Consider the following 55,175-nt stretch of genomic DNA (forward strand, 5'->3'; position numbering starts at 1 on the left):
TTCTCGCCCAGCTGGTCCACCAGCCAGTCCCGGGCGGCCCGCGCGTTGGTCATGGTCTCGAGCGTCGTGAACGTCTTGGAGGCGACGATGAACAGCGTCTGCTCGGCGTCCAGGCCCTTGAGGTTGGACGCCAGGTCGTCACCGTCGACGTTCGACACGAACCGGCACGCGATCTCCGGGTCGGCGTAGGGCTCCAGGGCCTGGTAGGCCATCCGCGGGCCGAGGTCGGAGCCGCCGATGCCGATGTTGACGACGGTGCGGATGCGCCGCCCGGTCGACCCGGTCCACTCGCCACCGCGGACGCGGTCGGAGAACGCGGCCATCCGGTCGAGCACCTCGTGCACGAGCGGGACGACGTCCTCGCCGTCGACCACGATCGACGCGTCCCGCGGGGCGCGCAGAGCCGTGTGCAGCACGGCCCGGTCCTCGGTCGTGTTGATCTTCTCGCCGCGCAGCATCGCGTCCCGATGGCCCTCGACGTCGGCCGCGCGGGCCAGCGCGAACAGGGCCTCCAGCGCGGCCGCGTCGACGCGGTGCTTCGAGTAGTCGGCCACCAGGCCGGCCGCCTCGACGGTCAGCCGGCCGGCGCGGTCGGCGTCGGCCGCGAACAGGTCACGCAAGTGGGTGTCGCGCAGCCGGGCGGCGTGCTCGGCCGCCGCGGCCCACTCGGGTGTCGCATCGATTTCGACCGTCTTCGGGGACATGCGTGGTCCTCCCACAGCTCAGCGCTCAGTCACCGTCGAACGTAGTCTGCCCGCACGGACGCGTCATGAACGCCTCACCGTGCGGGCGCGCGCTGCTCGAACGAGACCGATGGCTGGCTCAGCGCCTGCTGCGCCAGGGCGGCGTGGATGAGCTCCGGGGCGTCGGGCCGCCCGTGCAGCCAGCCCTGGTTCTCGTCGCAGCCGTGATGGCGGAGCACGTCGGCCTGGTACTGCTGCTCGACGCCTTCGGCAACCGTGGTCAGCCCGAGAGCGTGGGCCAGCCCGGTGATCGCGGCGATCAGCGGTGCGCCGTTGTCCTGCGGCTGGATCGTCGAGACGAACGAGCGGTCGATCTTGAGGATGTCGGCCGGGAGATGGTGAAGGCGGCTGAGCGACGAGTACCCGGTGCCGAAGTCGTCGATCGCGATCCGGACGCCGTCCGCGCGCAGCCGGCGCAGTGCGTCCAGGGCCACCGGAGAGTCGGCCTCCATCGTGCTCTCGGTGACCTCCAGCACCAGCCGCTGCGCCGGGAGGCCGGTGCGGATCAGCACGTCGACGACCTGCTGGTAGTAGTCCGGCTGGTGCAGTTCGCGGCCGGAGACGTTGACCGTGACCTTCGCCGGGACCGCGCGCGGCCAGGCCGCGGCCTCCCGGCACGCGGTCTCGAGCACCCAGTGGTCGAGTTTGCTGATGAACCCGCTGCTCTCCGCGATCGGGATGAACTCGGCCGGGGAGACCGGCCCCTTGCCGGGCCGGTTCCACCGCAGCAGGGCTTCGGCGCCGGTCACCAGGCCGGTCGCGCCGCTGACGATCGGCTGGTAGGCGACCGAGAACTCGTTGTTGGTGAGCGCCGAGCTGAGCAGCATCCAGCTCTCGCCGCCGGCGTCGTTGCTGCTGAACGTCCGGCCGCCGCCGCTGCTCTTGGCCTCGTAGAGCGCGATCTCGGCCCGGCTGGCCAGCAGCGACGCGGTGTCGCCGGTCTGCCACACCGCGACGCCGGCGGAGAACTCCGGGTGGACGGCGCGGAACGCGTCGAGCTGAGCGCTGAGCTTGCCCGACGTCGCGCCGGGCCAGACGATCGCGAACTCGTCGGCGCCGTGCCGGGCCATCACCACGTCCTCGCCGGCCTGCGCGACCCAGTCCCGGGCGAAGGTCTGCAGGCGCTTGTCGCCCTCGGCCCGGCCCTGCTGCTCGTTCGTCGCGGTGAAGCCGTCCAGGTCGAGGATCGCCACGCTCAGCTGACCGCTGCCGCGTTCGGCGTCGGTGAGGGTGGTCTGCAGGAGGCGGTCGAACCCGCGACGGTTCGGCAGGCCGGTGAGCCCGTCGACGTCGGCGTCGGCGGCCGCGCGGATCAGGGCCACGGTGATGCCGGCCACCAGCACGCTCAACCCGACGAGCGCGACGACGCCGACCCAGGGGACGGCGTCCCAGAGGAGTTTGGCGACGACGATCGCGGTGAGCGCGTGGGCCGTGGTCAGGGCCGCGGCCGCCCACTCGAAGAAGAACGACGTGTACATCACGACGATCACGAACAGCGACGCGATCGCGATCGTCTCGGGCCGGCCGCGCAGCAGCCAGACCTCGAGGGTGAGGACCGCGGCCGAGACGTGGCTGATCGCGTAGAAGGTCCACTGCGGCAGCCGGCGACCGGCCAGCGCCAGCCCGACACCGGCCAGGAGCGCCGCCACCGACAGACCGAGCACCCACGCGGTCCCGGACCGGTCCGCGCCGCCCCAGTCGTGGCGGGCGGCCCAGTGGCTCACCAGCCCGATGACCCCGCCGGTGACGTAGCAGGCTCCGGCGGTGCGGGCCATCGCGGGGCCGGTCGCGATGACCGACGGCCGGATGCGCCGCCGTCCGCGCTGATTGGCCGTCGTCATTCGTTCGCTCCTCCCTGGTTCACGGGTGTGCCACCTTCTCCGCCCGTCGCGGTGGACCGGTCGCGTCGACCGGAGGCGGAGAGCCCGCGGTCGTGGTGACCCGGTTGCGCCCGGACGTCTTGGACGCGTAGAGCAGCTCGTCCGCGAGAGCCAGGAGGTCGTCGACGGTCGTGGTGTCCTCCGGCATCGTGGCGACGCCGATCGAGACCGTCACCGTCGCCGACGTGGCCGGCCCCACCGGGATCGGCACGTCGGCGATCGTCCGGCGGACGCGTTCGGCGACCTCCCGGGCGATCGGCGGGGTCGTGTTCGAGAGGAGGACGACGAACTCCTCGCCCCCGTAGCGGGCCAGCAGATCTCCGCCGCGCGTCGCGACGTACAGGCGCCGCGCGACCTCGCGCAGGACCCGGTCGCCGCCGTGGTGGCCGTGGGTGTCGTTCACCGACTTGAAGTGGTCGACGTCGATCAGCAGGACGCCCAGCCCGGCGCCGCGCAGCGCCCGCTCGCCCTCCATGACCAGGCTGTGCTGGAAGTAGCGCCGGGTGTGCAGCCCGGTCAGCCCGTCGGTGATCGCGACCTCCCGCTGGGCCGCGACCAGACCGCCCATCCGGGCCAGCACGAGCAGGAAGAGCAGCGCGCAGGCGGTACAGACGAGCGGGATGTGCTGCGGCGCGCCCCGGAGGTACTGCACGAGCAGCGTCGCCGGGGCGAGCAGCGACGCGACCGCGAGCAGGGCCAGCCGGTACCGTCCCGCCTCCGCGACGACGGCCGGCGACGGTTCCTCCACCAGCCGGACGCTCGGATGCAACACCGAGGCCCCCAGCAGGATCGAGGCGACCAGCCAGGCCGTCTCCGGCCAGTAGCCGCCGAGCAGCTCCTCCCCGGCCAGGGACTCGACGCTCTGCAGGGTGTCGGCGGCCGTGAACGCGATCAGGGAGCCCGCCAGCAGCCACAGCGACGGCGGGTGCACTCCCTTGCCGAGGACCAGGCGCGCGCCGATCGAGAGCAACAGCAGATCGCCGAACGGGAACGCGACGAGCGCGGCCCGGTCGACGACGCTGAGCGTGCTGTCCCCGGTCAGCGGGTAGATCAGGTAGACCCACGAGAGCAGGGCCGCCGAGACCGTGACGATGCCGGCGTCGAGGGCGGCCGCCCGGTCCATCGACGGGGTCCGGCGGCGGATCAGGAGCACCAGGCCGAGGGCCAGCAGCGGGTACTGCACGGCGAAGATCAGCGCGAGCGCGCCGAGGAACGCGGGTTTGGCGTCGCCGAACAGCGGCGGCAGGTACGTCGGCAGGCACCCCAGGAAGATCATGAACTGGCTGGCCGCGATCAGGGCCCAGGCCACTCGGGCCCCGGGGCGGTTCAGCCGGATGCCGAAGACGGCCGCGACGGCCCCGGCCAGCGTCAGCGCGATGTTGAGCTCGTCGTGCGGGAGCGTGGGGCCGCCGGAGAGCGGGTAGAGCCGGTACCCGGCCACGCCCGCCGCCCCGCCGGCCAGGAAGGCGAGCCAGACGTTCTCCCGCCGGATCCTCATCGGTGCGCCGCCGTCGTGGTCGTCTCGTCGACGGCCGGAGCGGAGCCCGTGGGCGCGGCCCGGTTGACGGTCGAGGTGACCCGGTCGCGCCCGGTCTCCTTGGACGCGTAGAGCAGCTGGTCGGCCAGGAGCACGAGGTCGTCGACGTTCGTGGCGTCCTCCGGCATCGTGGCGACGCCGATCGAGACCGTGATCGTCGTCGACGTCGTCGGGTTCACCGGCATCGGCGTCTCGCTGATCGCGAGGCGGACCCGTTCGGCGATCTCCCGGGCGATCGGCGGGACCGTGTTCGGCACCAGGACCGCGAACTCCTCGCCGCCGTAGCGGGCGACCAGGTCCCCGCCGCGCATCACGACGCGCAGCCGGGTCGCCACCTCGCAGAGCACTCGATCGCCGCCGTGGTGCCCGTAGGTGTCGTTTATCGCCTTGAAGTGGTCGATGTCGAGGAGGAGGACGGCGAGCCCGGCGCCGCGCAGGGCGCGCTCGCCCTCGACCGTGAGGCTGTGCTCGAAGTAGCGCCGGGTGTGCAACCCGGTCAGGCTGTCGGTGATCGCGACCTCGCGCTGGGTGGCGACCAGCCGCGCCATCCGCCCCAGCACGAGCAGGAACAGCAGTGCGCAGGTGGCGCACACCAGCGGGACGTGCAGCGACGCCCCGCGCAGGTACTGGACCAGCAGCGTCACCGGGGCGAGCAGCGACGCGACCGCGAGCAGGACCAGGCGGCGGGTGCCGGCGTCCGGGTCGGCGGTGGGGGAGACCTCCTCCACCGCACGCACGCTCGGGTGCAGCCCGGCCACTCCGAGCGCGACCGCGGCCAGCACCCAGAGCGTCTCCGGCCAGGTGCCGCCGATCAGCAGCATCCCGTTCAGCGCTTCGACGCTCTGCCCGGTGTCGCCGAGCGTGAGCAGCACCAGGTAGCCGGCGAGCAGCCAGAGCGCCGGGGGGCGCAGCCCGGCGCCGAGCATGAGCCGCGCGCCGACCGCGAGCAGCAGCAGGTCCCCGAGCGGGAACGCGGCGATCGCGACCTCGTCGAGCCGTGTGAGCGCCGGGTCTGCGGTGAGCGGGGAGATCAGGTAGATCCACGACAGCAGCGACGCCGACACCGTGAGGATCGCGGCGTCGATCAGGCTGGCGACGTCCCAGGACGGGGCACGCCGCCGGATCAGGAGCAGCAGACCGACCCCGGTCAACGGGTACTGGGCCACGTAGATGATGGTCAGGAGGCTGGGGAAGTCGGGCTTGTCGAAGCCCAGCAGTGGCCCCAGGTAGACCGGGACGCTGCCGGCGAACAGGGCCAGCTGCCCGGCGGCGAGCAGGCCCCAGGCGCCGATCGCCCGCGGCCGATGGATCCACATCCCGGCGCCGACCGCGACCGCTCCGGCCAGCACGAGCGTGAGGTACACCAGGCTGGTCGCGCCACCGACGGGAACCAGCCGGAACGTCACCACGCCGATCAGCCCGGCGGCCAGAAAGGCCAGCCAGGCCGGTGGACCCTTCCGCACCGTGGTGGCCATCCAACCTCCGTGCTCCAGGCGGATCCCTTCCAGCGTCCCCGGATACGGGAGTTGTACGGGTGCAGCACGGTTGCAGAACAGTTGCGGCCTTTATAGCTATTTGAGTAGTGGGCCGGTTTCCTCGGTCAGCGCGAGGAGCAGGTCGCGGGTCTCCGCCAGCTCGCGCGGTTCCAGGCGCCCCTCGAACAGCGACGCGGTCGCGGTGCCGTCGGCCGCGCGAGTGATCAGCGCACTGCGTTGCGGGTGCAGTCCGTCCTGCGCGAACGCCTCCTTCCAGTGCCGCCCGTCCTCCTGTGCCCGGGCCAGCACCTGGGGGAGATGGCCGAGCGCGGCCATCAGCGTCGCGTCGTGCCGGAGGGTGTCCGCGCCGTTCGGGTGCCCCAGGTTGGCGAAGACCGCGCGGACGTAGGCGCGGGTCAGGCGCCCCGGGCGGTCGTCGGCCGGGTCGAGGTGCGCTTCCACGGTGGCGTCGAACTGGGTCATCAGGTCGTCGACCAGGCCGCTGAACAGCGCGTCCTTGGAGGGGAAGTGGTGCAGGAGCCCGCCTTTGGAGACGCCGGCCTCGCGGGCGACGACCTCCAGGCTGACGGTGGCGCCGTGGGCGAGGACGGCGCGGGCGGCGGCGTCGAGCAGGATCCGCCGGGTGCGGGGGGCGTCTCGGGTCTGCGCCATCGGGCTCCTCGGGGTCGGGGGTGTGACGAGAATATCGATGTACTAACCGACCGTCTGGACGGTACGTTGATGTCCATGACAACGATGGTGACACCGCGGGCGGCCGGACGCCGGGAGTGGGCCGCGCTGGCCGTGGTGACGCTCGCGGTCGTCGTGCTCGCGATCGACGCCACCGTGCTGTCGCTGGCTGTGCCCGCGCTCACCGCGGACCTCGCGCCGTCCGCGACCGCACTGCTGTGGATCGGCGACGCGTACTCGTTCGCGCTGGCCGGGCTCCTGGTGACGATGGGAACGCTGGCCGACCGGATCGGCCGCAAGCGGCTGCTGCTGATCGGCGCGACCGGGTTCGCGCTCGCATCGCTGCTCGCCGCGTTCGCGCCCGCCGCCGGGTGGCTGATCGCCGGCCGCGCGCTGCTCGGCGTCGCCGGGGCCACGCTCATGCCCTCGACGTTGTCGATCATCCGTACGCTCTTCGCCGACGCCCGGCAGCGCACCACCGCGATCGCGGTGTGGTCGGCGGCGGCCGGTGGAGGTGCGGCGCTCGGCCCCGTCGTCGGCGGCGTGCTGCTCGACCACTTCTGGTGGGGCTCGGTGTTCCTGATCAACGTGCCGGTGATGGTGCTGCTGATCGGGTTCGGCGCGGTGCTGCTGCCGGAGTCGCGGGACCCGTCGCCGGGCCCGTTCGACCTCGGCGGCGCGCTGATGTCGCTGGTCGCGATCGTGGCGCTCGTCTACGCGGTGAAGCACACGGTGTCCGACGGGCTCTCCGCGGTCGCGCTGATCTCGGCCGGCGTCGGGCTCGCGGTCGGGTACGCGTTCGTGCGGCGCCAGCGGCGGTCGGCGTCACCGTTGATCGACGTGCGGCTGTTCGCGCGGCCCGCGTTCGCCGGTGCGGTCGGAGCGAGCCTGCTCGCGGTGTTCGCGTTCAGCGGGCTGCTGTTCTTCTTCTCGCAGTACCTGCAGCTGGTGCGGGGCTACAGCCCGTCGGCGGCGGGGGTGCGTGAACTGCCGGCGACGGTCGCGTCGATCGCGGTCGTGGCGGTGGCGGGGTGGCTGGTCGTGCGGTGCGGGCGCGGCCGGGTGATCGGGGGCGGGCTGCTGCTCGCCGGGGCCGGGTTCGTCGGCCTCGCGCTGGCCGAGGGAGCCTCGCGTTACCTGTGGCTCGGGCTCGCGCTGGTGCTGGTGGGGCTCGGCGTCGGGCTCGCGTTCACGCTGACCACCGACGCGGTGCTCTCGGCGGTGCCGGCCGACCGGGCCGGGTCGGCGTCGGCGGTGGCCGAGACCGCGTACGAGCTGGGGGTCGCGCTCGGGATCGCGGTCCTCGGCAGCGCGCAGACCGTGCTGTACCGCAACGCGTTACCGGCCGACGCGGGCGCGGCGGCGCGGGACTCGCTGGCGGCGGCGGCCGCGGCGGGCGAACCGCTGGCCGGGGCCCGGGAGGCGTTCGTCGCGGCCATGCAGACCACCTCGGTGATCGCGGCCGTCCTGCTGGCGGTAGCGGCCGCGATCGCCTGGCGCGTGATCCCGTCCGAACGCTAGGCCCGGCGACACGGCCCTCGCGGGCCGGGAGGCCGCGCGGGTCAGGCGGCCGCGGTGGCCAGCTCGCGTCGTGAGTCGGAGGCGGCGGTACGGGCGGCCGGTTCGAGCGGGAGCGGTGCGGGGCCGGTGGGCGCGGCCTCGATCGCGAGCATCGCCCGGGGTGCGGCCGGCGCGACGGCCGGGCTCACCGGCGCGACCGCGGCCCGGCGGCGGACGACCAGGCGGTAACCGAGGACGGCGATCCCGGGCAGGGCCGCCACCAGCGCGAACAGCCCGTACACGACCGCGATCGTGAGCCCGGCCTGGGCCCCGAGCCCGGCCAGCCCGAACGCCCACGCGCAGAAGCCCTCACGGGGCCCCCAGCCGCCGACGCTCAGCGGCACCGCCATGACCAGCAGCGCCAGCACCATCAGCGGCAGCAGCTGCCCGATCGGCGCGGTGGCCCCGGCCGCGCGCGCCGCCAGCACGAACGTCGCCAGGTGCGAGACCACGACCACGGCCGACGAGATCCCGACCCAGATCCAGTTGCGCTTCGCGAGCAGCCCGCACCGCACGTCCCGGCCGACCGCGGCGGCCCGGCGCCGCAGCCCCGGGCGGGACGCGACGACGGCGGTGAGCACGACGACGGCGACGAGGACACCCACGAGCAGCGACCGCGGCACCCGGACCCAGACGTAGTGCAGCAGCCACGGGTGCGCGAGCAGCACGGCCCCGCCGATGACGAACATCGCGACCTGGCCGGCGAACCGCTCCAGCACGACCGCGCGCACCCCGCGCCCCACGTCGCCGGTGTCGCGTCCGTTGCGCACCGCGCGGTGGACGTCGCCGAGCAGCCCGCCGGGGAGCGTCGCGTTCAGGAACAGCGACTGGTAGTAGTCGGCGACCGCGCTGTGCAGCGGCATCCGGATCCCCAGGCCGCGGGCGGCCAGCACCCAGCGCCAGGCGCTGGCCACGGTCGCGAGTAACCCGATGCCGAACGCGGCGAGCAGCGACCAGACGTTGATGACACGCAACCCGTCCAGGAACGCGTTCGAGCCGAGGCGCCAGAGCAGGATGCCGATGATGGCGACCCCACCGAGCGTCCGGACCCAGGCCCAGATGCGTTGCTTCATTCCGCTGCCCCAAGCATTGTCGTCGCCCCGTGCGGCAGGGCGAGCAGATCGGTGTGGTGGATGGTCACCCGGAGGTCGCCCGTGGCGAGGGCGTCGAGCCTCCTGGTCAGGTAGTCCTCGGCATCGTGGCCGCGCAGGGCGGCGGCGGCCGGAACCCAGCCGCGGAGCCATTCCGCGGTCAGGTCGGCGTGCGCCGCCCCGAGCCGCCACACGCTCGACCGCTGCTCGACCACCCAGCCGCGCCGGGTGAATGCGTCCGCAGCGGCGCCGCCCGCGTCGGGACCGAGCAGTTCCCGGCCCTCGACGTGGTGACGCAGGTGGTCGGCGAACCCGGCGGCGAGTTCCTCGTCGAGCGGATCGGCGGGGGAGAAGTCGACGGCGCCGGTGACCGAGAGCGTGATCAGCGCCGGGCACCCGGCCTCGACGCAGGTGGCCGCCAGTCGGTCGATCTCGTCGACGCTGAGCAGGTCCAGCAGCGCCGACGCGGTGATCAGCGACGTCGAGCGAAGGTCACCGGGCGAGAGCTCGGTGAGATCGGCGTGCCGGGTCATCACGGTCACGCGGGAGGCGTCGGCCGCGGCCTCGGCGGCGTTGGCGGACGCGAACGCGAGCAGGTCGGCGTCGTGGTCCTGCAGTATCCAGCGCTGCGGGCCGTCGAGCTGCGGCGCGAGCCAGCGCTGCATCGAGCCGGTGCCGCAGCCGAGGTCCCGGATCAGGAGCGAGCCGCGGGTCGCGAGCGTCTCGGCCAGGTGACGGCGCAGCGGGACGAGCAGGTCGCGCGAGCGGGCCTCGGCGTCGGCCGGTTCACGCAGCTCCAGCCACGTCGGCGCATAGCGCGGTGCGTCCGTCAGTGTCACCCGTTCTCCGCTCATGTTCACTTACCTACTTCCACGTACGGCTCGGAGACGGTACCGGTTCGAACCACACGCGTCACAGCCGTATGCCTGCGGTACAGGAAAAGGATGTCCCGGCCGAACGAGAACGTCAGTACGGCGAGCGACACACTGGCGATCGTCGTCATGACGGAGTCGGGTACCACTCCGGCCGCCGCGACGATCAGCACGATGCCCTGCACCGCGGCGATGACGCTGCGCGACTGCCGGCGGGGCAGGTCACCGCGCAGCCAGGGGAAGGCCAGGCCGGCCGCCAGGTACAGGTAGCGGTAGGCGCCGATCGCGACGACGATCCAGAGGCCGAGCGCGTGGGCGACGTAGACGCTGAGCACCAGCGCGAGGATCGAGTCGACCTCACCGTCGAACCGGCCGCCCAGCTTCGTGGTGGTGCCGGTGCGGCGGGCCACCTGCCCGTCGATGCCGTCCATCAGCCAGGCGACGACGGCGAGCGTGACCAGGACGACCACCGGCGCGTCCCGGGTGGCCACCGAGTCCGCGACCAGCGCGGTCACGCCGCCGACGAGCGTGCACCGGGTGAGCGTCACCGCGTTGGCGGGCCCCAGCGACGCCGCCCCCGAACGGAGCAGCGCGCTGGTGAGCAGAGCCCAGGTGGTCACCGCGAACGTGATGCCGGCCAGCCATCCGGGGGTGCCGAGCCCTACCCCCGCGGCGAGACCACCGAGCACGGCGGTCTGCAGGAGCACTCCCGCGGTGGCACCGCAGAGGGGACTCGCTGCGCTGACTCGAACATCTAACGTCACTGATCCACCCGTTCCGGTCCGGTCACGACCCCGCGTCGCGCGCCAGATAGCACGGGCGGTTGCCACAGAAGGTTCAGTCAAACAAGCGACACGACGTGCCGGAGCCCGCGAGGGCCCGTCGCCGCGGGCCGGGGAAGCAGAAACGCGTGCATTCCGACGGCGATCGCGCCCGAGTCGGTGAGCGGGTTGTCACCGACGAACAGGGTGCGTGCCGGGTCGACCTCGAGCGCGTCGCAGGCGGCCAGGAACACCGGGGTCGCGGGCTTGCACATGCCGTGCTGGAACGACATGACGACGGTGTCCACATAGGCCATGATGCCGAGCCGTTCCATCGCGGGACGGATGTCGAAACCGGTGTCGCTCACGATGCCGATCTTCGTCCCGCGGTCGCGGAGCGCGCGCAGCGTCGGCACGGTGTCGGGGAACGCCTCCCAGGACTCGGCGGCCACCGTGCGGGCGTACAGCTTCTCCGAGAGGCCCTCGGCGAGCTGCTCGGCGCCCGCCGACCGGTACAGCGCGGTCCACACGTCGTGGTGCTTGTCCTCGGACAGGTCGCGGCCCTTGGCCATCTCCTCGGCCGTGCTGCTGCGGTCCAGGACGCGCTTCCAGACGTCGGCCACCTCGCCGGGGTCCAGCGGGGCCATCCCGAGGTCGGCCGCCGCGCGGTGCAGCAGGGTCTCGCCGCTGCCGGCCAGGCGGATCAGGGTGTCGCCGGCGTCGAACAGGACTGCGTCGAACTCGCTCACGTCCGCGTCTCCTCCACTACGGCCCGAATTTCCGTGAATAGCACGCGTGCCGTGTCGTCCCAGTTCGGAAAGGACTCCGAACGGGCCTTCGCGGCCGCGGCCATGGTGTGGCGTCGCTCGTCGTCCTCGGCGAGCGTGCGCAGGGCCGCGGCGAGCGCGGCGACGTCGCCGGGCGGCACCGCGAAGCCCTCGCGGCCGTGGCGGGCCAGGTGGGGAAGGTTCCCGGCGTCCCAGCCGACGACCGGCAGGCCCTCCGTCATCGCCTCGCCGTAGACCGTCCCGTACGGCTCGCGGACGCTGGCCAGCGCGAACACGTCCGCGGCGCGGTAGAGGCCGACGACCTCGGCCGGGGTGACGAGGCCGTGGATCGTCACCCGGCCGGCGAGGTCGTCGCGGTCGAGGCGCCGGCGCACGCGCGCGGCGTAGCCGGGGTCGATGTCGGGGTCGCCGACCAGGTGCAGGGTCACCGCGTCGGCCGGGAGGGTCGCGACGGCCTCGAGCAGGTCGAGCAGGCCCTTGCGTTCGACCCAGTTGCCGACCGAGAGCACCGCGGTGCGCCGACCCTGCCGCAGGTCGGCGGCGGGAGCGACGGCGTCGTCGGCCGGGTTGCGCCCGGGTGCCACGACCGTCAGCAGGTCGGCGGGGAGGCCCGACGCGCGGAGGGTGTCGGCCAGGTCCTCGCTGGCGATCAGCAGCTTCGACGCGAAGCGGTACGCCCGCTGGTCGAGCAAGGCCTGGACCGTCCGCCGTACGCCCGTGTGGTCGATGCCCCCGGGCGGCTGGTGCAGCATCCCGACGATCGGCGGTAGCCCACGCGCCCGCCACCGCCACCGCCCGCGACCTCCCGCGCCTCGAGCCGCGCCCGGAGTCGCGCCTTGAGCCGCGCCTTGAGCCGCGCCCGGGCCCGCGGTCGCCGGGCCCGCGGTCGCCGAGGCCCCGGCGGTCGGGGACGAGGCGGCGCGGCGGAGCCACGGGCCCAGGTAGGCGGCGGCGATGCTGTCGAGCAGGATCGCGTCGGGGGCGCGGGCCGCGAGGTCGGCGAGCAGGCCGCGGCCGGCGGCGACGGAGGCCGCGAACGAGCGCTCCGGCACCGACACGAACTCCAGGAGCGCGTCGTGGGCGGCGGCGCGATCGGCGACGCGCCGGTGGTAGAGGTACCCACCGGTCATCGTCGCCGGATCACCCAGCGTCAACAGCGCGACCCGCAGCGGACCGGCGTCGGGCGCGCTCAGGCGAGCACGCCCGAGTAGCCGCCGAACTCGGTCGCGTTCTCGTAGACGCGCACCGACAGCGTCGCGCCGGGCGTGCCGATCGCCGCGCCGATCCGGCCGTGCACCCAGTGCGCGAAGTCCTCGACGGTGACCGCTTCCTTGCCGATCTCCGGCGCGACGATCTCGTCCAGGTCGTTGTCCTGGAGCTGTTTCGTGAGGTCCTCGAGTGCGCCGACGAGCACGTCGAGATCGACGACCATGCCCTTCTCGTCGAGCTGCTCCCGGGAGACGACGAGCGCTAACCGGTAGTCGTGCGAGTGCTTCTCGCCCTCCGGGGGCGGCATGTCGGGCATGGTATGGAATGCGCGAACTCCGCGCTCGGTGCCTGCTTCGTACATGGCTTAACTCCTATCGGATGTAACGCAGAGCGGTGTGCAGGATGCCCGGATCGCCACGGTCGATCGCGGCGAACGCGTCGGCCGCGTCGGTGAACGCGAACTCGGTCGTGGCCAGCGACTTCAGCGGTAGCTCGGAGAGCAGGCCACGGGCGGTGACGCGCCGCCGGGCGTTCGTCCACCGCCCCTGGGCCGCGAACGGGATCGTCGACACCTGGCTGCTGCGGATCGTGAGCCGTCGCCGGTGGAAGTGCTCGCCGAGCGGCAGCGGTACCGGCTTGGTGCCGTACCACGATCCCACCAGCGCCGTGCCCTCGTGCGCGAGCAGCGCCAGCCCGTCGGCCAGCGCACGCGGCGCGCCCGACGTCTCGATCAGCAGCGGCACCTCGCCGGGAGCCTCGTCCGGGCCGACCGCGTGGAGGCCGAGTTCGTGGGCCCTTTCCCGGCGCGTGGCCTCGGGTTCCACCGCGACGACCGAGGCGCCGGCTCGGTGCAGCAGCAACGACGTCAGCAGCCCGATCGCGCCCAGCCCGGTCACCACCACGGTGTCCTCGAGCACCGGACCGGCGTCGAGGGTGAGCTGCAGTGCGGTCTCCACCAGCGGGAACAGCGTCCCGATCCGCGGGTCGAGGTCATCGGGCAGCACCACGACGTCGTCCTCGCCGGCGACGAACCGGTCCTGGTGGGGGTGGAACGCGAACACGGTCCGGCCGGTGAGCGACCCGCTCTCGACGACGCCGACGCAGCTGTACCCGTACTGGAACGGGTAGTCGAAGCCACCGTCGGCGAGCGCGGAGAGCGTCGTGTCCCGCTCGGTGGAGGGGTTCAGCTCACCGCGGTAGGCGAGCAGCTCGGTGCCCGCGCTGATGCCGGACCAGACCGTGCGGACCAGCAGGTCGCCGGGGCCGGGCTCCGGGTCGTCGACGGCGCGGATCTCGATCGCGCGTGGGGCGGTGAACCAGAGGGCGTGCGTGGTCATCGATCTCCGGGAGGGGTAGGAGTTGCTCGCATCAGTGTGCAACGGCGCTGGTGACGGCGCAGGTTCAGCTTTCCAGAGTGAGCTTCACCAAACGCAGGTCCCCGGTGTCGGCCTGGAAATACGTCACGTACTGCACCAAATCGTCGCGTTCGGCGTACTCGGGGTGACCGAAACCGGCGTAGTTGACGTCCGCACCCCGCGTCGTGAAGAGCGGGAAGTCCGGCGACCACGGCCCGGACGGCGACGCGCCGACCTGTGCCCGCATGACGTTGTCGCCGTACGGCAGGTACACGTTGAGCCACCCGTTCAGGCCGCGGACCGGGAAGACCGTGTTCCCCGCGGCGCCGGCCTCGACGGTGTCCACCGCCGCTCCGGTCTCGGCCGACCAGCGCTCCTGCCCGTCCGCCTCGCGTCCGGAGTAGAACCGCCACCGTGACCGGTCGCCGATCCGGTCCAGCGGCACCCGGGCCAGGTGGCAGCGTTCGGAGCACGCGCCGTAGACGTACGCGTCCCCGCCGATCGTCAGCGCCGCGGTGTTGTACGCGTCGGACGGTGGGAAGAACATGGTCGGGTCGGGGCCCTCGACGCTCAGCACCGGGTTCGACCGGGACGCGTCGAGCCGGGTCACCCGGCGGGTACGCATGTCCAGGGCCGCGATCCCGGTCCCCAGTGGCCGGCCGTACGTCCCGGAGCACGGGGTGCCCTCGCCGCCATCGCGGCAGAGCTTCACGTAGAAGATCAGTACCCGGCCGCGACGCGGGTCGGCGATCACCGGGCCGGGCCAGAACGCGAACTTCGCGCCGCAGTAGAGGTCGGCCGCCGGGCTGCAGTCGCCGCCGTGCGCCAGTTCGAACGCCGACTCCGACGGCGTGTGCGTGATCACGGGTGTCGGCACCGAGCCGCTCAGGTCGACGCCGTCGGCGGCGCGCCGGTCGGTCGTCGACGCCGCGCTGTTGGACAGGAACCCCTCCGGGTCGCGGAGCACGGTGTCCCCGAAGACCCACACCGAGCGGTCGCCGTAGGCGGTGCTCTGCCCGTTGTCCCGGGCGGTGACACGCCCGTCCTGGTCGATCGGCCCGAGTTCGACCGCGCGCACGGCCGGGACCGCGGGGAGGTTCCCGGACGGTGGTGACCGCTCCGGCCGCCGCAGCACGACTCCCACGACGATCAACGAGGCCCCGAGCGCCACCGCCACCGCTGCGGCCACCACTCGACGATCGGCGGCGCGCATGGCGTCCAAATTAGTGGTTCTTGGCGACCACTGTTCGCAGCAGGATCAACCCGAGCACCGAGCAGCAGGCAGCGGCCGCGAACGCGGCGCGGTAGCCGCCGAGCGCGGCGGCCTGGCCGACGACGAGGCCACCGAGCCCGGTCGCCACGTCGAAGAACATCGTGAACGTGGAGACGGCCGCGGGGCGCTCGGCCTCGCTCACCCGGCTGATCGTCAGCGCCATCAGCCCGGGGTACTGGAACGCGATGCCGGCGCCGAACGGCAGGATGCCGACGTAGATCCAGAGCGGCGACGGCGCGGCCGCGATGATCACCAGCCCGATGACCACGCCGGTGGTGGCCAGCGTGCCGGCCCGGACCGCGCCGATCCGGTCGGGGAGACCACCGGCGAAGATCCGCGCGGCCAGCACGACACCCGAGTACGCCAGGAACATCAACGCCGGGTTGGAGCCGCGCAGCTCGTCGACGTAGAGCGGGACGTAGGCGTTGAACGCGACCACGCCGATGATCCCCAGCGCCAGCACCGCTCCCGGCCAGAGCGCCGCGGAGTGGAAGCGCGGCACCTTCTCACCCGGGTCGCGGTGGTTCGTGACCAGCAGCATCGGCAGCGTTCCGGCGAGCTGGAGGACGCCGGCGAGCAGGAACGTCGGCCCGAAGCCGAACGTCTCGTAGACCGGCTGGCCGATCACCGGCCCCAGCCCGATGCCCAGGTAGGGCGCGACCGAGAAGTAGCTCGACGCGCGGGAGCGCTGCTCGGCCGGCGCGGTCGCCATCACCCGGGCGATGCACGCGACGAACATCACCGCCAGCGCGGCCCCGGTGAGCAGGCGGAGCGCGAGGAGCACCGCGAAGCTGTCGGCGAACGCGTGGCCCGCGGTGGCCACCGCTCCGGCCACGCCACCGAGCAGGACGAGCCGCTGGAAACCCCAGTTCTGGATGGCCGGGGCGGTGAACGGCCGGATCATCACCGCCGAGACCGCCATCGAGCCGACGACGACGCCGATGGCCAGGTCACCACCGCCGAGATCCCGGACGAAGTACGGGAGCACCGGCAGCGTCATGCCGAGCGCGAGGAACACGCCCAACGCCGCGACCAGCAGCAGGCTGAACTCCTTGGTGATCAGCCGGGCTTCGGGCCGATCACGCAAGGTGGCCATGCCGCCCTCTCCGCCGCCGGAACTTGGTCGCACGAAACAACCGCTACCGAAAGTCCTAACCGGGGAGAGGGCCGAACCGGGGCCTCTGTGGCCTATTTCACCGCAGAACCGACGTCGTCCACGTCGTCGGGTCGGAGAGCGTACCGACCGGTTGCACGCTCGCGGCCAGCCGGCGGCACTCGGCCTTGGTGGCCACGGTGCTCGCCTCGGTGTCGTCGGGGCCACCGCACTGCAGCGACACCTCGGTGCCGGGCGCCAGGTCGAAGATGATCGCCGACAGACCGGGGTAGAGGTCCTCGCGGATCTTCCGCGTCCCCAGCGTGACGTTGGGCTTCGGCAGGTTCGCGGCCTTGCGGGCTTCGCCGACGCCGATCAGCGCCGAGGGACGCTTCCACCCCGCGGACGCGAACTCCATGGTCACGCCCCCGGTGCCGCCGGCGGTACGCACGATCGGGATCTTCGGGTCGCTGAACCGCAGTGGCATGGAGAACGGCTTCGGCCGGTCGAGACGGACCGACCGCGCGATCCTGGTGGCCACCTCCATCGGATCGGTGACGTTGGCGACCTCCACCTGCGCCGTTCCGCCCTTCCCGTACTCCCAGCGCAGGATCCCCGCGTTCTTCAGCGCCCGCGTGGGGGCCTTGGTGTTCGTCGGCGACGGGCTGCTGCCCGGCGAGGCGACGACCTGCGGATCGGTGTAGATCGGCACCGGAACCTGGTGCCAGGTGCTGGGCCGGCCGTTGATGTCCGGGCCGTCGATCGGCCGGCCGAACAACTCGACGGCCGGGAATCCACCGGTGCGCGGGATGGCGTACACCGTCACCCCGGCTGCCTTCGGACCGGAGTAGGTGCGGAACTCGGCGGTGACCGCGGCGTTCCACAGGCCGGAGGTGAACCCGTCCGGTACCCAGCCCACCTCGAGCCGCGGGTTGAGCGGATCGAACGTGCTCGGGGCCGAGACGAACGGCGCCGGCTGGGCGTGGTCCTCCGGCTTGAACGCGGTCACCACGCCGAGCGTGACGACCAGGACGACGGCCGCCGCGGCGGCGATGACGAGCCACTGGGTACGGCGGCGCCGCAGCTGGGCGGTGGCGATCGCCCGGTCGACGTCGACGGTCGTGGGCGGAGCCGGGTCGTTCGCCATCCGGATGAGCAGATCTCGGGTTCGCAGTTCGTTCATCGTGGGACTCCTCGATGGTGCTGAGCAGGCTCCTCGTCGGGCAGGGCGCGGCGGAGGGCGGCCAGAGCACGTGAGGTCTGGCTCTTCACGGTCCCGGCGGAGCAGTTCAAGGCGTCCGCGGTCTGGTCGACCGAGAGGTCGGAGTAGAAGCGCAGGACGATCACCGCGCGTTGACGCGGGGGCAGTGCGGCCAGCGCGGCGCGGACGGCGACGGCGGCGGCCGGATCGGGGTCCGAGACCGCGGTGGTGTCCTGCCCGGCGTCGACGAGCACGACCCGGCGGGCCCAGCTCGTTCGTCGCTCGGAGAGGAAGACCCGGACGAGCACGGTGCGCGCGTACGCGTCGCGGTCGGTGGCCGCGGCGACCCGCTCCCAGCGCAGGTACAGCTTGACCATGGTGTTCTGGACCAGGTCGTCGGCGCTGTGCCAGTCCTGGCAGAGCAGATACGCCAGCCGCCGGAACATGTGTTGTCGGTCCGTGACGTACTCGCGGTACGCCTGGTCCGGTTGGTCGGTCACCCGTCGCCCTTCGTCGTCGGAAGAAGCCTTCCCTCTGACAGAGGGGGACGGGTGTGCTTTCGGTTGTCGCCGTTTTCAGCGAGCCGGTTCCCGCGCCGGATGCAGCGCGCGGGCGAGCGCCAGCGCGGCCAGGGCGGTGAGCGCGCCGCCGACCACGTCGAGCACCCAGTGGTGGCCGGTGACCAGCACGTCGACGCCGGTGATCACCGCGTGCAGCCAGGCCAGCGCCCGGAGCCAGACGTTCGCGGTGAGCGCTCCGACCGCGAGCGCGGCCCAGACGGCCCAGCCCACGTGCATGCTCGGGAACGCCGCGTAGGGGTTCTCCAGCCCGGAGATGATCGGAGCGTCGGCGAACCCTTCGACCAGCCGGGGCGGCGCGGTGGGCCAGAGCCACGAGACGGTCACGCCGAGCAGGCTCGCGGTGACGAACGCGGTGCGGTAGCGCGGGTACGCGGCCGGGCGGAACAGCACGAGCAGACCGAAGAGGACGATCGGGACCGCGAAGTGCGCGGTGACGTAGTAGGCGTCGGCGATCAGAACGCGGGTGGGGCCACCGCTCCACCAGGTGGCCAGGTCGGCCTCGACGTCGAGGCCGAGCGCGCTCTCGACCGCGACGAGCGTGCCCGCGTGCGCGGTGGCGGCGTCCGCCCGGTCCGCCGCGCCGACCGCCACCGCGAGATACGCGCCGACACCGACCAGGATGATCGCGATCTCGGTCGCCACCACCCGCAGCCAGACCCGCGGCGGCGCGGAGATCGCCGTCGATACCGTCGATGCCGCGGTCGTACTCAGAATCGCCACCTGCGCCCTCCCCGGTCAGAGGTGGCGTGATCCCCCGCAAATCGACGCAGTACACCTGCTGCGTGCGAGATCACGCCGGGATGCGGGCAGGTCCGGGCAGGTATTTCGGGCCTACGGCAGGTTTTTCGGGCCTACGGCAGGTTTTTCGGGCCTACGGCGGGTTTCCGGGCCTTCCGGCGGCCGGGGTAGGGCCGGGCACCCGTCGTAGGCCCGGGACGACGTCGGTCAGGCGGGGGCGGGGATCTGCGTCGGGGAGGGGTGCGCGGTGCGGCCGAGGTCCGCGGTGGGCACGTGCGCGGTCTCCCGGGCGGTGGCGGTCGCCACGGCGGAGATCACGCAGAGCACGGCCAGCATCACGGCCACCGGGAGCCAGCCGCTGCGCCCGTCACCGGACACGGCCGCCCCGATCGTCGGGGCGAACCCGCCGATCGCGAACCCGATCTGCGTCCCGATCGCCATCCCCGACAACCGCACCCTGGTCGTGAACATCTCCCCGTAGAACGCGGGCCAGGTCGAGTTCGGCGCGCTGTAGACGACCCCCGACAGCAGGATGCCGATCGCGAAGATCAGCACCCAGTTGCCGTGGCCGATCGCCGACAGGTACGCGAACATCAGCGCCGCCGAGCCAAGCGTGCCCCCGATCATCACCGGCTTGCGCCCGATCCGGTCGGCCAGCGACGCCCACAGCGGGATCGCCCCCAGCGCGACCACGTTGGCCAGCACCCCCACCCAGAGCAGCGTCGAGCGTTCGAGCCCGGCCGTGTCGGTACCGAACGACAGCGCGTACACCCCGAAGATCGTGCTCACCGACGCGACCATCGCCACCAGGATCACCCGCAGCACCGACGCCCAGTGGTCCCGGAACAGGATCGCCAGCGGCATCTTCGCGCTGTCCTCCTGCACGAACGCCGGCGTCTCCTCCATCCGGCGCCGGATCAGGTACCCGACCAGCATCACCAGCACGCTCAGCAGGAACGGGATCCGCCAGCCCCAGCTGAGCAGCGCCGACTCCGGCAACGCGGCGACCGGCAGGAACGCCGCGGTCGCGAGGATCTGCCCCATCTGGGTGCCGTTGAGCGTGAAGCTGGTGAAGAACCCGCGGCGGCCCTCCGGCGCGTGTTCCAGCGTCATCGAGTTCGCGCTGGCCTGCTCGCCGGCCGCGGAGAAGCCCTGCGCGAGCCGCAGCACCACGAGCAGCGTCGGGGCGAGGACCCCCACCTGCGCGTACGTCGGCAGGCAGCCGACCAGGAACGTCGAGACGCCCATCAGCATCAGCGTGAACACCAGCACCCGCTTGCGTCCGAACTTGTCGCCGATGTGCCCGAGGATGAACGCGCCGATCGGCCGCGCGGCGTAGCCGACTCCGAACGTGGCCAGGGCGAGCAGCGTGCCGGTCGCGGGGTCGGAGTCGGGGAAGAACACCTTGTTGAAGACGAGGGCGGCGGCGGTGCCGTAGATGAAGAAGTCGTAGTACTCGAGCGCGCTGCCGATCCAGGCCGCTAACGCTGCTTTGCGCGGTTGCGCGATGGGGGTTTCGGACACGAGGGGCTCCCTGGTGGTGTGCGTCGGTGCAGACACAGCGAGGGGTCGCGCTAATGAACCGTACGGTTAGGTACCAGAGAGTGAGTTAGCCCCGGGTCGACTGTCAAGGGGTGGGTGCGATCTCCGGGGCCGACACCCCGGCGCGGGTCAGGCGCGGCCGACGTGGGCGGTCAGGTACTCGAGGAGGAGCTCGCCGATCATCCGGCGGTGCTGCGCGCTGCGCTCGGCGTCGAGCATGTCGCGGCCGAAGATCGCCTCGAACGTGTAGCGGTTCGCGGTGCGGAACACGCAGAACGCGCTGATGACCATGTGGACGTCGAGCGCGTCGACGTCGTCGCGGAACAGCCCGGCGGCCCGGCCCCGCTCGAGGATGCCGCTGAGCACGTCGACCGCGGGTGCCGCGAGCGTCGGCAGGATCGGCGAGGTGCGCAGGTGCTCGGCGTGGTGGATGTTCTCGATGCTCACCAGCCGGATGAACGCCGGGTGGGACTGGTGGTGGTCGAACGTCAGCTCGGCCAGTGCCCGCAGGGCCCGCGCCGGATCGAGGTGATCGACGTCCAGCTCCTGCTCGAGCCGCCGGATCCCGGCGTACGCCCGTTCCAGCACCGCGAGGTAGAGCTCCTGCTTGGAGCCGAAGTAGTAGTAGATCATCCGCTTGGTGGTGCGTGTCTTCGCCGCGATCTCGTCCACCCGGCCGCCGGCGTACCCGCGGCTGGCGAACTCCTCGGTCGCGGCGTCCAGGATCTCGGCGCGCGTCCGCTCGGCGTCGCGCTGACGCTCCGGCGTCACGTCGTCGGCGGGGGCAGCGGTCACGATCCGACCTTAAGCCCTTCGGTCACGGGTACCTCTTCCCCTGGGTGGCATCCTGGGCTACAACTAACTATCGAGTACATTAAGTCGGAGGAGAGCCGTGTCCCTCTCGTCGCTCGCCTCGCGGGGCACCGACCACGTGCTCGTCGGCCTGATCGGTGCCGGAATCGGCCCGTCCCTGTCGCCGGCGCTGCACGAGCGGGAAGCCGCGCACCTCGGGATCGACTACTCCTACCGGCGGCTCGACCTGGACGAACTGCACCGCGACCCGGACGCGGTCGGCGACCTGGTTGACGAGGCACGGCGGGCCGGCTACCGCGGGCTGAACATCACCCATCCCTGCAAGCAACTGGTGATCCCGCACCTGGACGAGCTGTCCCGGGCGGCGGGGGAGATCGGGGCGGTGAACACGGTCGTGTTCGCACCGGACGGCCGCACGACCGGGCACAACACGGACTGGTCGGGGTTCCGCAACGGGATGGTCGCCGGCCTGCCGGGCGTCGATCGAGGAGCAGTGGTGCTGCTGGGCGCCGGTGGCGCCGGGGCGGCCGCCGCCTACGCGCTGCTCGCGCTCGGTGCGGGGACCGTCCACGTGGTGGACGTGGACAAGGCCCGCGCCGAGGCCCTCGGCGGCCGATTCACCCCGTCCGCGCGCGCCGCGGATCCCGCCGGACCGTCGGCGCGCGCTGCGTCGTCGTGTCCGCCCGTCGCCGACCCGGCGTCGGACGGGGTGGGGGAGAGCGGGGCGGGGCGGGTGACCGGGCACAGGGTGGCGGAGCTGGCGGAACTGCTGGCGGTCGCCGACGGGCTGGTGCACGCCACGCCGGTGGGGATGGCCGAACATCCGGGGTTACCGCTGGACCCGGGGCTGCTGCGGCCCGGGCTGTGGGTCGCCGAGATCGTCTACCGGCCGCTCGAGACCGAGTTGCTGCGTGCCGCACGGTCCGCGGGCTGCCGGACGCTCGACGGCGGCGCGATGGCCGTCCACCAGGCCGCGGCGGCGATGCGGCTGTTCACCGGCGTCGAGCCCGACGCCGGCCGGATGACCGGTCACCTGCACGAACTGATCCGCGCGGAGACCGGGCAGTGACGCGCGGAGACCGGGCGATGACGCAGGGAGGCCCGGCAATGAGGACAGCGATCGCCACCGTCTGCCTTTCCGGGACGCTCGAGGACAAGCTCGTCGCGGCGGCCGACGCCGGTTTCGACGGGGTCGAGATCTTCGAGCCGGACCTGGTCGCGTCCCCGACCAGCCCGGGCGAGGTGCGGGTGCTCTGCCGCGACCTCGGGCTCTCGATCGACCTGTACCAGCCGTTCCGTGACCTCGACTCGGTGGATCCCGGGCGGTTCGCGGCTAGCCTGCGCCGGGCCGAGCGCAAGTTCGACGTGATGGCGGAGCTGGGCGTCGACCGGGTGCTCGTGTGTTCGTCGGTGGGCCCGGACGCGGTGACCGACGACGGGTTGCTCGCCGCGCAGCTGACCGAGCTGGCGTCGCGCGCGGCCGCGCGGGGGTTGCGGATCGCCTACGAGGCGCTGGCCTGGGGTTCGCACGTGAACACGTACGAGCATTCCTGGGACGTGGTCGCGCGGGCCGACCACCCGGCGCTGGGCGTCTGCCTGGACAGTTTCCACATCCTGTCCCGGGGGTCCGACCCGGCGCCGATCGCCGGGATCCCCGGGGAGAAGATCTTCTTCCTGCAGCTCGCGGACGCGCCGCACCTGTCGATGGACGTCCTGCAGTGGAGCCGGCACCACCGGCTGTTCCCCGGGCAGGGCGCGTTCGATCTGCCGGCGTTCCTGCGGCCGGTGCTGGCCGCGGGGTACACGGGGCCGTTGTCGCTCGAGGTGTTCAACGACGTGTTCCGGCAGGCCGACCCGGGTCCGACGGCGGTGGACGCCCGCCGCTCGCTCCTGGCCCTCGCGGAGGCCACGGCTCTCGCCGGAGCCGGCGCCCGGGCGTCGGCGGTGGTCGCCGATCCGGTCGCGGCGCCCGCCCCGGTGCTGGGCGGGCACGCGTTCGTGGAGCTGCTCGCCGAGCCGGCCGAGGCGGTCCGGCTCGGTGGGGTGCTCGCGTCGCTCGGGTTCGTGCGTACCGGGCGCCACCGGAGCAAGCCCGTCGAGCGGTGGGAGCAGGGGCGCGCGCGGGTGCTGGTCAACGCGGCCGGCACCGGGGGCGCGGCGCTCGGTGCGCTCGCGGTCGAGTCCGCCGACCCGCCCGCCGCCGCGCTGCGGGCCCAGCGGCTGCTCGCGCCGCTGCTGCCCCGGGAGCGGGGACCGGCCGAGGCCGACCTGGCCGCGGTGGCCGCCCCCGACGGCACCCCGTTGTTCTTCGCGCGCACCGGGGATTTCGCGGGTGGCTGGAGCAGCGACTTCGTGCCCGACCCGGACGGCAGGCCCGCGCCGGCCGGCTCCGGGGTCACCCGGATCGACCACGTCGGCCTCTCCGAACCCTTCGACCACTTCGACGAGGCCGCGCTCTTCTACCGCTCGGTGCTGGGCCTCACCCCGGTCACGGCCGGCGAGTTCGCCGCGCCCTTCGGCCTCATCCGCGGGCGCGCGCTCACCGACGACGCGCGCAGCGTCCGCCTGGCCCTCACCGTGGCCCGGCTCCGGCGCGGCGACTGGGCGCCCGCGGTGGCCGACCCGCAGTACGTCGCGTTCGCCACCGACGACGTGGTGGCCGCAGCGCGCCGGGCCCGCGACGCCGGCGCGCCCCTCCTCGCCATTCCCGACAACTACTACGACGACCTCGCGGCCCGGTACGAGCTCGAACCGCGCGACCTCGCGACCTACCGAGAGCTGGGCATCCTCTACACCCGGGACGACGGCGCCTACCTCCAGGTCGGTACCCAGCTGCTCGGCGGCCGGCTGTTCCTGCTCCTGGTCCAGCGCCTCGACGGCTACGACGGCTACGGCTGGGCCGACGCCCCGGTCCGGATGGCCGCCCATCGCCGCAACCGCCTGGTCCGCGCGGCGACCTGAGGCCATGCTGGGCCGATGGCCACCCTCAAGACCACCCGCACCGACGCGAGCGTCGACGAGTTTCTCGCCGCGGTACCCGGCGAGGCCCGCCGGGCCGACGCGCACACGATCCGTGCCCTGATGGCCCGGGTGACCGGCGACCCGGGCGCGATGTGGGGCGCGAACATCGTCGGCTTCGGGGCGACCCCGCTGCGGTACGCGTCCGGCCGGACCGTCGACTGGTTCCGCATCGGCTTCTCGCCCCGGAAAGCCGCCACCACCCTCTACCTGGGCGACACCTTCCCGCGGAAGGACGAGCTGCTCGCCGCCCTCGGCCCGCACACCACCGGTGCGAGCTGCGTCTACGTCAAGCGCCTCGACGCGGTCGACCCGTCCGTCCTCGAAGCCCTCATCACCGCAGCCGCGGCCCCGTGACCCGGCGCCGGATGCCGTCCCTGACCGCCGAGGAGCTCGAGCGTCATCGCCGTGAGCTGCGCGTTCACTGCTACCGCCTGCTCGGGTCGTACACCGACGCCGAGGACCTCGTCCAGGAGACGTTCCTGCGCGCGTGGACGAAGCGCGACACGTTCGAGGGCCGCTCGACGCTGCGGGCGTGGCTGTACCGCATCGCCACGAACGCGTGTCTCGACTGGCTCGACGGGAAAGCCCGCCGGGTTCTCCCGCATCAGCTGACCGGGCCGTCCGACCCGAGCGTCGGCCTCGCGCCGCGCACCGACGTGCCCTGGCTCCAGCCGTTCCCCGACCACGAGCTGGCCGCGCCGGACGAGTCGGGCCCCGAGGCCGTGGCCGTCGGGCGCGAGACGATCGAGCTCGCGTTCCTGGCCGCGTTGCAGCTCCTGCCCGCCCGCCAGCGCGCCGCGCTGGTCCTGCGTGACGTGCACGGCTGGCCGGCGTCCGACGTCGCCGGTGCGCTCGGCCTGAGTGTTCCGGCCGTCAACAGCGCGCTGCAGCGCGCCCGCGCCACCCTCCGGGAGAGCCTTCCGGAGCGCCGGGCCGACTGGCGCGCCGCCACCGAGCCGACCGCCGAGGAAAAGCACCTGCTCCACCGCTATCTGGACGCGGTGCGACGCGGCGACGTCGACGCGGTGGCCGCGCTGCTGGCCGAGGACATCCGGACGACCATGCCGCCGTGGCCGATGTGGTTCCGCGGGCGGGAGCACGTCCGGCGGGCCCTGGCGTCGAGCTGGGATCCGGCGCTGGAGGGCTACGTCGGCGAGTTCGTGATGCGCCCGGTGGGCGCGAACCGTCAGCCGGCGGTGGCGTCCTGGACCCGGCGGCCCGGCGAGCCCGCGTTCCGGCCGTTCGCGATCTCGGTGATGGAAATCCGTGACGGGTTCTTCACCGGGATGACCGCGTTCCACGACCCGGCGCTGTTCCCGGCGTTCGGGTTGCCCGCCGAGATTCTTCCGGCCGACCGATGAGTTCTCCGCCGGGTTCCCGTCTCAACGAAGGTCCGTAACGAACTCCGCGGGAGCTGAGAATCCATGGGAAAGCTGCTCTACGGCGCCACGATGTCGCTCGACGGTTTCATCGCCGGCCCGGGTGACGACATGCAGTGGCTGCGTGACTTCCTCGGTCCCGACCCGGTCGCCGACGAACTGGTGGCCCAGGTCGGGTCGTGCCTCGTCGGCGGCCGGTCCTACCGCGGTGACGACCCGAACATGGGCACCGAGAAGGAAGGCCCGTTCGGCGGGGCGTGGGAAGGTCCCCAGTTCGTGCTGACACACAACCCGCCGGACGTCGCGGTGCCGGGGATCACGTTCGTCACCGACCTCGCGACCGCGGTGACCGCGTCCAAGGCGGCAGCCGGCGACAAGTACGCGTGCATCATCGGCGCCGACGTGGGCCGCCAGTGCCTGGAGGCCGGCGCGGTCGACGACGTGCTGATGTTCGTCGCGCCGATCCTGCTCGGCGACGGCGTGCCGATGTTCCGGCACCTCGGCGGCGCGCACATCCGGCTGAACCCGCCGCGCGTGCACCGGACCGACCACGCCGTCAGCCTCTGGTACACCGTCCGGCGCTGAACCCGGACGTACTCCACGCGCGTATCCTGAAGCATGAGCTCCAGGAGCGCCGTCGTGTCCTCGCTTCGCGCGAACCCCGCCGTCTCGTCGATCCATCAGTCCCTCGACTTCTACTGGGGCAACGACGTCCGTGACGCGGCGATGGACGCGTTCCACGCCACGTTCGTGCGCCCGGGCGACCTGGTGTTCGACGTGGGTGCCCACGTCGGGGACCGGGTGGCGAGCTACCGGCGGCTCGGGGCGCGGGTGGTGGCGCTCGAGCCGCAGCCGCTGTGCGGCCGGGCGCTGACCGAGATCTTCGCCGACGACCCGGCGGTGCGGGTGGTCGAGGCCGCGGTCGGGGCGGAGCCGGGAAGCGTGACGTTCTACGTCAACACCGCGAACCCGACGGTCTCCACGGTGTCGAAGGACTTCGTCGAGGCCGCGTTCGGGGCGAACGGGTGGCACGGCCAGGTGTGGGACACCGAGATCTCGGTGCCGACCGTGACGCTCGACGAGCTGATCGGCGAGTACGGCGAGCCCGCGTTCGTGAAGATCGACGTCGAGGGCTACGAGTACGCGGTGCTCTCGGGGCTCTCCGCGGCGGTGCCCGCGTTGTCGTTCGAGTTCACCACGATCGAGCGCGGCGTCGCCCAGCAGTGCCTGGACCGGACCGTCGCGCTGGGGTTCACGTCGTTCAACGTCGCGCTGGGCGACGCGATGGACTTCGAGTTCGCGGCGTGGACGTCGGCGGAGGACGTCGCCGCGCACCTCGCGGGGCTACCCCACGAGGCCAACAGCGGCGACGTCTACTGCCGCCGCGGCTAGGAGTCGCCGTAGACCGGGATGCGGGCGCCGCTGATCGGGGCCGCGTCGTCGCTGAGCAGGAACGCGATGACCTTGGCGACGGCCGCGGTGGACACGGCCTTGGCGGCGGACTCCGGCGACAGCCAGCTGCGGTTGGCCGGGGTGTCGAGCACCGACGGCAGCACCGAGTTGACGCGGATCCCGGCCGGGCGCAGTTCGTCGGCGAGCAGCTCGGTGACCCGCACGACCGCGGCCTTGCTCGCGGCGTGCCCGACCGGCGCCTTCCCGGCCACCGCGGTCTTCGACCCGACCGTGACGATCGAGGATCCCCGCGGCATCCGTGACGCGGCCTGCTGCGCGCTCCACAGCAGCGTCGAGACGTTGCCTTCCCAGAGGCCGGTGAACGTGTCCTCGTCCAGGTCGGCGAGGCGGCCCGGTGCGAAGCCGCCGGCCAGCGTGACCAGCCCGGACGGCGTCCCGATCTCGTCGACGCGCTTCCACGCGGCCAGCACGGAGGCCCGGTCGGCGAGGTCGACCGCGATCGGGTGCACGTCGTCGAGCGCCTCCGGGGCCGCGCCGTCGCGGTCGAGAGCGACGACCGTGCGGCCCCGGGCGGTGAGGTCGGCGAGCACCGCCCGGCCGAGCGCTCCGGCGGCTCCGGTGACGACTACCAGGCCGGTCATATGTCCCCCTCCGTGCACAGTGTCCGGTCCGATCGTAGCCAGCGACTCTTCATCCGCCGTTCACCGGATCGGCGGAGGCGGCCCGGTGGCGCCGGTAGTTTGGGCAGAGTTCCGACCGGAGGGGATCACGATGACCGCCGCGACCACGCGCGCTGTGCCGTTACCCGGCACGTACAACGTCCGGGACGCCGGCGGGTACGCCACCGCGGGCGGTGGTTCGGTGCGGCGCGGGCTGCTGATTCGCGCCGACGGGCTGTCCGGGCTCGACGACGAGGGCCGGGCGCAGCTGGCCGCGCTCGGCGTCCGCACCGTGATCGACCTGCGTGAGGGCGCCGAGGTCGAGGTGGCGCCGGACGCGCTGGGCGACCTGCCGATCCGTTATCGGCACCTCCCGGCGTTCGCCGGGGTGGCCGCGCAGGAGCGTCCGCGGTCGCTCCAGGACGCGTACCACCTCATGGTCGACGAGTGCGGCGACGCGCTGGCCGCCGTGATCCCCGCGCTCGCCGAGCCCGGCGCGTTGCCCGCGGTGGTGCACTGCACCGCGGGCAAGGACCGCACCGGGGTCGTGATCGCGATCGTGCACGCGCTGCTCGGGGTGGGCGCCGCGGACGTCGAGGCGGACTACGCGGCGACCGCGCGGAACCTCTCCACGGGTTTCGCCGACAAGATCCGCGCGACGATGCCTCCCGGCGAGCACACCGACGCGATGCTCGCCGAGATGCTCGCCTGCCCGCCCGAGCTGATCCGCGCGACGCTGGCCCGCATCGGCGACGTCGAGCAGTACCTGACCGCCCACGGCCTGCCGCCCGGGGCCGTGGCCGGCCTGCGCGCGGCGTTGCTCGATCGGCCCTAGGAACGCAGGGCGTCGTCCCGGTATTCGGGGACGTCGGAGGTCGCGGCGTCGAAACGCTGCTGTTCCAGGGTGCGCAGCTCGACGCGGCGGATCTTGCCGGAGATCGTCTTCGGCAGGTCGGCGAACTCGATCCGGCGCACCCGCTGGAACGGCGCCAGGTGCTCGCGGGCGTAGGCCAGGATCGTCTCCGCCGTCGCCGCGGTCGGCTCCCACCCGGCGGCGAGCACGACGAACGCTTTCGGCACCGCGAGCCGGATCGGATCCGGGGCCGGCACGATCGCGGCCTCGACGACCGCCGGGTGCTCGAGCAGCACGCTCTCCAGCTCGAACGGGCTGATCTTGTAGTCGCTGGCCTTGAACACGTCGTCGGTGCGCCCGACGTAGGTGACGTACCCGTCGGCGTCCCGGGTCGCCACGTCACCCGTGTGGTAATAACCGCCGGCCATCGCCTCCTCGTGCCGGGCCGGATCGTCGGTGTAGCCGACCATCAGGTTCACCGGCCGGGCGGCGAGGTCCAGGCACAGCTCGCCCTCGGCGTCCGACGGCGCCCCGGTGACCGGGTCGACGAGCACCACCGGCACGCCCGGCAGCGGCCGCCCCATCGACCCCGGGCGCACGTCCTGACCCGGGGTGTTCGCGACCTGAACGGACGTCTCGGTCTGCCCGAACCCGTCCCGGATCGTCAGGCCCCACCGCTCCCGGACCTGCTCGATCACCTCGGGGTTGAGCGGTTCGCCGGCCGCCACCACCTCACGCAGCGCGCCCGGCCCACCGGACAGGTCGGCCTGGATCAGCATCCGCCAGACCGTCGGCGGCGCGCAGAACGTCGTCACACCGCACCGGCGGATCTGCTCCTGCAGGGCGTCGGCATCGAAGCGGGTGTAGTTGTAGACGAAGATCGTGGCCTCGGCGATCCAGGGCGCGAACACGTTGCTCCACGCGTGTTTCGCCCAGCCCGGCGAGCTGATGTTCAGGTGCACGTCGCCGGGGCGCAGCCCGATCCAGTACATCGTCGAGAGGTGGCCGACGGGGTAGCTCACCTGGTTGTGCTCGACGAGCTTCGGGCGGCTCGTGGTGCCGGAGGTGAAGTAGACGAGCAGCGTGTCGTCGGGGGTGGTGAGGGGTTCGCGGCGGGTGCCGGGGAAGCCCGACGCGTCGGCGTAGGACCGCCAGCCGACCGCGCCGCCGACCGCGAGCCTGCCGTAGCCGCCGGGGACGTCGTCGAACTTCGGGGTGTCGGCGGAGTTCGCGATGACGTAGGCGGCCCGGCCGCGGTCGACGCGGTCGCGGAGGTCGGCCGGGCCGAGCGCGGTGGTGGTCGGCATGATCACGGCACCGAGCTTGGTGATCGCGAGCACCGACTCCCAGAGCTCGACCTGGTTGGACAGCATGAGCAGCACCCGGTCGCCCCGCCCGACGCCGTCGGCGGCCAGCAGGTCCGCGAGCCGGTCGGAGCGGGTGACCATGTCGTCGAACGAGTATCGGTTCTCGGTGCCGTCCTCCTCGACGATCCAGAGCGCGGTGCGGTCGTTGCCGCGCGCGTACGCGTCGAACCAGTCGATCGCCCAGTTGAACGGGCCGTCGAACGTCGGCCAGGTGAACTCCGCGACCGCACGGTGGTAGTCGGTGCGGTGGCGCAGGAGTAGGTCACGGGCGTGCCGGTACGTCTCGGTCGCGGACATCGTTGCCCCTTCTCGTGAGTGCTCGCGACCCTAAGCAATCCCGCCGACGCCCGTTACCCCCGTTCGGGGGAGGCATAGTGAGGTGGTGGACGACCTCGGTGAACGCTCGGTGGTGCGTGGTGCGCTGCTCCGGTTGCGCCGGACCAGCGGGGTCCCGGTCGCGTTCGGCGGGCTGGTGGCGCCGCGCGGCATGCGCCTCACCGAATTCAGCGGGACGACGACCGGCGGGCTGCGTGACCTGCTGGTGACCGCCGGGAACGGGCTCGGCGGGCGGGTGCTGGCCCGAGCGGGCGCGGAGAGCGTCGCCGACTACGCGTCCGACCCGCGGATCACCCACGAGTACGACCGCCCCGTGCTCGACGAGGGGTTACGGGCGGTCGCGGCGGTGCCCGCGGTCGTCGGTGGGGTCGCGCTCGCGGTGCTGTACGGCGGCATCCGGGAACCGCTGGCGCTCGGGCCACGGGTGCTGGCGGCGATGTCGGCGGCGGCGGCCGACGTGGCGACCGAGCTCGCCGTGCGCCGCGAGGTCGAGCGCCGGCTACGCACGCTGGAGACGGCCGCGATCACCCGGGCGGCCCGGGAGCTGCCGTCGGCGCCGGAGTGGGACGAGGTCCGCGCCGCGCACGCCGAGCTCCGCGCGATCTCCCGCGAGGTGGCCGACCCCGGGCTCCGCCGCCGCCTGCTCGACGTCTCCGAACGCCTGACCGCTGGCGACACCGCCACCGAGGCGCCGGGCGGGGTGCGGTTGTCGGAGCGTGAGCTCGACGTGGTGGCGCTGGTGGCGCTGGGATGCACGAACGCCGAGGTCGCGCGGCGGCTCGAGGTGGGGGCGGAGACCGTGAAGAGCTACCTGCGCGGCGCGATGCGCAAGCTCGGCACGCACACCCGCACCGCGACGGTGGTCGCCGCCCGGCGGGCGGGGCTGCTGCCCTGAGCGCTCGGCCCGCGGCCCGGTGCCGCGGGTGGTCGGCGACCGGCAGGGTGACGTTCTACCCGGCGTCGCGGTAGGCGAGGCGGCCGCCGATGGCCAGGCTCCAGCGGCGGGGGAGCAGCCGGGCGACCGAGACCATCGCGCGGTTGGGGAGGCCCGCGACCGCGCTCGGGGCCCGGCCGTCCAGCGCGCGGAGCGCTCCGGTGACCACCTGGGCGGGGGTCTGCCAGACGCCGCCGCCGGCGTCGCGGGTGCCGACGACGTCGAAGAACTCCGATTCGGTGGCGCCGGGGGAGTAGACGAGCACCCGGATCTTCGTGGTGCGCAGCTGGTAGGCCAGCGCCTCGGTGAAGTTCAGGACGTAGGCCTTGGTGGCGCCGTACACCGGCATCGACGGCGTGGGGGCGTACGCGGCGACGCTGGCGATGTTGAGCAGCGTGCCCTCGCCGGCCTCGATCATCGCGGGCAGGAACGCGTGGCTGACGTCGGTGAGCGCGGCGATGTTGACCTGGATCATCGCGGCGAGCCGCTCGGGGTCCTCGGCGACGAACGGGCCGTAGTTGCCGAAGCCCGCGTTGTTCACCACCACGTGGACCGGCTGGGTGACGAGCCGGCGCAGCGCGCGGCCGGCGTCGGGGCGGGCGAGGTCGAACGGCACGACCTCGACCTGGACGCCGTGCTCGGCCCGAAGCGTGGCGGCCAGCTCCTCGAGGCGGTCCCGGCGGCGGGCGACGAGGACGAGGTTCGCGCCCCCGGCGGCGAGCCGGCGGGCGAATTCGGCGCCGATGCCGGCCGAGGCACCGGTGATCAACGCGGTCTGGTGGCGAAGGTCCATGCGCTTGAAACTAGGCAGTGTCAGGATTCTTGTCAATGACAAGATCTGACTAAGCTGAGCGCGTGGCCTACCACCACGGAAATCTCCGCACCGACCTGCTCGCGGCGGCCGAGAAGGCGCTCGCGACCGTCGGCGTCGACGGCATCTCGCTCCGGAGCCTGGCCCGTGACCTGGGCGTCTCCCACGCGGCCCCGAGCCACCACTTCCGCGACAAACAAGCGCTGCTCGACGCGCTGGCGGTCGAGGGGTTCACCCGGCTGGCCGACCGGGTGGAGAGCACGAGCCCTCCGGACGGGTCGTTCCGCGACCGGCTCGACGCGATGACCCGCGCGTACGTCGGGTTCGCGGTCGAGCACGAACCGCTGCTCGCGCTGATGCTGAGCACCAAGCACCACCCCGGGGCCACCGAAGCGCTGGCGGCGGCGGCCGCACGGGGCGTCGTCGTCGCGGTCGACCTGGTCGCGGCCGGTCAGCGTGCCGGCGAGGTCCGCGCGGGCGATCCGTACACGCTGGCGATCGTGGCGGCGGCGCAGGTGCACGGGGTCGCGTCGATGGCGGCCCGGGGGCTGCTCGGCGGGGTGCCGCTGGATGTGGCGATCAGCACCACGGTCGACCTCGTGTCCCGGGGACTCTCGGCCTGAGTTCTTCGTTTGGGAGCACAAGGATCGGTCACCACCCCGTGACCGGTCCTCGTGTCGTCTACCGGGGTTGTGGAGAAGAACTAAGCATGGTCGAGTGGCTATTGGTGCTGCTGGGATTGCTGCTGGTAGCGGCGTGCGGGGTCTTCGTCGCCGCTGAATTCGCGTTCGTCACGGTGGACCGCGGGGCGGTGGAGCGGGCCGGTGCCGGTGGAGTCGACGCGGCGCTGCGAACCCTCTCGACCCAGCTGTCCGGTGCCCAGGTGGGCATCACGATCACGAACCTCGCGATCGGTTTCCTCGCCGAGCCCTCGATCGCGGCGCTGCTCGAAGGGCCGCTGGGGGCGCTCGGCCTCGGCGACCCGGCCGTGACCGGGGTGGCCGTCGCGCTCGCCCTGACGCTGTCGACGCTGATCACGATGCTGTTCGGTGAGTTGGTCCCGAAGAACATCGCGATCTCCAGGCCGCTGGGCACCGCGATCGCCGTGGCCCCGCTGCAGCGCGGGTTCACGCGCGCGACGCTGCCGCTGATCCGGCTGCTGAACGGCATCGCCAACGGCATCCTGCGGCGCTTCGGCATCGAGCCGCAGGAGGAACTGTCCTCGGCCCGGGCGCCGGAGGAACTGGTGTCGCTGATGCGGCGCTCGGCGCAGATGGGCACGTTGCCCGGTGAGACGGCGGAGTTGCTCGGCCGCACGCTCGGGCTCGGCCGGCTGACCGCGGCCGACGTCATGACGCCACGCAGCCGCCTCACGGTGGTGAACGCCGACGACCCGGTGCACACGGTGCTGACCGCGACCGGCCGGACCGGGCACTCGCGGTTCCCGGTCGTGGGCGAGGACATCGACGACATCGTCGGCCTGGTGCACGCCAAACACGCGGTGGGGGTCGCGCGCGACGCGCGGACCTCGGTGCCGATCCGGTCGGCGATGCAGCCCCCGGTGTTCATCCCCGGCTCGGTACCCGCCGACGACCTGCTGCCGCAGCTGCGTCGCGAAGGGCTGCAGCTCGCGGTGGTGGTCGACGAGTTCGGCGGCACCGAGGGCATCGTCACGCTCGAGGACCTGATCGAGGAGATCGTCGGCGAGGTGGCCGACGAGCACGACCGGTCGCAACCGGCCGGGCTGCGCCGCCGCCCCGGCGGCGGCTGGGTGCTGAGCGGGTTGCTGCGCCCGGACGAGATCCGGGAAGGAACCGGCGTGCCGGTGCCCGACGGGCCGGAGTACGACACGCTGGGCGGGTACGTCACGGTCCGGCTGGGCCGGCTGCCCCGGCTCGGCGACGAGGTGCTCGTCGTCTCCACCCCGGCCGACGTGGACGCGGAGCCGGTGCGTTTCCGGCTCGAAGTGGACCGGCTCGACGGGCGGCGCGTCGATCGCGTGCTGGCGATCGCGGAACCGGCCGGGGGGAGCGCCCGATGAGCGACTGGGCCGGAGTGCTGCTCACCGCGTTCCTGCTGCTCGCGAACGCGTTCTTCGTCGGTGCCGAGTTCGCGCTGATCTCCGCGCGGCGCACCACGATCGAGCCGCGTGCGCTCGCCGGTTCGCGCGCCGCGAAGACGACGCTGCGGGCGATGGAGAACGTCTCGCTGATGATGGCCGGCGCTCAGCTCGGCATCACGATCTGCACGCTCGCGCTGGGCGCCATCGGCGAACCGGCCGTCGCGCACCTGCTCGAGCGTCCGTTCGTCGCCGTCGGCGTGCCCGACGACCTGCTGCACCCGATCGCGTTCGCGCTGGCACTCGCGCTCGTCGTCGGCCTGCACGTGGTCGTCGGTGAGATGGTGCCGAAGAACATCGCGCTGGCCGGCCCGGACCGGTCGGCGATGCTGCTCGCGCCGCCGCTCGTCGCGATCGTGACCGCGCTCAAGCCGGTGATCTTCGTGCTCAACGCGATGGCCAACCTGATCCTGCGGCTGGTCAAGATCCAGCCCAAGGACGAGGTCAGCAGCACGTTCACCCGGGACGAGGTGGCCGATCTGATCACCGAGTCGCGCCGGGCCGGGCTGCTCGAACCGGCCGAGCACACGCTGCTCACCCGGGCGCTGACCCTCGACGAGCGGACCGTGCGGCGGGTGGCGTTGCCGCTGGCCTCGCTGGTGACCGTGCCGCGCTCGGCGACGCTCGAGGACGTCGAGGACGTCGCCGCGCGCACCGGGTTCTCGCGGTTCCCGGTGGTCTCGGCGACCGGGGTGCCGGTGGGGTACCTGCACCTGAAGGACGTCGTCATCGACACGGTGACCGAGGGCGTGCCGCACACCGCGCCGATCCCGGCCGACATCGTGCGGCCGCTGCCGACCGTCGACCCCGGCGCCACGCTGCGCGAGGGCATCGCCGCGCTGCGCAACAGCGGCGCGCACCTCGCCCAGGTGGAGGTGGACGACGGGGTGGCGCTGGTCGCCCTCGAGGACATGCTCGAGGAACTCGTCGGCGAGATCCACGACAGCGCCCACACGTAGCGTGCGGTTCCCCGTGGCGTGTCCGGAGGGGCCGCGCTACGCCCGGAGTCGCCGGAAACCAGTGGTGCCCGGCGCGTAACCTGACCGGTGGAACTCCGAATCGGTCGTCCACGAACGGTGTCGCAGAGGACGAACGACCCCGCCCGGCGGGGAGGAGGTGGCGACGGTCCCTGCTCGCTGCCCATTTCTCGGAGACCTCCATGGACATCGGCCTCGGTTTGCCGATCAGCAACCCCGCCCGCCTGATCGACTGGGCCACCCGCGCGGAGTCGGCCGGCTTCTCCACGCTGGCGTTGCTCGACCGGCTCGCCTACGACAACCCCGAACCGCTCGTCGCGCTGGCGGTGCTGGCCGGCGCCACCACGCGGATCCGCCTGCAGACCGAGGTGCTGCTCGGGCCGCTGCGCTCCACCGCCCTGCTGGCCAAGCAGGTCGCCACCCTCGACCGGATGTCCGGTGGTCGGTTCGTCCTCGGGATCGGGGTCGGCGGCCGCGAGGACGACCACGCCGCCGCCGGGACGCCGATCGGCCGGCGCGGGCGGCTCCTCGACGCCCAGCTCACCGACCTGCGCGCGATCTGGCGCGGCGAGGAGTACCGCGGTGCCCCCGTCGGCCCGCCGATCACCGCTCCGCCGATCCTGATCGGAGCGTTCGCACCGGCCGCGTTGCGCCGGGTGGCCGCGCACGGTGACGGGTTCCTCTGCGCCGCGCCGCTGACGTGGGCGGGCGGGCTGGTGCGTACCGTGCGCGACGAGTGGTCGTCGGCCGGGCGGGCCGGGCGGCCCCGGCTGGTGTGCCAGATCAACGTGGCCGCCGCCCCGGCCGTCGACGACGCGCGCAGGGCGATCGCCGACTACTACGCGTTCACCGGCCGCGACGACTGGGCCGTGCCGCTCAGCGACCCGGCCGAGATCGCCGACACCGTGGCCGCCTATCGCGAGTTCGGCGCCGACGAACTCGTGCTCTACTGCTACGGCGAGGACCCCGGCCAGGTCGACGCCCTGGCCGGGATCACGCTCCACTGACGACATGCGGTTCCCCGGCGCCGCCGGGGAACCGCGTCAGCGCAGGCGCAGGACGCTCAGCGCCACGAGACCGGCGGCCGCGGCCAGGTAGAGCGTGAACTCCAGGAACTGGAAGGTCCAGTACCGCCCGGCCGGGTGGTAGGCGACGTCCACGTGGACCCCCAGGGCCTCGATGCAGGCCGGTGCCGTCTCGGGGGAGCGGGACACGCACGCGCGGTACCGGCCGAGGTCGACGAGCTCCCCGGACGGCGTCCGGAGGCGGCTCGTCGACACCACCATCGCGCCCGGGACGGTGAGCCCGCTGATGGTCGCGTCGGACCCGAGGAACCGCAGGTTCGCGACGACCTCCGCGGTCATCGGCACCGCGCGGTGCTCCGGGGCGAGGAAGTGCGCCCGGAGCGTCGTCGGCACCAGGATCTGCACGGCGATCAGCACCAACCCGGTGACCGCCATCGTCCGTACCGTCCGCCGCAATAACAAGCCCAGACCCGCCCCCACCACCACCGCGAACAACGCATACCCCACCGGAACCAGGTTGCGCGTCCCGAACAGCAGCCGGGTGAAACGGTCACCGGCCACCGCGTCGTACGGCGCCGCCGCCCAGGTCAGGAACACACTCGCCAGACCGCTCACGACGACGCTCGCCGCGCCGACGACGAGCAGCTTTCCCCGCAGCCACCGGCTCCGCGGCACGCTCTGGTTCCACACCAGACGGTGAGTCCCGGCCTCCCACTCCCGCGCCACCAGCGGCGCACCCCAGAAGATCCCGATCAGCACGGGCAGCACCAGCAGGCCGGCGTCGGCGAAGTACAGCACGTTCACCCACTTGTCGGTGAACTCGGCCGCGAGCGCACCGCAGTCGGCCGTGCAGCGCACGTACGGCTCGCGCCGGATCGCCACGCCGAGGACCACCAGGCCGGAGACCGCGGCGGCCAGCGCGATCGCGGCCACGACGGCCGGCCCGCGGAACTGCCGCCAGCTCAGCCAGATCATGCGTGGCTCAGGTGCGTCAGCACCAGCTCCTCCAGCGTCGGGGCGGAGTGCTCGGCGAGCAGCGAGCGCACGTCACCGGCGAGCCGGAGACGCCCGCCGGCGAGGACGATCAGGTAGTCGCAGACGCGCTCCACGTCGGAGAGCAGATGGGAGGAGAGCACGGCCCCTGCACCGAGTTCGGTGACCGATTCACGCAGGTGACGCAGGAACTCGGTGCGGGCGAGCGGGTCGAGCGCGGCCGCGGGTTCGTCGAGGATCAGCAGGTCGGGACGTTTGCCGGCGGCGATCGTGAGCGCGAGCTGGGCGCGCTGCCCGCCGGAGAGGCGGCCGGCCTTGCGGCCGCGGTCGAGGCCGAGCGCGTCGACGCGTCGCGCGGCGAAGGCCGCGTCCCAGCCGGGGTTGAGGTGCGCTCCGAGGCGGAGGTGATCGGCGACGGTGAGGTCGGCGTAGACCGGCGCGTCCTGGGCGACGAAGCCGACGCGTCCGAGCCGCGCTCCGGGGCGCTCGCCCAGCACCCGGAGCGTTCCCGAGGTGGGGCGCAGCAGCCCGCAGAGCAGTTGGAGCAGCGTCGACTTGCCGGCGCCGTTGGGGCCGACGAGGCCGGCGATCCGGCCGGGCGGGACGGACAGGGTGCAGTCGGCGAGCGCGGTGCGCCGGCCGTAACGTTTGCCCAGGCCGGAGGCCTCGAGCAGCGGTGGGGATGCCATGCCTTCCACGCTGCGGGGTGGCCCGGTCCGCGGCACCGGTCGGAAGCAGGGTTCCGGTCGTACTTTTGACCGGTTCGCGCGCGGCGGCGTGCTCGTAGCCTGCTTCTCGTGAAGAGAACCTCGCTGGTGCTCGCCGGCGCTCTCGGTGTGGTGATCACGGCCGGGGCGATCCGGGTCAGCTGGGGTGGGTCGTACTGGGTGTTCGGGGCGGTCGTCGGGGCGCTGGCGATCGGCGGCGCGGTGGCCGGGCTGCGGTACCCGGTGTTCCTGCTGGCCGGTACGGCGATCCTGGTCGCGGCGTCGGCGGGCCTGCCCAGGGAGCCGGGGCCGGCGACGGTGCTGGCGCTGGGGGTGGTGGTGGCGGCCGCGGCGCGGGAGGCCGAGGTCGGCGTCCCGGCGGCCGGGCTGGCGGTCGTCGCCGCCGGATTCGTGGCCGGGGGAGCCACGACCGTGCCGGTGCTGAGCGCGACCGGCTGGGTGGGCGCGGTGGGTGTCGGGCTCGGGCTGCGCGCGTTCGACGTCCAGCGGCGCGCGGCCCGGGAGGCGGTGCGCCGGGAGGAGCGGCTGGAGCTGGCCCGCGAGCTGCACGACGTCGTGGCGCACCACGTCACCGGCATCGTGGTGCAGGCGCAGGCCGCGCAGCTGCGCTCCGCGCCGCCCGGGTCGGTGCCCGGCGCGCTGGCCGGGATCGAGGCCGCGGGGACCGAGGCGCTGGCGGCCATGCGCCGGCTCGTCGGGGTGCTGCGTTCCCCGGGCGACGCCGGGCAGGCGGCCACCGCCCCGGAGGAACTCGACGCGCTGCTGGACCGGTGGCGCGGTCCCCGGCTGCGGCGGGACGTCGCGGCGGGTGAGTGGCCCGCGGAGGTGCGGAGCACGGTGTACCGGGTCGTGCAGGAGGCGCTGACGAACGTGTCCCGGCACGCGCCGGGTGCGGGCTCGGTGACGGTGTCGGTCGCGGCCGACGAGCGGGAGCTGGTGGTGGACGTGACCGACGACGCCCCGGCGGTGTCGTCGCGGCGGCCGCGCGGGGGCTACGGGTTGATCGGGATGCGTGAGCGGGTGGAGTCGCTCGGGGGCGTGGTCACTGCGGGTCCGCGGGACGCCGGCGGGTGGTCCGTGCGGGCGACGATTCCGCTGTGACGATCCGGGTGCTCGTCGCCGACGACCAGGCGATGGTGCGGAGCGGGTTGCGGCTGATCCTGGAGGACCAGGCCGACATCCGCGTGGTGGCCGAGGCCGCCGACGGCGCGGAGGCGGTCGCTCGGGCCCGGGAGCTGCGGCCGGACGTGTGCCTCGTCGACATCCGGATGCCGCGCCTCGACGGCCTGGAGGTGACCCGCGCGCTCGCCGGGCCGGACGTCGCCGATCCGCTGCGCGTGGTCGTCGTGACGACGTTCGACACCGACGAGTACGTCTACGGCGCGCTGCGCTCGGGCGCGGTCGGGTTCCTGCTCAAGGACGCCGGTCCGGCGCTGCTGGTGGAGGCGGTGCGGGCCGCGCACGCCGGTGACGCCCTGGTCTCGCCGTCGGTCACGGTGCGGCTGCTGCGCACGGTGCGCGAGCGGGCCCCGGCACGCGCACCGGCGCGCCCGCTCTCCGAGCGGGAGCTCGAGGTCGTCCGCGAGGTGGCCCGGGGCCGGACGAACCGGGAGATCGCCGCGCGGCTGTTCATCTCGCTGAGCACGGTAAAGAGCCACGTCTCCGGCATCCAGACGAAACTGGGTCTGCGGAACCGGGTGGAAGTGGCCGCCTGGGCGTGGGAGCACCATAAGGTCGACTGATCGTCCTCTGGAGGGGCCTGTGACTGTTTTGTCGGCTTTAGTGGCCGCGCTGGAATCCGCTGACGTCGAGGTCGTCGACCTGACCGCGCCGCTCAGTCCGTCGACGCCGGTCCTGCAGCTGCCGCCGCCGTTCGCGAACACGATCCCGCTGAGCCTGGAGGCGGTCAGCGCGTTCGACGACGCGGGCCCGGCCTGGAAGTGGAACAACATCCACACCGGCGAGCACACCGGGACCCACCTGGACGCTCCGGCGCACTGGATCACCGCGCGCGACGGCGAGACCGTCGACGCGATCCCGCCGTCGAAGCTGATCGGCCCGGTCGTCGTGGTCGACGTGCGGGCGCAGGTCGCCGCGGACCCCGACTTCCTGCTCGAGCCCGAGCACGTCGAGGCGTGGGAGGCCGAGCACGGCCGGGTGCCCGACGGTGCCTGGCTGCTGCTGCGGACCGGGTGGAGCGCGCGCCAGGAGGACGCGGTCGCGTTCGCCAACGCCGACGAGAACGGCCCGCACACCCCGGGCCCGTCGGCGCGGGCCGCGCGCTGGCTGGCGTCCGAGCGCACGATCGCCGGGTTCGGAGTCGAGACGGTCGGTATCGACGCGGGCGCCGCGGGCGGCTTCGAGCCGCCGTTCCCGGCGCACCACTTCCTGCTGGAGGCCGGCACGTACGGGCTCACCCAGCTGCGCAACCTCGAGAAGCTGCCGGCCACCGGGGCGGTGCTGGTCGTGAGCCCGCTGCCGATCGTCGGCGGCACGGGTAGCCCGAGCCGGGTGTTCGCACTGGTCGAGAAGTGACGTCGGTCGCCGACGTCGTCGGTGCGCTGGTCGGGAGGCTCGGGGCCCGGTACGCGTTCGGTGTCGTCGGCAGCGGCAACTTCCACGTCACCAACGCGCTGAGGAACGCCGGGGTGGAGTTCGTCGCGACCCGCCACGAGGGTGGCGCCGCGACGATGGCCGACGCCTACGCCCGCACGTCCGGCGTCCCCGGGGTGCTGTCGCTGCACCAGGGCTGCGGGCTCACGAACGCGATGACCGGCATCGCCGAGGCCGCGAAGTCACGCACGCCGCTGCTCGTGCTCACCGCCGACACGGCCGCCTCGGCGGTGCGCTCGAACTTCCGTATCGATCAGGACGCGCTGGTACGCAGCGTCGGGGCGGTGCCCGAGCGGGTGTACGGCGCGTCGAGCGTCGCCGACGACGTGGTGCGGGCCTGGCGCACCGCCCGCGACGGTCGGCGGACGGTCGTGCTCAACCTGCCGCTGGACGTGCAGGCCCAGAGCGCCGAGCTCGGCGACGTGCCGGAGGTGCCGGCTCCGGTACCGGTGCGTCCGGGGGAGGCGGCGGTGGAGGCGCTGGCCGCCGCGATCACCGCGGCGCGGCGCCCGGTGTTCGTCGGCGGGCGGGGCGCGCGTGGGCACGGCCCGGTGCTGCGCGAGCTCGCGGCGCGCACCGGGGCGCTGGTCGCCACGTCCGCGGTGGCGAAGGGGCTGTTCACCGGCGACCCGTTCGACCTCGGCATCTCCGGTGGGTTCGCGGATCCGCGTGCCGCGGACCTGATCCGCGGTGCGGACCTGCTGGTCGGCTGGGGCTGCTCGTTCACCATGTGGACGCTGCGCCACGGCCGGTTGATCGGCGAGGGCACCCGCCTGGTCCAGGTCGACGACGACCTGGCGGCGCTCGGCGCGAACCGGCCGATCGACCTGGGGGTGCACGGCGACGTGGGTGCCACGGCGGCGGGCCTGCTTCCCCGGCTGGAGCAGCGCGAGGGGTACCGACGACCCGGGCTGCTGGACGGCGGGCCCGGGTGGGGGCCGTTCGACCTCTCCAGCGCCGACCGGATCGATCCGCGCGCGCTCTCGGCCGAACTAGACCGGCGGCTGCCCGCGGAGCGCACGGTGGCCGTCGACTCGGGCAACTTCATGGGCTACCCGGCGGCGTTCCTGGGCGTGCCGGACGAGGCGGGGTTCTGCTTCACGCAGGCGTTCCAATCGATCGGGCTGGGGCTGGCCACCGCGGTGGGCGCCGCGCTGGCCCGCCCCGACCGGCTGACCGTGCTCGGCACCGGCGACGGCGGTCTGCTGATGGCCGCGGCCGAGCTGGACACCGTGGCCCGGCTCGGGTTGCCGCTGCTGATCGTGGTCTACGACGACGCCGCCTACGGCGCCGAGGTGCACCACTTCGGCGCCGGCGCGGACCTGTCGGCGGTGACGTTCCCGGAGACCGACATCGCCGCGGTCGCCCGCGGGTACGGGCTGCGCGGCGCCACCGTGCGCACGCTCGACGACCTGCGCGTGCTCGACACCTGGGATCGGCGTTCGGCGCTCCTGCTCGACGCGAAGATCGCCGACGACGGCGGATCGTGGTGGCTCGCGGAGGCGTTCCGCGGCCACTGATCCGGGGTCAGCCGCAGCACGCGAAGTCGGGCCCGAGGCTGATGCCGCCGATGAAGTGCGTCATCTCCTCGTCGGTGAAGCGGGCTCGTTCGTCGACCTCGACGATGATCGACCGGCGGTCGTCGATCGTCATCAGGTAGGACGGGCCGTCCGCGGTGCCGAGGCGCCGGTACTTCGTCACGGTCCAGCGGCCGGCTTCGAACGTGCGCACCCGGATCGGGTTGTCGTGATCGTGGCCGGCCTGGACCCGGACGGTCACGACTCCGTGCAGGTCCAGGGAGCCGGGTTCGGGACGCATGGCCTCGTAGTCGCCGTCCGGCTCGAGGAACTCGTAGATCGACCGGCGGGGTCCGGTGAGGGCGCCGCCCACCGTCAGGCCGGGCGGAGCGGTCGCGAACCGTAGCTGGTCGGAGATCGGCGTCTCCTGCGCGGTGATGCCGCGGGCGATGCCCGCGAGATCGTCCGGGGTGACCCCGAGCGGCCGCGTTTCGGCCCGGTGGGACGCGGAGATCTGGACCCAGACGCCGAAAGCGCGGTGGAAGTAGGTCAACTCCAGGTAGGGGCCACCCTTGTAGTTCGAACCGGCCCGCTCCTGGATGCCGCCCCGGGGACGCGGGGGAACGACGTAGACGTCCGCCCGGAGGTTGCCGACCGGGATCGTGCTGTACGTCCCGAGCCCCATGCTCGGGACCAGCCGCACCCGGCTGATCCGGACCTGGATCCAGGCGTCCGGCCTGGTGTCCTGCTGGCTGGTGAACAGCCAGTTGCCCGGGGTGTCGAGCATGACCTGCGCCGCCGGGAAGTTCGTCGGCATCGGACCGACGCCGACCGGAGACGGCGGGACGACGCCGGGGCCCGCGCTCGGGCGTTGCGCGGGCACCAGCCGGTCCTGGCGGTCGGTGGACCACGCCACGGTTCCGGCGGCCAGGAGCACGACCACGGCGACGGCGCTCACCAGGGCCCGGCGGCGGTTGCGGCGGCGGCGGATCCGGATGTGGACACCGGCGAGCAGCCGCTCGGGCTCGGAGACGCTGTCGGCCTTCTCGGTGAGCATCCACCGCACGGCCTGGTCGACCTCGTTCATCGGACTTCGCCTCCCACGGTGTGGATCTCGTCGCGGAGCCGGGCGAGGCCGCGGCTGACGTGGCTGCGGACGGTGGCCACCGAGCAGTTCAGGAGCCGGCTGATCTCGTCGTCGTCCAGATCCTCGTAGAAGCGGAGGACGACCGCGGCCCGCTGCTGGCGGGGCAGGCCGGAGAGCGCGTGCCAGAGCGCGTCGCGCTGGGCGAGCGTCTCGGCGTAGTCGGTTCCGCCCGGCGCGTCGACCGTGAGCTCGGACGGTGTCTCGCCGGACGAGCGGCGCCGCCGCCAGGACAGGTACTGACGCAGGATCGCGGTGCGGACGTAGGCGTTGGGGTCGTCGTCGCGGCGCAGGCGGGACCAGCGTCCGTGCACTTTGGCCAGTGCCTCCTGCAGCACGTCCTCGGCGAGGTGGTAGTCGCCGGTGAGCAGGTAGGCGAACCGCAGCAGCGCCCGGCCGCGCTCGGTCACGTAGTCGTCGAACCCCAAAGGCACTTCGGCCCCTCTCGTTCCGCCGTCCCCTTCTCTACGCGGCGAGGGCTCGGTTTGTGGAACGCGGACCCGACGATTTTTCGCCGGTCGGCCCGGCGGGCGCCGCGATCGCGGGTCAGGCCAGGCCTAGGCGGGGCCAGTCCGCGAGGTCGGCGAGCAGCTGCCGGTCGTGGGTCGCGACGACGACCGCGGCCGGGGTCGAGCGCAGCGCCGCGGTCAGCTCGTCGACGAGCAGCGGCGAGAGGTGGTTGGTCGGCTCGTCGAGCAGGATCAGCTCGGGCCGTTCGGCCAGCCGCAGCGCCAGGTCGAGCCGCCGCTGCTGGCCCAGCGAGAGCCGGCCCACCGCGGTGTGCCGGGCCTGGCGGTCCAGCAGCCCGGTGGCGGCCAGCGAGCCCTCCCCGGCGTAGAGCTCGGCCGCGGTCCGGTCGGCCGGCCACTGCGGGACCTCCTGGGCCAGCCGGGCGATCCGCGCCCCGGCGGCCCGCGTCACGGTGCCGGTGTCCGGGGCCAGCGCCCCGCCGAGCACCGCGAGCAGCGTCGACTTGCCGGTGCCGTTCGCGCCGGTGATCAGCAGCCGGTCACCGGCGTCGAGCACCACCGAGGCCGGGGCCAGCCGGCCGGTCACGCCCACCCCGGACGCGCGCACGAGCGTGGTGCCCCGCCGGGCCGGCAGCGCGGGCCAGCGCAGCACCGGTTCGGGCTCCGGCACGGTCGCGCGGTGCGCGTCGAGCGCGGCCCGCTCGCGGTTGAGCGCCTGCACCACGCCCGGGGCCCGGGACTGGCGCTGGTGCTTCCCGGTGCCCTTCGGCGGCCGCCAGCCGGTGTCGAGCCGGTCCCGGGCCTGTTCCACGGCGACCGTGAGCCGCCGGTGCTCGGCCTGCTGCTCCGCGTACTCCTGCTCCCAGCGCTCCCGGTCGCGCCGGTGCCCCTCCTGCCAGGCCGGGTAGGCCCCCACGTACCGGTGCGGCCGGCCGTCGGCGCTCGGGTCCAGGTCCAGGAACTCGTTCGCGACGTCGTGCAGCAGCGCGCGGTCGTGGCTGACCAGCGCGACCCCGCCGGAGTGGCCGCGCAGCCGGTCGGTGAGGAAGGCGAGCCCGTCGGCGTCGAGATGGTTGCTCGGTTCGTCCAGCAGCAGGATGTCGTGGTGCGCGCCGAGCAGGCAGGCCAGGCGCACGCGGTAGCGCTGCCCCACCGAGAGCGTGGTCAGTGCGCGGGAACGGTCCGGGCACGCGTTCAACGCCGCGAGCGCGACGTCCACCCGCCGGGTCGCGTCCCACGCGCCCAGCCGGGTCGCGGCGTCCAGCGCCGCCGCGTACCGGTCGGCCGAGCCGTCCGGATCGGACGTCAGCGCGGCGGTGGCCTCGTCGAGCGCGCGCAGGGCGGCCCGGGACGGTGCGACCGCCTCGTCGGTGAGCGTGCCGACGGTCTCGCCGGACCGGCTCTCCAGGGCCTGGCGGGCCAGCCCGACCGTCCCGGCCCGGCGCACGACGCCGGAGTCGGGCGCGCGCACCCCGGCCAGGACGTGCAGCAGGGTGGTCTTGCCCCGCCCGTTCTCCCCGACGATCGCGAGCCGGGAACGGGGGGAGACGGTGACCGACACGTCGTTCAGGACGGTCCGGGCACCGAGGGTGACGGTGATGGCGTCAGCACGCAGATGGGCGCGCTCGCCCACGGAAAGAACAGACATCGCACAGCTCCGCAGCTCGGAATCGAGCCGGGCAGCACGGGATCAGCCGCCCGGCAGAGGACCGGAACGGCGGAGCATCAACGAGTGAGGGCGCCGCCGTCAGCGGCGGATGCGGAGCCTCATCGAGGCGACACCTGTGTGCATGCGCGGCACGCTACCCGACGAACTCCCGGATCAGCGACGCCATTTCGGCCGGGCGGTCGCTCTGCACCGCGTGCCCGGCGCCCTCCACCACCGCGATCCGCAGCGTCGGCAACCGCCGCTGCGCCTCCCGGGCGTCGGCGTCGGTGACGAACGCCGACTCGCCACCCCGGACGAGCATCGTCGGCATCGTCAGCGTGGCCAGGTCGTCCCAGAGCAGCGCGCCGGCGTCGGTGAGCGTCGGGTCGGAGCGGTCGTAGCGCCACGTCCACCGGCCGTCGGGCAACTGCCGGGTGTTGTGGACGACGCCCCGCCGGACCGCGGAGGCCGGCCGCCGGGGCGAGGCGGCCACGGCGGCGTCCACCATCTCCTCGAGCGTGTCGAACGTCCGCGGCCCCCGGGTCAGCGCCACCGCGCCCCGCTCCCGGTCGGTCATCCGGGCGTAGGCGTCGCGTGACCCCGGGGTCGCGTCCACGAGCATCGCCCGGCGCACCAGGTCGGGCCGGGCGGCCGCGAGCCGCACCGTGGTCAGCGCGCCCAGCGACATGCCGATCACCGCGGCGGCGTCCGGAGCGCGCCGCTCGACCACCGTCGCCACGGCGTGCGCGTTGCGCACCGGCCCGTAGTCCCGGTCGTCCCGCCAGGACGAATGCCCGTGGCCGGGCAGGTCGATGGCGATCGCCGGGCGGCCCAGTAACAGCGCGACCAGGTCCCAGGTGTGCGCGTTCTGGCCGCCGCCGTGCAGGAACACCAGTTCCGGCTCGGAGTCGCCCCAGGTGAGGACGCTGACGTGCCGTCCGGGCGAAGTTTCAATCGCGCTGCGGGTGACGCGCGGGACGCGTTCGGGCCCGACCCCGAGCTCGTCGGCGGCCTCGGTCAGGATCGAGAATTCGTCCACTGTTCGAGAGTATGCACCCGCAGCACCGCGAGGACGACGTCGTCCTCACTCGTCGGTCCGAAGGCCTCCAGAAGGTGGTCACACAGTTCGTCGGCGGTCCGGTGCGGCCGCCCGGCCAGCGTGTCGACCAGACGGCCGAGCCCGTCGTCGAGGGACTGGCCGCGCCGCTCCACCAGGCCGTCGGTGTAGAACACGAGACTGGAACCGGGTTCAAGCACGATCGTGTGGTCCGAGCGCGCCGCGTTCGGGTGCACACCGATCAGCAGTTCCGGCCGGGTGTAGAGGAGCGTGACGGTCCCGTCGGCGGTGACGAGCGCGGGCGGCGGGTGCCCGGCGTTCGTCCAGCGCACCTCCCGCCGGCCCTGCGGCCCTTCCCGCTCGACGTGCGCGAGCACGACCGTGGCGAATGCGCCGACGTGCAGCCCGTGCAGGGCGTCGTCGAGGGCGGCGAGCACCCGGGACGGGAAGTGGCGCAGCGTGTACGAGATGCCGCGCAGGAGGTTGCGCAGCTGACCCATGAGCGCGGCGGCGTCCATGTCGTGCCCGGTGACGTCGCCGACCGCCATCGTCAACCGGCCGTCGGGGAGTTCGAACGCGTCGTACCAGTCGCCGCCGACCTGGGCCTGCTCCAGCGCGGAGCGGTAGCGCACCGCGATGTCCAGGCCGTCGGGCTTCGGCGGCGGCGTGAGCAGGCTGCGCTGCAGGCTCTCGGACATCCGCCGTTCGAGCTCCGCGGTGCGACGCTCGGCGTCACGCTGGCGGGCCCGGCTGAGCGCCTGCGACAGCGCCGTCCCGATCAGCCGGACGAACCCGAGGTATCGCTCGTCGAGCGGGAGGTGCGGGCTGAGCCGGGCGACGAACGTGGCGTCGGGCTCGGTGCTCAGCCGCAGGTGAGCGACCGGTCCGGGCTCCAGCGCGAAGTCCTGGCCGGGCGGCAACGAGCCCGGGACCCGGATCGCGACGTCCGGGAAGTCGGCCGGGCTCTCACGCAGCACGCCGAGCGCCACCGCGTCGAGCTCCTGCGGGTGCTCGAGGTGGCCGAGCCGGTCGGAGAGCCGGCTGAGCAGCGCCAGCCGGCGGCGGTCGACCAGCTCGTGGGTCGTCTCCGACGCGATGTCGATGACCCCCTCGATCGTGTCGTCGGGGCCGTACACCGCGGAGTACGAGTAGGTGAAGTACGTTTCCTCGGCGAACCCGTGCCGGTCCATCATCAGCAGCTGGTTCTCGGCCCAGGTGGTGCCCCGGCCGGTCGCGACCGAGTCGAGCAGCGGCCCGATCGTGTCCCAGATCTCGCCGAACACGTCGATCGCGGACCGGCCCAGCGCGCCGGGGTGCTTGTCGCCGATCAGCTGCACGTAGGCCTCGTTGTAGACGAGCACGTACGTGGGTCCCCACAGCAGCGTCACCGGGAACCGGCTGTTCAGCGCGAGGTCGACCGTGCTGCGCAGCGTCGGGCTCCAGGACTCGACCGGCCCGAGCGGCGTCGCGGCCCAGTCGACGCCGCGGTAGGCGTCACGCAGGGCGCCGGCGGCATCGAAGAGGTCTCGCACGCGGCGAACTGTAACTAGTGGGACAGGTGTTCGCCGGTTTCGGGGGCGCCGTGTCGGGCCTGGGAGTATGCGTGCATGCAGGGTCGAGCCGTCACGTCGCGGGCGTTGCGCCTGCTCGGTGCGTTCGACGCCGAGCATCCGCGGCTCCGGCTGTCCGCGCTCGCCCGGCGGGGCGGCCTGCCGCTGAGCACCGCCCACCGGCTGGTCGCCGAACTCGAGGAGTGGGGCGCCCTCGACCGCGAGCCCGATGGCGCCTACGTCGTCGGGCGGCGGATCTGGCAGCTCGCGCTGCTGGCCCCGATCCACGGCGAGCTACGTGAGATCGCGATGCCGTACCTCGAGGACGTCCACCGCGCGACCGGCGAGAACGTGCACCTGGCGATCCGCGACGGCGGGCACTCGCTGTACATCGAGCGGATTTGGAGCCGCGCGTCGGTGCCGCTGGAGAGCAAGGTCGGGCGCCGGTTGCCGCTGCACGCGACGGCCGCGGGAAAGGCGCTGCTGGCCGCGGCGGCCCCGGAGGTCGTCGAGGCCGCGCTGGCCGCGCCGGAGCGGCTGACCCCGCACACGGTCACCGACCCGGCGGCGCTGCGCCGCGACCTGGCCGAGGTGCGCTCCCGCGGGTACGCGTACAGCGCCGGGGAGGCCACGCCCGGCACCTGGTCGATCGCGGTCGGCGTCCCGGGGCCGCTCCGCACCACGCTGGCGTCGCTCGCCGTGGTCGCGGGCGGCCCGGACGACCCGGGTACCGCGACCGGACCGGAGCTGCGCCGGCTCGCGGCCGTCCTGATGGTCGCCGCGTCCGCCCTCGGCCGCGAGCTCGGCAAAACGGCTTGGTCACGGGGGCCAGTCTGAACCCGTGGACGCGGCGATACGCACCTACTACGAGCGCGGCGGGGAGCTGACCCGGCTCGACGCCGGGAACGGGCGGCTGGAGTTCCTGCGCACGCAGGACATTCTCCGGCGGGTGCTGCCGCCGGGCCCGGTGCTCGACGTCGGCGGCGCCACCGGGGTCCACGCCCGCTGGCTGGCGGCCGACGGCCACCCGGTCCGGCTCGTCGACCCGCTCCCGTCGCACGTGGCGCACGCCGCGTCGATCCCCGGCGTCGACGCCGTGCGGGGCGACGCCCGGCGCCTGGACGAGCCGGCCGGCGCGTACGCGGCGACGCTCCTGCTCGGCCCGCTCTACCACCTGACCGACCGGGCCGACCGGATCGCGGCCCTGCGTGAGGCCGTGCGCGTCACCGCGCCGGGCGGGGTCGTGGTGGCGGCGACGATCGCGCGGCACGCCGGGCTGTGGGACGCGGTGGCCCCCGACCGCTACGCGCGCCCGGCGGTGCGGCACCTCGTCGAGGTCGAGGTCGCCACCGGGGTGCACGACGGGCTGGCCGAGGAGCTGCTCACGCTCGCGTACTTCCACACCGCCGACGAGATCCGCGACGAGTTCGCCGCGGCGGGGCTGCCCGGCGCCACCCGGTACGCGTGGTCGAACAGGACGAGAGCCAGTTCGGGGCCACCTCGCACCTGCTCACGGTCGGGCGGCGGCCAGCGAGCGGCTGAGCCATTCGCTCATCAGCGTCCGCTCGGCGTCGGTGAGGGCAGGCAGTTCGCCGATCCGCGTGCCGAACGTGACCGCGACCGTGCGCAGCGAGTCGTCGGCCGCCGCCGGCCGGGCGCTGAGGATGCGGCCGGCGACCGCGTCGAACATCGCGTCGGCGAGGCCCTCGTCGCGCTGGTCGGCGGGTTGGCCGAGCAGCGTCAGCACCGTGCCGGTACCGGCCGAGTGGATGATCCACACCGCGCGGTCCTCGTCGACGCGCAGCAGCCCGGCGGTGGCCAGCGCGCGGATCTTGCCGCGCAGCTTCTCGATGCCCGCGGCCAGCGCCGGTGACGGGGTGCTGCGCTCCCGGGCGTAGAGCAGCGCATAGAGGCCGGGGTTGGCCAGGCCGAACCGGATCTGGGCGTGCCAGCCGGAGCGGAGGTCGGCGACCGGGTCGTCGTCGACGTCCTGCCGCACCTTCTCCGCGACGTAGGTGGCCATCACGTGTTCGGCGACCGCGTCGACGAGCCCCTCCTTGTCGCCGAACAGCCGGTAGATCGTGGGCGCCTGGACGTCGGCGGCCTCGGCCACGGCGCGGGTGGTCACCGCGCGGACCCCCTGCTCGCGCAGGAGCTTGGCCGCGGCTTCGACGATCTGGTCTCTTCCGGTCACCTATCAACGATAACAAATCGACGTTAGCGCTGGAATCGAACCAGTGCTAACGTCATTTGCGTAGCACTGGAAACAACCAGGGAGTCAGCCATGTTCGTCATCACCGGAGCCACCGGCCAGCTCGGATCGCGGATCGTCGAGCGGCTGCTGCGGCAGGTGCCGGCCGAGCGCGTCGCGGTCAGCGTGCGTGAACCGGCGAAGGCCGGCGCGCTCGCCGAGCGCGGCGTCCGGGTCCGCGGCGCGGACTTCACCGACCCGGCCTCGCTGCGCGACGCGTTCGAGGGCGCCGAGCAGGTGCTCGTCGTCTCGGCCGCGATCCGCGGCGCCGACGAGGCGGTCGCCGCGAACACCGCCGCGCTCGACGCGGCCAAGGCGGCCGGCGCGAAGCGGATCCTCTACACCAGCCACCAGGCGGCGTCCCGCGACTCGCTGTTCGGCGCGGCGCAGACGCACGCGCGCACCGAGGAGCACCTGGCCGGGCTCGGCGTGCCGTTCACCGCGCTGCGCAACGGCTACTACGCCACGGCGATCGGCCTGACCCTCGGTGGTGTCCGGGAGACCGGCCGGCTGGCGCTGCCAGCGGACGGCCCGTTCTCCTGGACCTGGCACGACGACCTGGCCGACGTCGCGGTGGCCGCGCTGACCACCGACGGCCTCTTCGACGGCGCCACGCCGCCGCTGACCGCCCCCGAAGCGCTGGACTTCGAGGGCGTGGCCGCCGTCGTCGGCGAGGTGCTCGGCCGCACCGTGACCCGGGTCGTGGTCAGCGACGAGGAGTGGGCCGCCGCCAGCGGGCTACCGCCGGCCGCCGCCGAGTTCATGCTCGGCATGTTCCGCGCCGCCCGCCGGGGCGAGTTCGCGGTCACCGACCCGACGCTGGAGACGGTGCTCGGCCGGCCCGCGACCCGCGTGCGTACCGTCCTGGAGCGGCTGCTTCAGGCCTGAACGATCGCGAACTCGACCACGGCGAGTTCCTGCCGCTCGCTGCCCTCGACGCGGACCGCGGTGAGGCGGTGCAGGCCCCACTCGACGAACGTGAGGTCGGCGAGTTCGATGACCCGCGGCTCGTGGATCGGCGTCCCCGGGATCTGGTGGATCGTGTTCACGACGAAGTGGTGATCGACGTGGCCGAGCGCTTTCGTCGGCCCCTCGATCTCGATCCGGATCACCGGGGTGCGGTCGACCTCGTCGGGCGTGACGCCGAAGACGGCGGCGAACGTGACGTTCGCGGTCGCGGGCAACGCGGGGAGCTTGGCCCACTCCCAGCCGGCGCCCTCCACGTACAACAGCCCGGCTTCCACATGGGCTGAATGCGCGACCATCGCCGCCACTGCACGCATGAACCGTGTCCCCTCGCTCCCAGGTTTCCTCCCCCGAGTTTCGCAGGTCGGTGCACGGTCGGAATCCCGGGATACCGTGATCGGCGTGGAACCGCGCGCGCTGATCGGTGAGTGGACGATGGCCCGGCGGGTCGTCGATCGGTCGGCCGGGACGTACGGAACGGTGGCCGGAGCGCTCGTCGTCACGGCGTTCGAGTCGGGGGTGCGGTTCGCGGAGAGTGGCGTCCTGCGCTGGCAGGGGGCCGAGCTCCCGGTCTACCGCGTCTCGTTGCTGCAGCCGCTCGACGGCGAGTGGTGGATGTTGTTCGAGGACGGCCGGCCGTTCCACCCGTGGCGGCCGGGCACACCGGTCGTCCACCCGTGTGGCCGGGACACCTACGACGGGGTGGTCGCGCTGGACCGCGGAGGCCACCGCCTGCGGACGCTCTGGGACGTGCACGGCCCGGCCAAGCGCCAGCGGCTGGTCACGCGCTTCACGCGTTAACTCATCACGGCCCGGTCGCGACGCGGCGCGGCGGCTGTGCCTCCACCGGGCCGAGCGGCGAAGATGCCCGGACACCGAGGGAGGTCGACGATGACTACTCAAGACGTTCCGGTGCTGGAGGTGTCCGAACCGCAGGCCGGCGAGGCGCCCGGGTTCGCGGTCGGGGTGACGCTGGGCGGGAAGCTCGCGCCCGACGTCGCCCGCTACGCCCGGACGGCGATCCGGGCCGCGGTCGGGGACCACCGCGGCCCGGTGCTCCGCGCCGACGTGCGGATCGTGCGCTACGACGACCCGTCGCTGGAGCGGCCGGTCGCGTCCTACGCCACCGTCAACCTGAACGGCACGCGGGTCCGCGTCCACACGACGGCGACCACCGCCCACGAGGGGCTGGACGAACTCCGGCAGGAGCTCCGCGCGGCGCTCGACCGCTCGGACTCCGACCGGCGCGCCGACGCGCAGCGCCGCCCCGCGGCCACGCAGATGCCGGCCGCGCCACGCATCCGGGTGCCGGGCGTGGTGTCGGGGGAGTGCAGCGTGGACGAGGCGATCGGGGTGCTGGACCTGCTCGACCGGGACTTCGAGTTGTTCCACGACAGCGGCAGCGGCGAGGACACGGTCGTGTACCGGGCCGGCCCGACCGGCTACCGGCTGGTGCAGGCGCGCCGCTCGCCGATCGAGCGCTGCCCGGCGGTCGCGGTGTCGATCGACCGCGAGCCCGCCCCGCGGCTGAGCGTCGAGGTGGCGGCGATCCGGCTGGCGCGCAGCGAAGCGCCGTTCGTGTTCTTCACCGACGTGGCGACGGACCGGGGCACGGTGCTCTACGTCCGCCGCGACGGCGACTACGGCCTGGTGACGCTGGACTGAGCGCGGTCGACGGTGCCGTGCCACGAGCCCGTAGCCGCATCACGGGCGCCGAGCGGTCAGGCGGCGGCCCGGAAGTCGGCCAGTCCGGGGCCGTGCTGGCGGCGGAGTTCGGCGGCCAGGGACTCGGGGGCGGTGTAGTAGCCCACCAGGTACCCCCGGCAGGACAGGCGGAGGCGGGGGACGCCGTCCAGCGTCACCGGCTCGATCGCCCACTCGCCGCAGCACACGCACCTCATACGACCCAACGTGCGTCGGCGAAGTTGCAGGCCGATCGGCCGCAGGGTCGATCTTCGGCCCGCGCGGCGGTTGGTGCGGGCGGCCGCCACCCCGGGCCGGGACGGCGACGGCCCGGTTCCGGCGCCAGCTCCGGCGGCGCGTCGCTACGCTCGAGAGGATGACACGACGCCCGGCGGAGGGGCGCCCCTCGTGACGCTCCGGATCGCGACCCTGAACGTCTGCGGGCTGCCGTCCTGGCTGTCGCGGCTGCCGCCGATCGAGGACCGGGCCGCCGGGATCGGCCGGTCGCTCGAAGCGTCCGAGGTCGACGTGTTCACGGTCCAGGAGCTCTGGGGCCGACGCTCGGCGCGCGCGTTGCAGCGGCACCTGCCGTCGTTCCGGCACGTGGCGTGGCACGCGGCGGCGAGCGGCGGCCCGGCCGGGGGAGTGGCGACGTTCTCGCGGCGCCCGCTCGGCCCGGTGCGCTACCGCTCGTTCGCCGGCACCGCCCCGCGCACCAGCACGCCGTCGTTCCGCGCCTGGCGCGCGCTCAACGCCCGCCGGCAGGGCATGCTCGCGGTGACGCTCGACGACGTCCTGATCGTCACCACGCACCTCACCGCGAACAAGGACGGCGACTGGTCGGAGGGCAACCGCTACTACCAGTTCCACCGCGACCAGCTCGCGGTGCTCCACGCGTTCGTGCGGGAGCGGGGACCGGCCCGGCAGACCGTGCTCACCGGCGACTTCAACATCGCGAGCCGCTCGCCGCTCCACCGGTTCGTGACCGAGGACGGCGCGTGGCACGACCCGTTCGAGCACACCGACCTGACGACGTTCCGCGCCGAGTACCTTCCGCGCGGCTCCACCGTCCACCGCATCGACTACATCCTGCTCGACGGACCGGCCGAGGCCCACGACGCGCGCGCCCTGTTCGCCGACGAGGTGCTGTCCGACCACGTCGGCCTCACGCTCGCGCTCCGCGGCGGTACTCGCGTGGTGACACCCCCACCACCCGTTTGAACGCGGTGCTGAACGCGGTCTCCGACCCGTACCCCACGGACCGGGCGATCACGGCCACCGGCTCGTCGCCGCGGCGCAGCCGGTTCGACGCCAGCTCCATCCGCCAGCCGGTCAGGTACTCCAGCGGGGCCCGGCCGACGACCGCGGTGAACCGCTCGGCGAGCGTCGAGCGCGACACCGAGGCCGCGTCGGCCAGCGAGGCGACGGTCCACGGGGCGGCGGGCGCGGCGTGCACGGCACGCAGCGCGGCTGCCACCACCGGATCGGTCAACCCCGCGAGCCAGCCCGTCACGGCCGCGTCGGCGCGCCCCAGGTGCCAGCGCAGGATCCGGACGAACAGCACGACCGCCAGATGCTCGGCCACCAGCGCCGCCCCCAGCGCCGGTGACCGGAGCTCGCTCCCGATCTCGTCCAGCGCCCAGCGCAGGGCGTCGGCCTGATCACCGGGCACGTGGATCACCGGCGGCAACGCGTCGAGCAGGACGGCGCCGGCCCGGTCTCCGAACGAGAACCGGCCGCCGACCAGCACCACGTCCGCGCCCTCGCCGGTGTGCGCCATCCCGTCGGCCGCGGCGGCGAACACCGGCCCGGCCGGCACCGCTGGTGCCGCGAGGTCGGACGCCAGCACGTACGGCACCGGCCGCGTCAGCAGGTAACAGTCACCGGCGGTCAGCCGGACGGTCTCGTCCCCGACCCGCAACCAGCACTGCCCCTCGCGGACGACGTTGAACTTCACGCCGTCCGGCGCGGCGAACGCCACCGCCCACCGCCCCCCGGCGGTCAGCCCGGCCGACACGTGGCCGCGGGCGTCGAGCAGAGTGAGCACGCCTTCCAACGGATCCTGGACGATCACGAACAAACTCCGGTCGATCGATACTGTTAAGTCCAGAATACCGAGCGATGCTGGAACCATGACCACCTTGAACGGCCGCCGCGCCCTCGTCACCGGCGGTGCCTCCGGCATCGGTGCCGCCACCGTCCGTGCTCTCGTCACCGCCGGCGCCGACGTCACGATCGCCACCCGCGATCCCCGCCGCGCCGACGCCCTGCGCGCCGACAACGTCCACGTCCGTGCGCTCGACCTCGCCGACCTCGACTCGGTCGCCGGCTTCACCTGGGACGGCCCGCTCGACGTCCTCGTCGCCAACGCCGGCGTCATGGCCCTGCCGACCCGGCAGCTCTCCCCCCAGGGCTGGGAACTGCAGCTGGCCACGAACTACCTCGGGCACTTCGCGCTG

General features: G+C 73.4%; 57 protein-coding genes and 1 pseudogene (2 of these 58 running past the window's edge). 24 read left to right on the plus strand and 34 right to left on the minus strand.

Translation table 11 applies throughout. From position 1 onward, the window contains the following. The 5 genes from pgi to CRYAR_RS14320 form a co-directional block, all read right to left on the minus strand. Window positions 1–704 carry the 5' portion of a glucose-6-phosphate isomerase gene (pgi, locus tag CRYAR_RS14300; RefSeq protein WP_035851228.1) on the minus strand. Its footprint begins 928 nt before the window's first position, so the window shows 704 of its 1,632 coding nt (coding positions 1–704); the start codon lies at window positions 702–704; the stop codon falls past the left edge of the window. Between the two features lie 74 nt (window positions 705–778). Then, on the minus strand, window positions 779–2,584 hold the full coding sequence (locus CRYAR_RS14305) for a putative bifunctional diguanylate cyclase/phosphodiesterase (RefSeq protein WP_051570188.1): 1,806 nt from the start codon (window positions 2,582–2,584) through the stop codon (window positions 779–781). 19 nt (window positions 2,585–2,603) lie between these two features. Next, entirely contained in the window at window positions 2,604–4,121 is a 1,518-nt protein-coding gene (locus CRYAR_RS14310; RefSeq protein ID WP_051570190.1) for a GGDEF domain-containing protein, read from the minus strand. After that, entirely contained in the window at window positions 4,118–5,635 is a 1,518-nt protein-coding gene (locus CRYAR_RS14315; protein ID WP_051570192.1) for a GGDEF domain-containing protein, read from the minus strand. Before CRYAR_RS14315 ends, CRYAR_RS14310 begins: the two co-directional genes overlap by 4 nt. Before the next feature lie 96 nt (window positions 5,636–5,731). Continuing rightward, the gene (locus tag CRYAR_RS14320; RefSeq protein WP_035851231.1) at window positions 5,732–6,307 is read right to left on the minus strand and encodes a TetR/AcrR family transcriptional regulator; all 576 of its coding nucleotides are present in this window, start codon (window positions 6,305–6,307) and stop codon (window positions 5,732–5,734) included. 75 nt (window positions 6,308–6,382) lie between these two features. Here CRYAR_RS14320 and CRYAR_RS14325 point away from each other — a divergent pair, with 75 nt between their 5' ends. Next, window positions 6,383–7,846, plus strand: a complete 1,464-nt coding sequence (locus CRYAR_RS14325) for an MFS transporter (protein ID WP_245620454.1) — start codon at window positions 6,383–6,385, stop codon at window positions 7,844–7,846. A gap of 41 nt (window positions 7,847–7,887) precedes the next feature. Here the strand turns inward: CRYAR_RS14325 and CRYAR_RS14330 are convergent, their stop codons facing one another. The 14 genes from CRYAR_RS14330 to CRYAR_RS14395 all read right to left on the minus strand — a co-directional run bounded on the left by CRYAR_RS14330 (window position 7,888) and on the right by CRYAR_RS14395 (window position 21,184). Further along, window positions 7,888–8,958, minus strand: a complete 1,071-nt coding sequence (locus tag CRYAR_RS14330) for a lysylphosphatidylglycerol synthase transmembrane domain-containing protein (RefSeq protein WP_035851236.1) — start codon at window positions 8,956–8,958, stop codon at window positions 7,888–7,890. Next, window positions 8,955–9,815, minus strand: a complete 861-nt coding sequence (locus tag CRYAR_RS14335) for a methyltransferase domain-containing protein (protein ID WP_211247445.1) — start codon at window positions 9,813–9,815, stop codon at window positions 8,955–8,957. Before CRYAR_RS14335 ends, CRYAR_RS14330 begins: the two co-directional genes overlap by 4 nt. A gap of 17 nt (window positions 9,816–9,832) precedes the next feature. Then, window positions 9,833–10,555 carry a CDP-alcohol phosphatidyltransferase family protein gene (locus CRYAR_RS14340; RefSeq protein WP_157017654.1) on the minus strand — a complete coding sequence of 241 codons (723 nt, stop codon included), beginning with the start codon at window positions 10,553–10,555 and terminating at the stop codon, window positions 9,833–9,835. A 134-nt stretch (window positions 10,556–10,689) separates the two neighbouring features. Then, complete coding sequence (locus CRYAR_RS14345) at window positions 10,690–11,358, minus strand: HAD family hydrolase (protein ID WP_051570196.1); 669 nt, start codon at window positions 11,356–11,358, stop codon at window positions 10,690–10,692. Next, window positions 11,355–12,527 (minus strand): glycosyltransferase, encoded by a 1,173-nt coding sequence (locus tag CRYAR_RS43040; protein WP_211247446.1) that lies wholly within the window; start codon window positions 12,525–12,527, stop codon window positions 11,355–11,357. Before CRYAR_RS43040 ends, CRYAR_RS14345 begins: the two co-directional genes overlap by 4 nt. A gap of 59 nt (window positions 12,528–12,586) precedes the next feature. Next, entirely contained in the window at window positions 12,587–12,967 is a 381-nt protein-coding gene (locus tag CRYAR_RS43045; RefSeq protein ID WP_084700482.1) for a 6-pyruvoyl trahydropterin synthase family protein, read from the minus strand. A gap of 10 nt (window positions 12,968–12,977) precedes the next feature. Further along, a complete protein-coding gene (locus CRYAR_RS14360) occupies window positions 12,978–13,943 on the minus strand; it encodes a zinc-dependent alcohol dehydrogenase (protein WP_051570202.1) in 966 nt (321 codons plus the stop codon). A gap of 64 nt (window positions 13,944–14,007) precedes the next feature. Continuing rightward, window positions 14,008–15,174 (minus strand): DUF4185 domain-containing protein, encoded by a 1,167-nt coding sequence (locus CRYAR_RS14365; protein ID WP_157017656.1) that lies wholly within the window; start codon window positions 15,172–15,174, stop codon window positions 14,008–14,010. 10 nt (window positions 15,175–15,184) lie between these two features. Beyond that, window positions 15,185–16,330, minus strand: a complete 1,146-nt coding sequence (locus CRYAR_RS14370; RefSeq protein ID WP_035851242.1) for an MFS transporter — start codon at window positions 16,328–16,330, stop codon at window positions 15,185–15,187. A 97-nt stretch (window positions 16,331–16,427) separates the two neighbouring features. Beyond that, entirely contained in the window at window positions 16,428–17,510 is a 1,083-nt protein-coding gene (locus CRYAR_RS14375; RefSeq protein ID WP_035851244.1) for a hypothetical protein, read from the minus strand. After that, window positions 17,507–18,028, minus strand: a complete 522-nt coding sequence (locus tag CRYAR_RS14380; protein ID WP_035851246.1) for a SigE family RNA polymerase sigma factor — start codon at window positions 18,026–18,028, stop codon at window positions 17,507–17,509. The genes CRYAR_RS14375 and CRYAR_RS14380 overlap by 4 nt, the downstream gene beginning before the upstream one ends. A gap of 75 nt (window positions 18,029–18,103) precedes the next feature. Next, a complete protein-coding gene (locus CRYAR_RS14385; protein ID WP_035851248.1) occupies window positions 18,104–18,829 on the minus strand; it encodes a phosphatase PAP2 family protein in 726 nt (241 codons plus the stop codon). 225 nt (window positions 18,830–19,054) lie between these two features. Further along, window positions 19,055–20,371 carry an MFS transporter gene (locus tag CRYAR_RS14390; RefSeq protein WP_035851250.1) on the minus strand — a complete coding sequence of 439 codons (1,317 nt, stop codon included), beginning with the start codon at window positions 20,369–20,371 and terminating at the stop codon, window positions 19,055–19,057. A 147-nt stretch (window positions 20,372–20,518) separates the two neighbouring features. Further along, complete coding sequence (locus tag CRYAR_RS14395) at window positions 20,519–21,184, minus strand: TetR/AcrR family transcriptional regulator (RefSeq protein WP_035851252.1); 666 nt, start codon at window positions 21,182–21,184, stop codon at window positions 20,519–20,521. Between the two features lie 97 nt (window positions 21,185–21,281). On the opposite strand from CRYAR_RS14395, the gene CRYAR_RS14400 reads away from it, so the two are divergent. The 6 genes from CRYAR_RS14400 to CRYAR_RS14425 all read left to right on the plus strand — a co-directional run bounded on the left by CRYAR_RS14400 (window position 21,282) and on the right by CRYAR_RS14425 (window position 26,994). Beyond that, window positions 21,282–22,271, plus strand: a complete 990-nt coding sequence (locus CRYAR_RS14400; RefSeq protein WP_245620455.1) for a hypothetical protein — start codon at window positions 21,282–21,284, stop codon at window positions 22,269–22,271. 38 nt (window positions 22,272–22,309) lie between these two features. Then, entirely contained in the window at window positions 22,310–24,163 is a 1,854-nt protein-coding gene (locus tag CRYAR_RS14405) for a sugar phosphate isomerase/epimerase and 4-hydroxyphenylpyruvate domain-containing protein (RefSeq protein ID WP_035851254.1), read from the plus strand. Window positions 24,164–24,178: 15 nt separating this feature from the next. Further along, the gene (locus CRYAR_RS14410; protein WP_035851255.1) at window positions 24,179–24,577 is read left to right on the plus strand and encodes a DUF1801 domain-containing protein; all 399 of its coding nucleotides are present in this window, start codon (window positions 24,179–24,181) and stop codon (window positions 24,575–24,577) included. A gap of 11 nt (window positions 24,578–24,588) precedes the next feature. After that, window positions 24,589–25,584: an RNA polymerase subunit sigma-70 gene (locus CRYAR_RS14415; RefSeq protein WP_035862394.1), complete on the plus strand. Its 996-nt coding sequence runs from the start codon at window positions 24,589–24,591 to the stop codon at window positions 25,582–25,584. Between the two features lie 63 nt (window positions 25,585–25,647). Continuing rightward, window positions 25,648–26,187, plus strand: coding sequence for a dihydrofolate reductase family protein (locus CRYAR_RS14420; protein ID WP_035851256.1), 540 nt, complete (start codon window positions 25,648–25,650; stop codon window positions 26,185–26,187). A gap of 33 nt (window positions 26,188–26,220) precedes the next feature. Beyond that, entirely contained in the window at window positions 26,221–26,994 is a 774-nt protein-coding gene (locus CRYAR_RS14425; RefSeq protein WP_035851257.1) for an FkbM family methyltransferase, read from the plus strand. On the opposite strand, the gene CRYAR_RS14430 is transcribed toward CRYAR_RS14425, so the two are convergent. After that, window positions 26,991–27,656 (minus strand): SDR family oxidoreductase, encoded by a 666-nt coding sequence (locus CRYAR_RS14430; RefSeq protein WP_035851258.1) that lies wholly within the window; start codon window positions 27,654–27,656, stop codon window positions 26,991–26,993. The two genes, CRYAR_RS14425 and CRYAR_RS14430, sit on opposite strands and share 4 nt — an antisense overlap. Before the next feature lie 130 nt (window positions 27,657–27,786). Between CRYAR_RS14430 and CRYAR_RS14435 the strand changes: the two genes are divergently transcribed. Further along, a complete protein-coding gene (locus CRYAR_RS14435; RefSeq protein ID WP_051570204.1) occupies window positions 27,787–28,509 on the plus strand; it encodes a tyrosine-protein phosphatase in 723 nt (240 codons plus the stop codon). On the opposite strand, the gene CRYAR_RS14440 is transcribed toward CRYAR_RS14435, so the two are convergent. Next, entirely contained in the window at window positions 28,506–30,191 is a 1,686-nt protein-coding gene (locus CRYAR_RS14440) for an AMP-binding protein (RefSeq protein ID WP_035851259.1), read from the minus strand. The two genes, CRYAR_RS14435 and CRYAR_RS14440, sit on opposite strands and share 4 nt — an antisense overlap. A gap of 85 nt (window positions 30,192–30,276) precedes the next feature. Here CRYAR_RS14440 and CRYAR_RS14445 point away from each other — a divergent pair, with 85 nt between their 5' ends. Further along, window positions 30,277–31,125: a helix-turn-helix transcriptional regulator gene (locus tag CRYAR_RS14445; protein WP_035862408.1), complete on the plus strand. Its 849-nt coding sequence runs from the start codon at window positions 30,277–30,279 to the stop codon at window positions 31,123–31,125. 55 nt (window positions 31,126–31,180) lie between these two features. Here CRYAR_RS14445 and CRYAR_RS14450 read toward each other — a convergent pair whose 3' ends face one another. Continuing rightward, entirely contained in the window at window positions 31,181–31,957 is a 777-nt protein-coding gene (locus CRYAR_RS14450; RefSeq protein ID WP_035851260.1) for an SDR family NAD(P)-dependent oxidoreductase, read from the minus strand. A 62-nt stretch (window positions 31,958–32,019) separates the two neighbouring features. Between CRYAR_RS14450 and CRYAR_RS14455 the strand changes: the two genes are divergently transcribed. From CRYAR_RS14455 to CRYAR_RS14470, 4 genes are all read left to right on the plus strand, one after another. Next, window positions 32,020–32,598 carry a TetR/AcrR family transcriptional regulator gene (locus CRYAR_RS14455; protein ID WP_035851261.1) on the plus strand — a complete coding sequence of 193 codons (579 nt, stop codon included), beginning with the start codon at window positions 32,020–32,022 and terminating at the stop codon, window positions 32,596–32,598. Between the two features lie 86 nt (window positions 32,599–32,684). Then, entirely contained in the window at window positions 32,685–34,016 is a 1,332-nt protein-coding gene (locus tag CRYAR_RS14460) for a hemolysin family protein (RefSeq protein ID WP_035851263.1), read from the plus strand. Further along, window positions 34,013–35,053, plus strand: a complete 1,041-nt coding sequence (locus CRYAR_RS14465) for a hemolysin family protein (protein WP_035851264.1) — start codon at window positions 34,013–34,015, stop codon at window positions 35,051–35,053. The genes CRYAR_RS14460 and CRYAR_RS14465 overlap by 4 nt, the downstream gene beginning before the upstream one ends. Window positions 35,054–35,253: 200 nt before the next feature. Beyond that, on the plus strand, window positions 35,254–36,078 hold the full coding sequence (locus CRYAR_RS14470) for an LLM class flavin-dependent oxidoreductase (protein ID WP_035851266.1): 825 nt from the start codon (window positions 35,254–35,256) through the stop codon (window positions 36,076–36,078). 36 nt (window positions 36,079–36,114) lie between these two features. Here the strand turns inward: CRYAR_RS14470 and CRYAR_RS14475 are convergent, their stop codons facing one another. Next, window positions 36,115–37,071, minus strand: coding sequence for an ABC-2 transporter permease (locus CRYAR_RS14475; RefSeq protein ID WP_035851268.1), 957 nt, complete (start codon window positions 37,069–37,071; stop codon window positions 36,115–36,117). Beyond that, complete coding sequence (locus CRYAR_RS14480; protein ID WP_051570206.1) at window positions 37,068–37,778, minus strand: ABC transporter ATP-binding protein; 711 nt, start codon at window positions 37,776–37,778, stop codon at window positions 37,068–37,070. Before CRYAR_RS14480 ends, CRYAR_RS14475 begins: the two co-directional genes overlap by 4 nt. Window positions 37,779–37,886: 108 nt before the next feature. On the opposite strand from CRYAR_RS14480, the gene CRYAR_RS50155 reads away from it, so the two are divergent. Genes CRYAR_RS50155 through CRYAR_RS14500 form a run of 4 tightly spaced genes read left to right on the plus strand, consistent with a single transcriptional unit; the run spans window position 37,887 to window position 41,950 of the window. Beyond that, complete coding sequence (locus CRYAR_RS50155) at window positions 37,887–38,918, plus strand: sensor histidine kinase (RefSeq protein ID WP_035851270.1); 1,032 nt, start codon at window positions 37,887–37,889, stop codon at window positions 38,916–38,918. Next, window positions 38,915–39,559 (plus strand): response regulator, encoded by a 645-nt coding sequence (locus CRYAR_RS14490; protein WP_035851272.1) that lies wholly within the window; start codon window positions 38,915–38,917, stop codon window positions 39,557–39,559. Before CRYAR_RS50155 ends, CRYAR_RS14490 begins: the two co-directional genes overlap by 4 nt. Before the next feature lie 19 nt (window positions 39,560–39,578). Continuing rightward, entirely contained in the window at window positions 39,579–40,352 is a 774-nt protein-coding gene (locus tag CRYAR_RS14495; RefSeq protein ID WP_035851273.1) for a cyclase family protein, read from the plus strand. Next, window positions 40,349–41,950: a thiamine pyrophosphate-binding protein gene (locus CRYAR_RS14500; protein WP_035851275.1), complete on the plus strand. Its 1,602-nt coding sequence runs from the start codon at window positions 40,349–40,351 to the stop codon at window positions 41,948–41,950. The genes CRYAR_RS14495 and CRYAR_RS14500 overlap by 4 nt, the downstream gene beginning before the upstream one ends. Before the next feature lie 7 nt (window positions 41,951–41,957). Here CRYAR_RS14500 and CRYAR_RS14505 read toward each other — a convergent pair whose 3' ends face one another. The 5 genes from CRYAR_RS14505 to CRYAR_RS43050 form a co-directional block, all read right to left on the minus strand. Beyond that, window positions 41,958–43,034 carry a hypothetical protein gene (locus CRYAR_RS14505; RefSeq protein WP_035851277.1) on the minus strand — a complete coding sequence of 359 codons (1,077 nt, stop codon included), beginning with the start codon at window positions 43,032–43,034 and terminating at the stop codon, window positions 41,958–41,960. After that, window positions 43,031–43,525, minus strand: coding sequence for a SigE family RNA polymerase sigma factor (locus tag CRYAR_RS14510; RefSeq protein ID WP_157017660.1), 495 nt, complete (start codon window positions 43,523–43,525; stop codon window positions 43,031–43,033). Before CRYAR_RS14510 ends, CRYAR_RS14505 begins: the two co-directional genes overlap by 4 nt. A 112-nt stretch (window positions 43,526–43,637) precedes the next feature. Continuing rightward, window positions 43,638–45,209, minus strand: coding sequence for an ABC-F family ATP-binding cassette domain-containing protein (locus CRYAR_RS14515; protein WP_035851279.1), 1,572 nt, complete (start codon window positions 45,207–45,209; stop codon window positions 43,638–43,640). A gap of 154 nt (window positions 45,210–45,363) precedes the next feature. Continuing rightward, window positions 45,364–46,248 carry an alpha/beta fold hydrolase gene (locus tag CRYAR_RS14520; RefSeq protein WP_035851280.1) on the minus strand — a complete coding sequence of 295 codons (885 nt, stop codon included), beginning with the start codon at window positions 46,246–46,248 and terminating at the stop codon, window positions 45,364–45,366. Beyond that, complete coding sequence (locus CRYAR_RS43050) at window positions 46,227–47,798, minus strand: PP2C family protein-serine/threonine phosphatase (RefSeq protein WP_051570208.1); 1,572 nt, start codon at window positions 47,796–47,798, stop codon at window positions 46,227–46,229. The genes CRYAR_RS14520 and CRYAR_RS43050 overlap by 22 nt, the downstream gene beginning before the upstream one ends. A 75-nt stretch (window positions 47,799–47,873) precedes the next feature. On the opposite strand from CRYAR_RS43050, the gene CRYAR_RS14530 reads away from it, so the two are divergent. Both CRYAR_RS14530 and CRYAR_RS51250 read left to right on the plus strand, forming a co-directional pair. Further along, the gene (locus CRYAR_RS14530; protein ID WP_035851281.1) at window positions 47,874–48,653 is read left to right on the plus strand and encodes an IclR family transcriptional regulator; all 780 of its coding nucleotides are present in this window, start codon (window positions 47,874–47,876) and stop codon (window positions 48,651–48,653) included. Between the two features lie 130 nt (window positions 48,654–48,783). After that, window positions 48,784–49,200 (plus strand): annotated as a pseudogene (locus tag CRYAR_RS51250) (class I SAM-dependent methyltransferase); the annotation flags it as partial. On the opposite strand, the gene CRYAR_RS51255 reads toward CRYAR_RS51250, so the two are convergent. Both CRYAR_RS51255 and CRYAR_RS48585 read right to left on the minus strand, forming a co-directional pair. Then, the gene (locus CRYAR_RS51255) at window positions 49,119–49,322 is read right to left on the minus strand and encodes a hypothetical protein (protein ID WP_035851282.1); all 204 of its coding nucleotides are present in this window, start codon (window positions 49,320–49,322) and stop codon (window positions 49,119–49,121) included. The pseudogene CRYAR_RS51250 and the gene CRYAR_RS51255 overlap by 82 nt on opposite strands. A gap of 4 nt (window positions 49,323–49,326) precedes the next feature. Next, entirely contained in the window at window positions 49,327–50,010 is a 684-nt protein-coding gene (locus tag CRYAR_RS48585) for a TetR/AcrR family transcriptional regulator (RefSeq protein ID WP_035851283.1), read from the minus strand. Window positions 50,011–50,100: 90 nt separating this feature from the next. Here CRYAR_RS48585 and CRYAR_RS14545 point away from each other — a divergent pair, with 90 nt between their 5' ends. Next, a complete protein-coding gene (locus CRYAR_RS14545; protein WP_035851284.1) occupies window positions 50,101–50,955 on the plus strand; it encodes an NmrA family NAD(P)-binding protein in 855 nt (284 codons plus the stop codon). Here the strand turns inward: CRYAR_RS14545 and CRYAR_RS14550 are convergent. After that, a complete protein-coding gene (locus CRYAR_RS14550) occupies window positions 50,946–51,350 on the minus strand; it encodes a hypothetical protein (RefSeq protein WP_157017664.1) in 405 nt (134 codons plus the stop codon). The genes CRYAR_RS14545 and CRYAR_RS14550 overlap by 10 nt on opposite strands. A gap of 85 nt (window positions 51,351–51,435) precedes the next feature. Here CRYAR_RS14550 and CRYAR_RS14555 point away from each other — a divergent pair, with 85 nt between their 5' ends. Both CRYAR_RS14555 and CRYAR_RS14560 read left to right on the plus strand, forming a co-directional pair. Then, on the plus strand, window positions 51,436–51,834 hold the full coding sequence (locus CRYAR_RS14555) for a DUF6314 family protein (protein ID WP_157017667.1): 399 nt from the start codon (window positions 51,436–51,438) through the stop codon (window positions 51,832–51,834). Between the two features lie 90 nt (window positions 51,835–51,924). After that, a complete protein-coding gene (locus CRYAR_RS14560) occupies window positions 51,925–52,698 on the plus strand; it encodes a sigma 54 modulation/S30EA ribosomal C-terminal domain-containing protein (protein WP_169745028.1) in 774 nt (257 codons plus the stop codon). Window positions 52,699–52,754: 56 nt separating this feature from the next. On the opposite strand, the gene CRYAR_RS47005 is transcribed toward CRYAR_RS14560, so the two are convergent. Further along, window positions 52,755–52,934 carry a hypothetical protein gene (locus CRYAR_RS47005; RefSeq protein ID WP_157017669.1) on the minus strand — a complete coding sequence of 60 codons (180 nt, stop codon included), beginning with the start codon at window positions 52,932–52,934 and terminating at the stop codon, window positions 52,755–52,757. A 190-nt stretch (window positions 52,935–53,124) separates the two neighbouring features. On the opposite strand from CRYAR_RS47005, the gene CRYAR_RS14565 reads away from it, so the two are divergent. Then, window positions 53,125–53,937, plus strand: coding sequence for an endonuclease/exonuclease/phosphatase family protein (locus CRYAR_RS14565; protein ID WP_035851291.1), 813 nt, complete (start codon window positions 53,125–53,127; stop codon window positions 53,935–53,937). Here CRYAR_RS14565 and CRYAR_RS14570 read toward each other — a convergent pair. After that, window positions 53,882–54,787 carry an AraC family transcriptional regulator gene (locus CRYAR_RS14570; protein ID WP_035862449.1) on the minus strand — a complete coding sequence of 302 codons (906 nt, stop codon included), beginning with the start codon at window positions 54,785–54,787 and terminating at the stop codon, window positions 53,882–53,884. The two genes, CRYAR_RS14565 and CRYAR_RS14570, sit on opposite strands and share 56 nt — an antisense overlap. Before the next feature lie 61 nt (window positions 54,788–54,848). Here CRYAR_RS14570 and CRYAR_RS14575 point away from each other — a divergent pair, with 61 nt between their 5' ends. Beyond that, window positions 54,849–55,175, plus strand: partial view of an SDR family NAD(P)-dependent oxidoreductase gene (locus CRYAR_RS14575; RefSeq protein ID WP_035851293.1) — the 5' end (the start) only. Its footprint extends 498 nt past the window's final position; the window shows 327 of its 825 coding nt (coding positions 1–327); its start codon is at window positions 54,849–54,851; the stop codon falls past the right edge of the window.

Source organism: Cryptosporangium arvum DSM 44712, assembly GCF_000585375.1.
Lineage (GTDB): Bacteria > Actinomycetota > Actinomycetes > Mycobacteriales > Cryptosporangiaceae > Cryptosporangium > Cryptosporangium arvum.

Excerpts from the sequence above, each read along its gene's own strand:
- CRYAR_RS14305 (WP_051570188.1), bottom strand. The coding sequence starts at position 2,584 with ATGACGACGGCCAATCAGCGCGGACGGCGGCGCATCCGGCCGTCGGTC.
- CRYAR_RS14310 (WP_051570190.1), bottom strand. The coding sequence starts at position 4,121 with ATGAGGATCCGGCGGGAGAACGTCTGGCTCGCCTTCCTGGCCGGCGGG.
- CRYAR_RS14315 (WP_051570192.1), bottom strand. The coding sequence starts at position 5,635 with ATGGCCACCACGGTGCGGAAGGGTCCACCGGCCTGGCTGGCCTTTCTG.
- CRYAR_RS14320 (WP_035851231.1), bottom strand. The coding sequence starts at position 6,307 with ATGGCGCAGACCCGAGACGCCCCCCGCACCCGGCGGATCCTGCTCGAC.
- CRYAR_RS14325 (WP_245620454.1), top strand. The coding sequence starts at position 6,383 with ATGACAACGATGGTGACACCGCGGGCGGCCGGACGCCGGGAGTGGGCC.
- CRYAR_RS14330 (WP_035851236.1), bottom strand. The coding sequence starts at position 8,958 with ATGAAGCAACGCATCTGGGCCTGGGTCCGGACGCTCGGTGGGGTCGCC.
- CRYAR_RS43040 (WP_211247446.1), bottom strand. The coding sequence starts at position 12,527 with ATGACCGGTGGGTACCTCTACCACCGGCGCGTCGCCGATCGCGCCGCC.
- CRYAR_RS43045 (WP_084700482.1), bottom strand. The coding sequence starts at position 12,967 with ATGTACGAAGCAGGCACCGAGCGCGGAGTTCGCGCATTCCATACCATG.
- CRYAR_RS14360 (WP_051570202.1), bottom strand. The coding sequence starts at position 13,943 with ATGACCACGCACGCCCTCTGGTTCACCGCCCCACGCGCGATCGAGATC.
- CRYAR_RS14365 (WP_157017656.1), bottom strand. The coding sequence starts at position 15,174 with ATGCGCGCCGCCGATCGTCGAGTGGTGGCCGCAGCGGTGGCGGTGGCG.
- CRYAR_RS14370 (WP_035851242.1), bottom strand. The coding sequence starts at position 16,330 with ATGGCCACCTTGCGTGATCGGCCCGAAGCCCGGCTGATCACCAAGGAG.
- CRYAR_RS14375 (WP_035851244.1), bottom strand. The coding sequence starts at position 17,510 with ATGAACGAACTGCGAACCCGAGATCTGCTCATCCGGATGGCGAACGAC.
- CRYAR_RS14405 (WP_035851254.1), top strand. The coding sequence starts at position 22,310 with ATGAGGACAGCGATCGCCACCGTCTGCCTTTCCGGGACGCTCGAGGAC.
- CRYAR_RS14410 (WP_035851255.1), top strand. The coding sequence starts at position 24,179 with ATGGCCACCCTCAAGACCACCCGCACCGACGCGAGCGTCGACGAGTTT.
- CRYAR_RS14415 (WP_035862394.1), top strand. The coding sequence starts at position 24,589 with ATGCCGTCCCTGACCGCCGAGGAGCTCGAGCGTCATCGCCGTGAGCTG.
- CRYAR_RS14420 (WP_035851256.1), top strand. The coding sequence starts at position 25,648 with ATGGGAAAGCTGCTCTACGGCGCCACGATGTCGCTCGACGGTTTCATC.
- CRYAR_RS14425 (WP_035851257.1), top strand. The coding sequence starts at position 26,221 with ATGAGCTCCAGGAGCGCCGTCGTGTCCTCGCTTCGCGCGAACCCCGCC.
- CRYAR_RS14430 (WP_035851258.1), bottom strand. The coding sequence starts at position 27,656 with ATGACCGGCCTGGTAGTCGTCACCGGAGCCGCCGGAGCGCTCGGCCGG.
- CRYAR_RS14435 (WP_051570204.1), top strand. The coding sequence starts at position 27,787 with ATGACCGCCGCGACCACGCGCGCTGTGCCGTTACCCGGCACGTACAAC.
- CRYAR_RS14440 (WP_035851259.1), bottom strand. The coding sequence starts at position 30,191 with ATGTCCGCGACCGAGACGTACCGGCACGCCCGTGACCTACTCCTGCGC.
- CRYAR_RS14450 (WP_035851260.1), bottom strand. The coding sequence starts at position 31,957 with ATGGACCTTCGCCACCAGACCGCGTTGATCACCGGTGCCTCGGCCGGC.
- CRYAR_RS14460 (WP_035851263.1), top strand. The coding sequence starts at position 32,685 with ATGGTCGAGTGGCTATTGGTGCTGCTGGGATTGCTGCTGGTAGCGGCG.
- CRYAR_RS14465 (WP_035851264.1), top strand. The coding sequence starts at position 34,013 with ATGAGCGACTGGGCCGGAGTGCTGCTCACCGCGTTCCTGCTGCTCGCG.
- CRYAR_RS14470 (WP_035851266.1), top strand. The coding sequence starts at position 35,254 with ATGGACATCGGCCTCGGTTTGCCGATCAGCAACCCCGCCCGCCTGATC.
- CRYAR_RS14475 (WP_035851268.1), bottom strand. The coding sequence starts at position 37,071 with ATGATCTGGCTGAGCTGGCGGCAGTTCCGCGGGCCGGCCGTCGTGGCC.
- CRYAR_RS14480 (WP_051570206.1), bottom strand. The coding sequence starts at position 37,778 with ATGGCATCCCCACCGCTGCTCGAGGCCTCCGGCCTGGGCAAACGTTAC.
- CRYAR_RS14505 (WP_035851277.1), bottom strand. The coding sequence starts at position 43,034 with ATGAACGAGGTCGACCAGGCCGTGCGGTGGATGCTCACCGAGAAGGCC.
- CRYAR_RS14515 (WP_035851279.1), bottom strand. The coding sequence starts at position 45,209 with ATGTCTGTTCTTTCCGTGGGCGAGCGCGCCCATCTGCGTGCTGACGCC.
- CRYAR_RS14530 (WP_035851281.1), top strand. The coding sequence starts at position 47,874 with ATGCAGGGTCGAGCCGTCACGTCGCGGGCGTTGCGCCTGCTCGGTGCG.
- CRYAR_RS14545 (WP_035851284.1), top strand. The coding sequence starts at position 50,101 with ATGTTCGTCATCACCGGAGCCACCGGCCAGCTCGGATCGCGGATCGTC.
- CRYAR_RS14550 (WP_157017664.1), bottom strand. The coding sequence starts at position 51,350 with ATGCGTGCAGTGGCGGCGATGGTCGCGCATTCAGCCCATGTGGAAGCC.
- CRYAR_RS14560 (WP_169745028.1), top strand. The coding sequence starts at position 51,925 with ATGACTACTCAAGACGTTCCGGTGCTGGAGGTGTCCGAACCGCAGGCC.
- CRYAR_RS47005 (WP_157017669.1), bottom strand. The coding sequence starts at position 52,934 with ATGAGGTGCGTGTGCTGCGGCGAGTGGGCGATCGAGCCGGTGACGCTG.